The 57,671-nt window shown below is 69.2% G+C and carries 22 protein-coding genes and 2 pseudogenes (2 of these 24 cut by a window edge); 16 read left to right on the top strand and 8 right to left on the bottom strand.

Annotated features, from left to right (window positions below):
• From H0B43_RS10695 to H0B43_RS41435, 3 genes and pseudogenes are all read left to right on the top strand, one after another.
• Positions 1-10,978, top strand: partial view of a non-ribosomal peptide synthase/polyketide synthase gene (locus tag H0B43_RS10695; protein WP_185727925.1) — the final stretch only. The gene continues 15,797 nt to the left of window position 1, outside the view; the window shows 10,978 of its 26,775 coding nt (coding positions 15,798-26,775); the start codon falls outside the window, past its left edge; its stop codon occupies positions 10,976-10,978.
• A gap of 193 nt (positions 10,979-11,171) precedes the next feature.
• A pseudogene (locus tag H0B43_RS41440) lies at positions 11,172-26,012 on the top strand (amino acid adenylation domain-containing protein); the annotation flags it as partial.
• A 24-nt stretch (positions 26,013-26,036) separates the two neighbouring features.
• Complete coding sequence (locus H0B43_RS41435; RefSeq protein ID WP_282560112.1) at positions 26,037-37,778, top strand: amino acid adenylation domain-containing protein; 11,742 nt, start codon at positions 26,037-26,039, stop codon at positions 37,776-37,778.
• Positions 37,779-37,784: 6 nt separating this feature from the next.
• On the opposite strand, the gene H0B43_RS10685 is transcribed toward H0B43_RS41435, so the two are convergent.
• Positions 37,785-38,480: a 3'-5' exonuclease gene (locus tag H0B43_RS10685; protein WP_185727927.1), complete on the bottom strand. Its 696-nt coding sequence runs from the start codon at positions 38,478-38,480 to the stop codon at positions 37,785-37,787.
• Positions 38,481-38,785: 305 nt separating this feature from the next.
• Between H0B43_RS10685 and H0B43_RS10680 the strand changes: the two genes are divergently transcribed.
• Entirely contained in the window at positions 38,786-39,916 is a 1,131-nt protein-coding gene (locus H0B43_RS10680) for a magnesium and cobalt transport protein CorA (protein WP_185727929.1), read from the top strand.
• Positions 39,917-39,959: 43 nt separating this feature from the next.
• On the opposite strand, the gene H0B43_RS10675 is transcribed toward H0B43_RS10680, so the two are convergent.
• A complete protein-coding gene (locus H0B43_RS10675; protein WP_185727931.1) occupies positions 39,960-40,652 on the bottom strand; it encodes a hypothetical protein in 693 nt (230 codons plus the stop codon).
• A 52-nt stretch (positions 40,653-40,704) separates the two neighbouring features.
• Here H0B43_RS10675 and H0B43_RS10670 point away from each other — a divergent pair, with 52 nt between their 5' ends.
• From H0B43_RS10670 to H0B43_RS10620, 11 genes are all read left to right on the top strand, one after another.
• Positions 40,705-41,748 carry an ATP-dependent DNA ligase gene (locus H0B43_RS10670; protein ID WP_185727932.1) on the top strand — a complete coding sequence of 348 codons (1,044 nt, stop codon included), beginning with the start codon at positions 40,705-40,707 and terminating at the stop codon, positions 41,746-41,748.
• Entirely contained in the window at positions 41,749-42,777 is a 1,029-nt protein-coding gene (locus H0B43_RS10665; RefSeq protein WP_185727934.1) for a DNA polymerase domain-containing protein, read from the top strand.
• A gap of 53 nt (positions 42,778-42,830) precedes the next feature.
• Positions 42,831-43,346: a DUF6764 family protein gene (locus H0B43_RS10660; protein ID WP_185727935.1), complete on the top strand. Its 516-nt coding sequence runs from the start codon at positions 42,831-42,833 to the stop codon at positions 43,344-43,346.
• A 93-nt stretch (positions 43,347-43,439) separates the two neighbouring features.
• A complete protein-coding gene (locus H0B43_RS10655) occupies positions 43,440-44,645 on the top strand; it encodes a serine hydrolase domain-containing protein (protein ID WP_185727937.1) in 1,206 nt (401 codons plus the stop codon).
• An 18-nt stretch (positions 44,646-44,663) separates the two neighbouring features.
• The gene (locus H0B43_RS10650; RefSeq protein WP_073362425.1) at positions 44,664-44,885 is read left to right on the top strand and encodes a dodecin; all 222 of its coding nucleotides are present in this window, start codon (positions 44,664-44,666) and stop codon (positions 44,883-44,885) included.
• A gap of 92 nt (positions 44,886-44,977) precedes the next feature.
• Positions 44,978-46,657, top strand: a complete 1,680-nt coding sequence (locus tag H0B43_RS10645; RefSeq protein WP_185727939.1) for an FAD-dependent oxidoreductase — start codon at positions 44,978-44,980, stop codon at positions 46,655-46,657.
• A gap of 169 nt (positions 46,658-46,826) precedes the next feature.
• On the top strand, positions 46,827-47,747 hold the full coding sequence (locus H0B43_RS10640; RefSeq protein WP_185727940.1) for an Ig-like domain-containing protein: 921 nt from the start codon (positions 46,827-46,829) through the stop codon (positions 47,745-47,747).
• Between the two features lie 75 nt (positions 47,748-47,822).
• A complete protein-coding gene (locus H0B43_RS10635) occupies positions 47,823-48,776 on the top strand; it encodes a carbohydrate ABC transporter permease (RefSeq protein ID WP_397517517.1) in 954 nt (317 codons plus the stop codon).
• Positions 48,777-48,817: 41 nt separating this feature from the next.
• Positions 48,818-49,672, top strand: coding sequence for a carbohydrate ABC transporter permease (locus H0B43_RS10630; RefSeq protein WP_397517518.1), 855 nt, complete (start codon positions 48,818-48,820; stop codon positions 49,670-49,672).
• A gap of 17 nt (positions 49,673-49,689) precedes the next feature.
• Positions 49,690-51,009, top strand: a complete 1,320-nt coding sequence (locus H0B43_RS10625) for an ABC transporter substrate-binding protein (RefSeq protein ID WP_185727941.1) — start codon at positions 49,690-49,692, stop codon at positions 51,007-51,009.
• Between the two features lie 17 nt (positions 51,010-51,026).
• Positions 51,027-52,091, top strand: a complete 1,065-nt coding sequence (locus tag H0B43_RS10620; protein WP_185727943.1) for an ABC transporter ATP-binding protein — start codon at positions 51,027-51,029, stop codon at positions 52,089-52,091.
• Between the two features lie 5 nt (positions 52,092-52,096).
• Here H0B43_RS10620 and H0B43_RS10615 read toward each other — a convergent pair whose 3' ends face one another.
• The 3 genes and pseudogenes from H0B43_RS10615 to H0B43_RS10610 all read right to left on the bottom strand — a co-directional run bounded on the left by H0B43_RS10615 (position 52,097) and on the right by H0B43_RS10610 (position 55,172).
• Positions 52,097-54,046, bottom strand: coding sequence for a M13 family metallopeptidase (locus H0B43_RS10615; RefSeq protein ID WP_185727944.1), 1,950 nt, complete (start codon positions 54,044-54,046; stop codon positions 52,097-52,099).
• A 182-nt stretch (positions 54,047-54,228) separates the two neighbouring features.
• A pseudogene (locus H0B43_RS41430) lies at positions 54,229-54,390 on the bottom strand (protocatechuate dioxygenase); the annotation flags it as partial.
• Positions 54,391-54,407: 17 nt separating this feature from the next.
• Positions 54,408-55,172: a pirin-like bicupin family protein gene (locus H0B43_RS10610; protein ID WP_185727945.1), complete on the bottom strand. Its 765-nt coding sequence runs from the start codon at positions 55,170-55,172 to the stop codon at positions 54,408-54,410.
• 342 nt (positions 55,173-55,514) lie between these two features.
• Here H0B43_RS10610 and H0B43_RS10605 point away from each other — a divergent pair, with 342 nt between their 5' ends.
• Positions 55,515-55,694: a hypothetical protein gene (locus tag H0B43_RS10605; protein ID WP_185727946.1), complete on the top strand. Its 180-nt coding sequence runs from the start codon at positions 55,515-55,517 to the stop codon at positions 55,692-55,694.
• A 65-nt stretch (positions 55,695-55,759) separates the two neighbouring features.
• Here H0B43_RS10605 and couM read toward each other — a convergent pair whose 3' ends face one another.
• The 3 genes in view from couM to couN are tightly spaced (at most 29 nt apart) and all read right to left on the bottom strand, a layout consistent with a single transcriptional unit that may run on beyond the window.
• Positions 55,760-56,233 carry a p-hydroxycinnamoyl-CoA hydratase gene (couM, locus tag H0B43_RS10600; RefSeq protein WP_185727947.1) on the bottom strand — a complete coding sequence of 158 codons (474 nt, stop codon included), beginning with the start codon at positions 56,231-56,233 and terminating at the stop codon, positions 55,760-55,762.
• A gap of 29 nt (positions 56,234-56,262) precedes the next feature.
• Complete coding sequence (gene couO / locus H0B43_RS10595) at positions 56,263-57,153, bottom strand: 4-hydroxyphenyl-beta-ketoacyl-CoA hydrolase (protein WP_185727948.1); 891 nt, start codon at positions 57,151-57,153, stop codon at positions 56,263-56,265.
• A protein-coding gene (gene couN / locus H0B43_RS10590; RefSeq protein WP_185727950.1) for a 4-hydroxyphenyl-beta-hydroxyacyl-CoA dehydrogenase crosses the window boundary here: on the bottom strand, positions 57,150-57,671 show its 3' portion. The gene runs 390 nt beyond the window's last position; 522 of the gene's 912 nt are visible here — the last part of the coding sequence; its start codon lies beyond the right edge, outside the window; its stop codon occupies positions 57,150-57,152. Before couN ends, couO begins: the two co-directional genes overlap by 4 nt.

Here is a 57,671-nt window from a genome sequence, read left to right as displayed (position 1 = left end):
CGGTCGTGGGCAGGCGGCGCTCGACGACGTGGTGGGCATGTTCGTCAACACGCTCGTGCTGCGAACGGACATCGACCCGCGGGCGTCGTTCGGTGAGGTGCTGGCCGCGGTCCGGGCGGCCGACCTCGGCGCGTTCGAGCACGCGGACATCCCGTTCGAGCGGTTGGTCGACGATCTCGCCCCCGAACGGTCCACGTCGCACGCGCCGCTGTTCCAGGTGCTCGTCGAGTTCCGGAACGCGGAGGGCACGCACCTCGAGCTGCCGGGACTCACCGTCGACTCGGTCGACGTGGATCTCGGCGTGGCGAAGTTCGATCTGGAGCTGAGTCTCGCCGAACAGGTCGACGAGAACGGTGCGCCTGCCGGACTCGCCGCCGGACTGCGGTTCGCGACGGACGTGTTCGACCGGGACACCGTGAACCGGTTCGCGGAGCGATTCCTGCGGGTGCTCGAATCGATCGCTGCGACACCGGCTCTGCCGGTGGGCGACATCGAACTGCTGGACTCGCGGGAGCGGGACCTCGTGCTGCCACCGCGTGTCGGGTCCGCCGTCGACGCGACCCTCCCGGAACTGTTCGAGCGGGCTGCCGGGCAGTCCCGCGGTGCGACGGCCGTCGTGTGCGAGGGCGTCTCTGTCACCTACGCCGAGCTGGACACCCGTTCGAATCGACTGGCACGGTTGCTGATCGACCGCGGCGCGGGCCCCGAGACGCTGGTGGCCGTCGTCGCCGCGCGGTCGGTGGACCTGGTCGTGGCCCTTCTCGCCGTCGTGAAGTCGGGGGCCGGATACGTGCCCGTCGACGTCACGTATCCCGCGGAGCGGCTCGCGTACGTATTCGCCGACGCCCGGCCCGTGTGCGTGCTGACCACGGAGGAGGAGTCCGGGACGGTCCGGGCGTGCGGGGTCCCGATCCTCGTCGTCGACAGCTCGGGCACGGCGACCGAACTGGACCGTACGTCGGCGCTGCCGGTGACCGACCGGGACCGGTCGGGGCCGCTGCACCCGGATGCGGTGGCGTACGTCATCTACACCTCCGGGTCTACGGGTCGCCCGAAAGGCGTTCAGGTGGCGCATCGCAACGTCGCCACCCTGTTCGTGAACACGTGGCCGCTGTTCCGATTCGACGCCTCCGACGTGTGGACCATGTTCCACTCGGCGGCGTTCGACTTCTCCGTCTGGGAATTGTGGGGTGCGCTGCTCCACGGCGGCAGGCTGGTGGTGGTCGACTACTTCACGACCCGCTCACCCGACATGTTCCTGCGGCTGCTGCGGGACGAGAACGTCACCGTCCTGAATCAGACCCCGACCGCGTTCTACCAACTGGCCGAGGCGGACCGGGCGGCCGGCGGTACCGACCTCGACCTGCGTGTCGTGGTGTTCGGCGGCGAGGCCCTCGATCTGGGACAGCTCACCCGCTGGTACACGCGCCGCGCCGACAGCGCGCCGGTGCTGGTCAACATGTACGGGATCACGGAAACCACCGTGCACGTCAGTCATCTGCCGTTGGACGCGGAACTCGCGGCCCACGCATCCGCGTCCGTGATCGGCCGGGAACTGCCCGGTCTGCGCGTGTACGTGCTCGACGCCCGCTTGCACCCGGTGCCGCCGGGCGTGGTCGGCGAACTCTACGTGTCGGGTGCACAGGTGTCCCGCGGCTATCTGGGCCGGTTCGCGCTCACCGCAACCCGATTCGTGGCCGACCCGCGCACCCCCGGTTCCCGGATGTACCGGTCCGGCGACCTGGGCCGGTGGAACGCGGACGGACAGCTGGAATATCTGGGCCGCAACGACTTCCAGGTACAGATCAAGGGCTTCCGCATCGAGCTCGGTGAGGTGGAGTCGGCGCTTCTCGCCTGCGACGGCGTGGCGCAGTCCGTCGTGTCGGCGCGGCGGGAACGTCTGGTGGGGTACGTGGTGCCCGAGTCGGGGAGGGTGCTCGACCCCGCCGGAATCGTCGATCAGGTGGCGGGGCGGCTGGCGGCACACATGGTGCCCGCTGCCGTGGTCGTCCTCGACGCTCTGCCGCTCACCGTGAACGGCAAACTGGACCGCCGCGCGCTGCCCGAACCGGACTTCGGGCAGCGGGTGTCGCTGGGCCGGGCGCCCGCGACCGAGACGGAGCGGATCCTCGCCGGCCTGTTCGCCGAGGTGCTCGGTCTGGACTCGGTGGGTGTCGACGATTCGTTCTTCGCGGTGGGCGGCGATTCCATCATGTCCATCCAACTGGTCACGCGGGCGAAGGCGTCCGGGGTGGTGATCACCCCGCGGGAGGTGTTCGAGCGCAAGACGGTCGCCGCGCTCGCGGAGGTCGCGACCACGGGGGAGGAGGCCGTCACACTCGCGGAACTCCCGGGCGGCGGCGTCGGCGAGTTCCCCCTGACCCCGATCGTGCACTGGATGCTGGGCCGGGACGGCGACTTCCGGCGGTACTCGCAGGCCGCGCTGTTCCGGACGCCCGCCGAACTCGACGAGGACACGCTGACGGCGGCGATGCAGGCCGTGCTGGACCGGCACGACGTCCTGCGCGCCCGGCTGTACCCCAGCGACCGGGCCGAGCACGGCTGGACCATGACGGCCGCCCCGCCCGGCTGGGTCCGGGCGACGTCGGTGGTGCGCACGGTGCCCCTCGGCACGGCGGACTCCTTCACCGACACCGCCGCCCGCGAACTGGACGCCGCCGCCGGCCGGCTCGATCCGGAGTCGGGGGTGATGGTGCAGGCGGTATGGTTCCCGGGCGGCGCGACCCCGGCCGCCCGCGGACGGCTGCTGATCGTCGCCCATCACCTGGTGGTCGACGGGGTGTCCTGGCGCATCCTGGTCCCCGATCTCGCCCTCGCCTGCGCCCGGGTGCTGTCGGGCGACGCGCCGGCCCTGCCTCCCACGGGAACGTCGATGCGACGGTGGGCGCACGCCCTCACCGATGTGGCGCAGGAATCCTCCCGCACAGCCGAACTCGACCTCTGGCGGCGGATGCTCGACACCCCCGACCCGCCCCTGGGATCGCGGCCGCTCACCGCAGCCGACACGGAGACCTCCGCCGTCGAGGTCCAGCTTCCCGTCGCCGTGACCGAGGCGCTACTGACGACACTCCCGCAGGCGTTCCACGGGGCCGTCGGCGACGGTTTGCTCACGGCGCTGGCGCTGGCCCTCGTGCGCTGGCGCCGGGACCGCGGGGTCTCCTCGTCCGGCGCTCTCGTGAACCTCGAGGGACACGGCCGCGAGGAACAGGTGGTGCCGGGCGCCGACCTGGCCCGCACGGTCGGCTGGTTCACCACGATCTTCCCGGTGGCACTCGACCTGGACGGCGTGGACATCGACGACGCGTTCGCGGCCGGCCCCGCCGCGGGCGCCGCGATGAAGACGGTGAAGGAGCGGTTGCGGTCGATCCCGGACCACGGCATCGGGTTCGGGCTCCTCCGGTATCTCGCTGAGGACACGGCCGCGGAACTGTCGGCCGCCGCGAACCCGCAGGTGAGCTTCAACTACCTCGGCAGGCTCGGTGCGGGTACCACCCCGGACGGTGACTGGACGCCGCTGTCCGACGAGGGGCTCGCCGCCGCCGCGCAGTCGGGGCTGCCCGCGGCGGCCGTCGTCGACGTGAACGCGAGAACCACCGACACCACCGCGGGGCCGGCACTCACCGCGACGTGGTCGTTCCCCGTCGGAGTGATCGCGGCGGAGGACGTCGACGACCTCGCGCGCCTGTGGGTGCGGGCACTGGAGGCCCTTACCGCGCATGCCCGCTCCGGTGGCGGCGGCTTCACCCCGTCCGACCTGAACCTGGTGCGACTCGGTCAGGACGCGGTCGACGACCTCGCGCGCCGCTACCCCGACATGACCGACGTCTGGCCACTGTCGCCGCTGCAGGCCGGCATGCTGTTCCACGCCGAACTGGCCGACGAATCGGTGGACGCCTACCTCGTCCAGCTGATTCTCGACCTCGGGGGCCACGTCGACGCGGCCCGGCTGCGGCGGGCCGCAGGCGCCCTCCTCGACCGTCATCCCAACCTGCGCAGCGCGTTCTGCCACGACTCCGACGGCGGGGCCGAGCAGGTGGTCGCTGGCCGAGTTACGTTGCCCTGGAAGGAAATCGACCTCAGCGGATCGGACGACGACGAGGCCGAAGCGGAGATCGAGCGACTGCTGGCCGCCGACCGGACGACCCCGTTCGACATGACCAGCGCGCCGCTGATCCGCTTCCTCCTGATCCGGACCGCCGGGGGCCGCTGCCGGCTGGTGTCGACGAACCACCACATCCTCCTCGACGGCTGGTCGATGCCGCTGCTGGTCCGTGAACTGCTCACGCTGTACGCCACGGACGGAGACCCGTCACCGCTGCCGCGCGTGCGGGACTACCGCGACTACCTGACGTGGCTGAGCGGACGCGACCCCGACGGGTCGGCGCGCGCATGGGCGGACGCCCTCGCCGGAGTCGAGGAACCGACACTACTGGTCCCCGGCGACCGGGCGCGGCAACTGTCCACCGTGTCACGGGAATGGGTGTTCGACCTCGACGAGGACCGGACCGGCCTGCTGCGCGAATTCGCCCGCACACGGGGGCTCACGCTCAACAGCATTCTGCAGACGGCGTGGGGCGTCGTGCTCGGAATGCTCACCGGGCGCGACGACGTCGTGTTCGGCGCCACCGTGTCCGGGCGCCCGCCGGAACTGTCCGGGATCGAGACGATGGTCGGACTGTTCATCAACACCGTGCCGGTGCGGATCACGCTGCGCCCCGGCGAGACGGTGGGGGCGCTGCTCGAGCGGGTGCAGGCGGAACAGGCCGCGATGCTCGACCACCACTACACCGGCCTCGCGCAGATCCGGGACGCCGCGGGGCCCGGTGTCGGGTTCGACACCCTCACGGTGTTCGAGTCGTATCCGGTGGACCGTGCCGGGATGTCGGAAGACACCGACATCGCGGGACTCCGCGTGACCGGGGTGGATGCCCGCGACGCCGCCCATTACCCGCTGAGCCTGGTGGCGTCGGCGGATGCGAGCCTGCACCTGAAATTCGAATACGTGCCCGACCTGTTCGGCCCCGCGGACATCGAGAGCATCGCCGCGCGGGTGGTGCGGGTGCTCGACGCCTGCACACGCCCCGACACTCCGCTGGCCCGGCTGTCGCTGCTCACCGAGCGGGAACGCGCGGAGTTGGTTCCGGTCCGCGGCGGCGCGGGCGGCTCCACCCGCACGCTCGCCCAGATCTTCGCCGACGCCGCCGCGGCCGATCCCGACGCGGTCGCCCTGTCGTCCGGCGACGTGGACATGTCGTACCGGGAGCTGGACGAGCGGTCGACCCGGCTCGCACGGGTCCTGATCGCACGGGGTGCTGCGCCGGAAACCGCGGTGGCCGTGGGTGTCCCACGCTCGATCGACTCGGTGCTGTGCACGTGGGCGGTGGCCAAGACCGGGGCCGCGTTCGTGCCCGTCGACCCGAACTATCCCGGTGAACGCATCGGCCACATGCTCACCGATTCGGGGTGCGCGCTCGGCCTCACGACCTCCGGCCACCGGGCCCGCCTGCCCGAGAGCACGGTGTGGCTGGTGCTCGACGACCCCGCGTTCGCCGACGAATGCGGCACCGCCTCCGCAGCACCGGTCGACGACGGAGACCTCGCGGGACCGGTCACTCTCGACACCGCCGCCTACCTCGTGTACACCTCCGGCTCCACCGGCACGCCGAAGGGCGTGACCGTCACGCACCGCGGCCTCGACAACTTCGCGCGCGACCAACTCGCCCGATTCGGGGCGGGCCCGGAATCGCGCACGCTGCACTTCTCGACGCCGAGCTTCGACGGATCGCTGTTCGAATACCTGCAGGCGTTCGGCGCCGCGGCGACGATGGTGATCGCGCCGCCCACCCTGTTCGGCGGCGACGAACTCGCCGAACTGATCCGCGACCGGCGGGTGACGCACGCATTCGTCACCACGGCCGCCCTGGCCTCCCTCGACCCCGCGGGACTGGAGCAATTCGCCGACGTCACCGTCGGCGGGGAGGCCTGCCCGCCCGGACTCGTGTCCCGGTGGGCGCCGGGGCGCCGGCTGTACAACGGATACGGGCCGACCGAGACCACGATCATGTCCAACATCAGCGACCCCATGACCCCAGCAGACCCGATCACGATCGGCGGACCGATCCGCGGTGTCACGGAACTGGTCCTCGACTCCCGGTTGCAACCGGTCCCGGTCGGAGTTCCCGGCGAGTTGTACCTCGCCGGTGCCGGACTGGCGCGCGGCTACCACCGCCGCCCCGGACTCACCGCCGGACGGTTCGTGGCGAACCCGGCCCGGCCGGGCGACCGGATGTACCGCACCGGCGACATCGTGCGCTGGACCCCCGGCCACACCATCGAATACCTGGGACGCAGCGACTTCCAGGTGAAGGTCCGCGGATTCCGCATCGAACTCGGCGAGATCGACGCGGCCCTCGCCGCGGACCCCGGCGTGCGATTCGCGGCCACGGTCGCCTACCGCGGCCCCGCCGGAGACACCCTCCTCGCCTCCTACGTCGTACCCGCGCCGGGGCGCACCCTCGACACCGGGGCGATCACCCGTCGTCTCGGCGGCACACTGCCGGCCCACATGGTGCCGTCGTCGATCACCGTGCTTCCGGAGATTCCGCTCACCGCGGTCGGAAAGTTCGACCGAAAGGCCCTACCCGCACCCGAATTCGACGTCGGTGCCGGGGAATTCCGCGCACCCGCCGACCCGGTGGAGGAGACGGTGGCCGAGGTCTTCGCGGAAGTCCTCGGCCTCGACCGGGTGAGTGCGGATGCGGGCTTCTTCGACCTCGGCGGCAATTCGCTGAGCGCCACCCGCGCGGTGGCCCGCCTGCGCGCCGCACTCGGCACCGACGTGGGGGTGCGGGCGCTGTTCGAGGCACCCACGGTCGCGGCGTTCGCGGCGCGCCTCGAACATGCGGGAGCGGGCACGTCCGGCCGTCCCGCCCTGACCGCCGGGGAACGCCCCGACCGCATCCCCCTGTCCTACGCCCAGCAACGAATGTGGTTCATCAACCAGTTCGACACGAGTTCACCCGCCTACAACATCCCCATGATCGTCCGGCTCACCGGCGACCTCGACGTGGACGCGCTGACGGCCGCCCTCGGGGACGTCGTGGGCCGGCACGAGACGCTGCGCACCCGGTTCCCCCTCCGCGACGGCGAACCCGTCCAAGAGGTCCTCCCGTCCGCGCCGGCGGCTCTCACGCTCGCCCCCGTCGTCGCCGACGAAAAACGGCTACACCCGATCCTGGTCGCCGACGAAAAACCGCTACACCCGATTCTGGTCGCCGACGAAAAACGCCTCCGCGACCAGCTGACGCGCCTCGCGTCGACCGGCTTCGACGTCACCGCCGCGCCCCCGCTGCGCGTCACCCTGTACTCCCTCGACCCGCGGACGTACGTGCTGGCCGTGGTGGTGCACCACATCTCGGCCGACGGGTTCTCCATGGCGCCGCTGGTGCGGGACGTGATGATCGCGTACGAATCCCGCGTCCACGGGCGCGCCCCCGCATGGGCACCCCTGGCGGTGCAATACGCCGACTACACGCTCTGGCAGCGCCGGCTGCTGGGGTCGGACGACGACCCCGGGTCGCTGCTCTCACGTCAACTGGCCTATTGGGAGTCGGCGCTGGCCGGGCTGCCGGAACTCCTCGCACTGCCCACCGACCATCGGCGTCCCGCGCAACAATCGTTCCACGGCGACCGGGTGCGTTTCGCGATCGACGCCGGCCTGCACGAGCAGATCCGGTCCGCGGCACGCGAGCACGGGTCCACCGACTTCATGGTCGTGCACGCGGCGCTCGCCGTCCTGCTCGGCCGGCTGGGGAGCACGGACGACGTCGCGATCGGCACCCCGATCGCCGGCCGCGGCGAAGCGGCGCTCGACGACCTGGTCGGCATGTTCGTCGGCACCCTCGCGCTGCGCACCCCGATCGACCCGGGCCAGTCGTTCCGTGACCTGCTCGCGCGGGTCCGCGACACCGATCTCGGCGCGTTCGCGCACGCCGACCTTCCGTTCGAGCGCGTGGTGGACGCCGTCGGACCGGTGCGGTCGACCGCGCACTCACCCCTCTTCCAGGTGTCCCTCGAGTTCCAGAACACCGACAACCCCGCCCTGCGACTGCCCGCGCTCGGCGTCGAGGGTCTCGATCCGGCCCTCGACGTCGTGAAGGTGGACCTCGAGGTGATCCTCGACGAACGGTTCGACGCGGATGGCGCACCCGCGGGCATGGCGGGCGCGATCGACTATGCGACCGACCTGTTCGAGGCCGGCACGGTCCAGGGCTTCGCGGACCGGTTCGTCCGGATCCTCGAGGCGGTAACCGGCGACCCGGACGTCGTGGTCGGTGACGTCGAGATCCTCGGCGCCGACGAGGTGGCGGCCCTGACTCCGGCCCGCGGAGCGCCCGATGCGCCTGCGGTGCTGCTGCCCGCACTGTTGTCGGCGGCGGCATCGCGCCCGGACGCCGAGGCGGTGTCGTACGCGGGCCGCTCGGTGACGTACCGGGAATTGGACGAGACCTCGAACCGGCTGGCGCGCAGGCTGATCGACGCGGGTGCGGGACCCGGGACGTTCGTGGCGCTCGCCCTGCCGCGGTCGATCGAATCGGTGCTGTCCGTCTGGGCCGTCGCGAAGACCGGTGCGGCGTTCCTGCCCGTCGACCCCGCCTACCCGTCGGCGCGGATCGAGCACATGCTCACCGATTCCGGTGCGGTGTCCGGCGTGACCGTGCGCGCGCACCGCGACCGGCTGCCCGCCGCCGCGGACTGGATCGTCCTCGACGACGACATCCGGTTCGACGGCGCCGACGACGAGGAGCGGATCCGGGCGCACCCGGCGGCCCCCGTCACCGACGCCGACCGGACCACGCCGCTGCACGAGTCGCATCCCGCGTATCTCGTCTACACGTCCGGATCCACGGGCACACCCAAGGGCGTGGCCGTCACCCACCGCGGCCTGGCGAACCTCGCTGCCGAGGAGCGCGACCGGCTCCACGTCGCACCCGACTCCCGGGTGCTGCACTTCGCGTCGCCGAGCTTCGATGCGTCCGTGTTCGAACTCGTCATGGCGTTCTGCGCGGGTGCGGCCCTGGTGATCGCGCCGCCCACGATCTACGGCGGCACCGAATTGGCGGCACTGCTGAGCGACGAGCGGGTGTCCCACGGGTTCGTCACCCCGACGGCGCTGGCGTCGATGGACCCCCTCGGGTTCGAATCGTTGCGAACGCTGGTCGTGGCCGGCGAACCGTGCCCGCCCGAACTCGTCGCCCGGTGGGCGCCCGGCCGCCGCATGTTCAATGCCTACGGGCCGACGGAGACCACGATCATGTCGAACATCAGCGAGTCGCTGGTGCCGGGCGAACCGGTCACGCTCGGCGCCCCCACCCGCGGTGTCTCCGAGGTCGTGCTGGATTCCCGACTGCGCCCGGTACCGGTCGGCGTGGTCGGCGAACTGTACGTGTCGGGACGCGCCCTGGCGTCCGGGTACCACCGTCGGTCCGGGTTGACGGCATCACGGTTCGTGGCCGCGCCGTGGGGCACCCCCGGCGAACGGATGTACCGCACGGGCGACGTGGTGCGATGGCGCCGCGACGGCACCCTCGAATACGTCGGACGCAGCGACTTCCAGGTGAAGATCCGCGGGTTCCGGATCGAACCCGGTGAGATCGACGCCGCACTCACCGATCACCCGGACGTCGGGTTCGCCGTCACGATCGCCCGAGCCGGGCCGGCGGGGGAACCGTTGCTCGTGTCCTATGTCCGCCCGGTCGGCGGCGCGAGCGTCGACGCCGCGGAACTCACCCGGCTCGCCGGTGAACGATTGCCCGGCCACATGGTGCCGGCCGCGATCGTCGTGCTCGAGCAGATTCCGCTGACCCCGGTCGGCAAACTCGATCGCGCCGCGCTGCCCGCACCCGCGTTCCTGTCCGGCGCGGGCTACCGGCCGCCCGCGAACGCCGTGGAGGAAGCGATCGTCGAGGTGTACGCCGACGTGCTCGCTCTCGATCGGGTGGGCGCCGACGACAACTTCTTCGAGAGGGGAGGCAATTCCCTGCTCGCCACCACGGTGGTGTCCGCCCTCCAGGAGCGACTCGACCGGAAGATTCCCCTGCAGTGGATGTTCCTCGATCCCACGCCGGCCGGGCTCGCAGGCAGGATCGCGCTGCCGTCCGCCGAGGGAGGCGTCCGGGAGGCGCTGGCGGTGGTGATCCCGCTGCGCACCGAGGGAACCGGGCGACCGCTGTTCTGTGTGCACCCCGGAATCGGGCTGTCCTGGGGGTATGCGGGCCTGGTCCGGTACCTGCCGCCCGACCGCCGCGCGTACGGTCTGCAACTGCCCACGATCAGCGGCGACGGCGAGTATCGGTCGATCGAGCAACTGGCCCACCGGTACGTCGAGGAGATGAAGGCCATCCAGCCCGAGGGACCGTACGACCTGCTCGGCTGGTCGCTCGGCGGGGTGATCGCCCACGCGATGGCCGTCGAACTGCAACGCGGCGGCGACACGGTGGCGACGCTCGCGCTCATGGACAGCTACCCCGACGACGGCGAGGACCAGCTGTTCGGGAAGCTCGACATGCACGACCTGCTGCGCGGCCTCGGCCTGGTCGTCGAGACGGACGGCGAGCTCACCTACGAGGAGGCGGCGCGGCTTCTCGACGAATCGTGGGGCAGCGACTCCGGTCTCCGCGGCGACGACCTCGAGCGCATCAACGCCGGATACGAGAACTCGCGGGACCTGGTCCACCGGTTCGTGCCCCAGGTCTTCGACGGCGACCTGCTCATCTTCCCCGCCGTCGGCGCGGACGACACCGGTACCCGGTCGCGGTCGGCGCAGGAGTGGCGGCCGCTCGTGGGTGGCCGCATCGACGAGCACGCGGTGGACTGCGGGCACAACGACATGATCGAGCCGGAGTCCCTCGCCGTCATCGGTCCGGTGCTGTCGCGGTACCTCGACAAGCCGATGTGAACCCGGCGTCGCGGCGGGCGAATATCGGAAACGGGGCCGCCCGCTGTGCGACGATGAATTCTGTGTGCGCTGGTGACGGCAAACGGATGAGCAGGGGGACGGGGAGAATCTTCCGCCTCTCGCCTTCGCGAGTGCCGGTTCGGACACGGCCACACTTCCGCCGGTCGGGGACACCCTATGGGGAGGACCCGCCGTGAAGCCCGTGGACACGCGGAAACCGGCTGCACACGAATCGGACGAGGGGCCCTTCCCGCTGTCCGCGGCGCAGCGTGCCACCTGGTTCGCGCAGCAACTCGACCCCGCGGTGCCGATCTCGGTAGCGCACTACGTCGAGTTGCGCGGCGACCTCGACGTGGACCTGCTGCGACGCGAGACCGTCGCGACCGGCCGTGAGTTCCAGTCGCCCTTCCTGCGGGTCGTCGAGGTCGACGGCCTGCCGATGCAGTACGTGGACGACGCGACCGACATTCCCGTCACCGTCGTCGACCTTCGCGATGCGGCCGACCCGGTTGCCGCTGCGCACGCCTGGATGGACCGGGACTACCAGGCGCCCCTCGATCTCGGTGCGGGTTCCCTGGTCGAGACGTCGATCCTGTGGGTGGGCGACGCACACTACCTGTGGTACAGCCGCATTCATCACGTCGCGCTCGACGGGTACGGCGCCATGACGCTCATCAATCGCATCGCGCACCGGTATTCGGCTTCCGTGGAAGGCCGCGAACCGGATCCGAACCGGGCCGCGAGCCTGCGTGCGCTGTACGACGTCGACACCCGCTACCGCTCGTCCGATCGGTTCGCGGCGGACCGGGAGTACTGGGCGGCGCGGATCGAGGCCGCCGAGGGAACGACCCTTGCCGCCGAGGCCGCGCCCGCAGTCGCCAGGAGCAGACTCGAGAGTGCGTCGCTGTCCGAGGCGGCGGTCGCCGGCCTGCAGAGTTCCGACAAGCAGGCCACCGCCACCGCCGCAGCCACGATCATCGCTGCCTTCGCCTGTTACCTGTCGCGGCAGACGGCGAAAGACGCTGTCCTCGTGCAGGTCCCGATGTCCGGTCGGACGACCTCGCTGCTCCGCAATTCCGGGGGCATGATGGTCAACGTCGCGCCGCTGTCGATCGCGGTCGACGAGGCCGGCACGGTCGCCGAACTCGTGTCCCGCGTTCAGCGTGAACTGATGGGGGCGTTGCGGCATCAGCGGTGCAGCCTCGATGACATCCGTCGCGACCTGCGCCCGGACCGCGGCGCGGGGCTCGACGGACCCATGGTCAACGTCATGCTGTTCCACCAAGAGGTCCGGCTGGGCTCTCTGACCGGCGATTACCACATCGTCACGTCCGGTCCGGTGGACGATCTCCTCGTCAACGTGTACCCGAGCGGCCCCGCCGGGCTGTTCGTCGATTTCCGGGCGAATCCGAACCGGTACCAGGACTCCGCCCTCCGCGCGCATCACCAGGAATTCGTCGCGCTCCTCGAGGAGTTCATCGCGGCAGACCCCCGGGCCGGACTCTCGACCGTGCATCGGCCGACCGCGCTCACGGGGGAGCGACGACGCCGGGAGGCGGGCCAACTCGCGTACTGGACGGAACGGCTCTCCGGTCTTCCCGCAGTGCTCGACCTGCCGTCCGACCGGGTTCGACCCGCCGCGCAGTCCGCGACGACGGATCGCGTCGAGGTCCGGGCCGGTGTCGATACCCGTCGCGGAGCGCTCGCGCTGGCACGGGACCACGGCACGACGCCCTTCGACGTTCTGCACGCGGCCCTGATCGTTCTGCTGAGCCGGATCGGCGGCGCGTCGGATGTGCCGATCGGAACCCCGGCCCCAGTGGACGAGGACCCGAACGACGAGGGCCCGAACATCGTGGTGCTGCGGAGCCGCGTCCAACCGGGCATGCCGTTCAGCGATCTGCTCGGCCACGTCCACGAGACCCGGATGGAGGCGTTCGGGCACTGCGACGTGCCGTTCGAGCGGGTCGTGCGGGCCCTGGAGATCGGCGAGTCCCCCGGATACGCGCCGATCGTCCAGGTGCTGTTCGAGCACGGCGACGAGGCGCAGACGCCGGGGATCGGCCGATTCGACCTCCGGGTGGCGACGCGGGAGATCGTCGACGACGCCGACGCCCCGTCCGGCATCGCGATCACGCTCGAGTTCGCCACCGATCTGTTCGACGCCCCCACAGTGGTCACGCTCGGCGAACGATTCCGTCGAATCCTGGACACGGCCACCACCGACCCGGACCTTGCGATCGGCGACATCGACATCCTCTCCGAGGCCGAGCGCGCCACATTCGTGCCGGCGCGGGGAGCGCCGGCACGATCGGAGCGCATTCTGCCCGAATTGTTCGCCGCGGCAGTCGCAGTCGATCCCGACGGTGTCGCACTGTCGTACCGCGGGATCGAGGTGACCTACCGCGAGTTGGACGAGCGCTCCAACCAGTTGGCCCGCGTCCTGGCCGCACGAGGCGTCGGGTCGGAAGACGCAGTGGCACTGGGCATGACTCGCTCGATCGAATCGGTGCTGTCGATGCTGGCAGTCACGAAATCGGGCGCGGCGTTCGTGCCGGTGGATCCCGGGTACCCGGCCGAGCGCATCGAGCACATGCTGGATGATTCGCGGTCCGTCGTCGGGATCACGGTGTCCGACACACATTCCCGGCTGCCGGATGCGGTTCCCTGGCTCGTGCTCGACGACGAAGAGTTCCGCACACTCTGCGCGGCTCAGCCGGTGTCCGTCGTGACCGATGCCGAGCGGGCACGGCCCCTCCGCCCGGAGAATCCGGCCTACCTGATCTACACGTCCGGGTCGACGGGGCGGCCCAAAGGTGTCGTGGTCACCCACCGCGGTCTGGACGACTTCGCGGCCGAACAGCGCACCCGATCCGGTGCCACCCGGACGTCACGGATCCTGCACTTCTCCACCCCGAGTTTCGACGCGTCCGTCTCCGAATATCTCCACGTGTTCGCCGCCGCGGCGACGATGGTGATCGCCGCGCCGACGGTCTACGGCGGCGCCGAGTTGTTCGACCTCCTGGAGGCGGAGCGGGTCACGCACGGTTTCGTCACCACCGCCGCGCTCGGCACGGTCGAGCCCACCGGACTGTCCGCCTTCCGGGACGTGGTGTGCGGCGGCGAGGCGTGCCCGCCGGAACTGGTGAAGCGGTGGGCGCCCGGCCGCAGACTACGCAACGCGTACGGCCCGACCGAGGCGACGGTCATGTCTAACATCAGTGAACCGATGTCGCCGGCGGGAGCCATCACGCTGGGAGGTCCGCTCCGGGGATTCCGCGAGGTCGTCCTCGATGCGCGTTTGATGCCGGTGCCCGTCGGGGTGGCCGGGGAACTATACATCTCGGGGAACGCCCTGGCACGTGGGTATCGCCGCAAGCCGGCGTTGACGGCGGAACGGTTCGTCGCCGACCCCTTCGGGAGGCCCGGCGACCGGATGTACCGCACCGGGGACGTGGTCCGGTGGCGCGCCGACCGCACAATCGAGTACCTGGGCCGCAGCGACTTCCAGGTGAAGGTCCGCGGATTCCGCATCGAGCCCGGCGAGATCGACACGGTCCTGCACGCCCATCCCGGGGTGCGAAGCGCGGTCACGATGCCGCGCACGGCGCCGTCGGGCGAGACGGTGCTCGTGTCTTACGTGCTGCCGGCCACCGGCCGGCGGCCCGCGACTGCCGAGTTGACGGCCCACGTCGGCGGACTGTTGCCACCGCACATGGTGCCCTCCGCGATCGTCGTCCTGGACGAGATGCCGATGACCCCGGCCGGGAAGCTCGACCGCCGGGCCCTGCCGGAGCCGGACTTCCTCTCGGCGTCCGACGAGTTCCGTTCCCCGGCCGATCCCGCGCAGCGAGCGATTGCGCGGGTATATGCGGACGTCCTGGGTGTGGAGCGAATCGGTCTCGGCGACAACTTCTTCGACCTCGGCGGCAACTCGCTCGCCGCGACCAGGGTGGTCGCACGGGTCAATGCCGCGCTCGACGTCGACCTCACCGTGCGGACCCTGTTCGAGGTGCCCACCGTCGAGGCGCTGGCAGCCTGGGCCGCGCACGCCGGCGCCGGGCGGGCCCACCGCCCGAACCTCGTGACGCAGATGCGCCCCGACCGAGTTCCCGTGTCGCTTGCGCAGCAGCGTCTGTGGCTCGTCAACCAGTTCGACACCTCATCTCCGGCATACAACATTCCGATGGCGGTGCGCCTGTCCGGGACGCTCGATGCCCCGGCGCTCCGCGCCGCCGTGGGCGACGTCCTCGAACGACACGAATCGCTGCACACCGTGTACCCGGCATCGGCCGACGGACCGCATCAGGTGATCGTGCCGCCGGAGCAGGTGGTTCTCGATCTCACGCTGAAGGTCGCGCGGGGCGGCGAGGCGCTGTCCGCGCAGATCACCGACCTGGCCGCGCGCGGATTCGACGTGAGCGCCGAGGTGCCCGTACGGGGTGCACTGCTGCAGGCCGGCCCCGACGAGCACGTCCTCGTCCTGGTGGTACACCACATTTCGGCGGACGGGGCGTCGCTCGCCCCGCTCGCCCACGATCTGACCGTTGCCTACGCGGCGCGCGTACGGCAGCAACCGCCGGACTGGCATCCACTCCCGGTGCACTACGCGGACTACAGCCTGTGGCAGCGAGCAGTCCTCGGTAGCGACCGGGATCCCGGCAGCATCATGTTCGCGCAGACGGAGTATTGGAAGACCGCGTTGGCCGGTCTCCCCGACGTGACGGACCTTCCCCTCGACCGACCGAGACCCACGGAGCGGTCGCTGCGGGGCGGGACGGTTCCCGTCCCGATACCGGCCGACGTCCATCGGGGCCTACTCCTGCTCGCGCGCCGGCACGACGCCACGATGTTCATGGTGATGCACGCGGCGCTGGCCGTGGTGGTGGCCAGGTCGGGCGCAACCACGGACATCGCGATCGGAACGCCGATCGCCGGGCGGGGTGAGGAGGCCCTCGACGACCTGGTCGGGATGCTCGTCAACACGCTGGTCTTGCGGACCACCGTCGAACCCGCCGCGACGTTCGCCGAAATACTTGCCCGGGCGCGGGAGGCGGATCTGGCGGCGTTCGGTCATGCGGACGTGCCCTTCGAGAGCGTCGTCGACGCGGTCGCGCCGAATCGTTCGACCGCGTATTCGCCGCTGTTCCAGGTCATGCTGGAGTTCCGGAACACGGCCCCGGTCGAGATGGACTTGCCGGGCCTCACCGTCGAGACCGTCGAGGTCGACACCGCCGTGTGCAAGTTCGATCTGCAGGTGACGCTGGCGGAGCACTACGACGAGTCGGGAACCGCCGCGGGCATCTCGGCGGGATTCACGTTCGCGTCCGACGTTTTCGATCCGGAGACGGTGGTCGAATTCGGGGAACGGTTCGTCCGGATCCTCACCGGAGTGCTGGCACATCCGGACGTGCCGGTCGGTGACGTCGAGGTGATGGGGGCCGACGAGCGGGAACTGGTTGTCGCGTCGTGGAATGCGACGGGGCATCCGGTTCCGGGTGTCACTCTCGTCGATCTGTTGGATGCGCAGGTGGTGCGGAGTCCGGGTGCGGTGGCGGTGGTGTTCGAGGGGGTGGTGTTGTCGTGTGCGGAGTTCGATGGGCGGGTGAATCGGCTGGCGCGGTTGTTGATCGGTGCGGGGGTGGGGCCGGAGTCGTTGGTGGGTGTGGCGGTGCGGCGTTCGGTGGAGATGGTGGTGGGGATATGTGCGGTGGTGAAGGCGGGTGGGGCGTACGTTCCGATCGATCCGGATCAGCCGGTGGAGCGGGTGGGGTATGTGGTGGGGGTTGCGGATCCGGTGCTGGTGCTGAGCACGTCGGGGGATCGGGGGGTGTTGCCGGGTTCGGTTCGGGTGGTGGAGTTGGACACGGTGGAGGTGTCGGGGTTCTCGGCTGAGCCGGTGCGGGATGTGGATCGGTTGGGTCCGGTGCGGCCGGAGAATCCGGTGTATGTGATGTTCACGTCGGGGTCGACGGGGCGGCCGAAGGGGGTGGCGGTGCCGCATGCGGGGGTTGTGAATCGGTTGTTGTGGATGCAGGATCGGTATCGGTTGTCGGCTGTGGATGTGGTGTTGCAGAAGACGCCGGTGACGTTCGATGTGTCGGTGTGGGAGTTGTTCTGGCCGTTGCTGGTGGGTGCGCGGTTGGTGATCGCGGTGCCGGACGGTCACCGTGATCCCCGGTATCTCGTCGACACCATCATCGAACATGGTGTGACGACACTGCATTTCGTGCCGTCGATGCTCGCGGTGTTCGCCGCTGAGCCGTCGGCGGCGCGATGCACGAGCCTGCGGTCGGTGTTCGCGTCGGGTGAGGCGTTGCCCGCACAGACGGCGTCGAGGATGCGTGCGCTGGTCCCCGGTGCCCGGGTGCACAATCTGTACGGTCCGACGGAGGCGTCGGTGGATGTGACGTTCCATGAGGTGTCGGCGGCGGATGTGGTGGGGGTGCCGATCGGGGTGCCGGTATGGAATACGCGGGTGCTGGTGCTCGATGGGCGGTTGCGGCCGGTGCCGGTGGGGGTGGCGGGGGAGTTGTATCTGGGTGGGGTGCAGTTGGCGCGGGGGTATCAGGGTCGGCCGGATTTGACGGCGGATCGGTTCGTGGCGGATCCGTTCGGGGGGTCGGGGTCGCGGTTGTATCGGACCGGGGATCGGGTGCGGTGGTTGTCCTCGGGTGAGTTGGAGTATGTGGGGCGTACGGATTTTCAGGTGAAGGTGCGGGGTCAGCGGGTGGAGTTGGGGGAGATCGAGGCGGTGTTGTCGCGCGTCGCGGGTGTGGCGCAGGCGGTGGTGGTGTTGCGGGGTGACGGGGCTGCGGGTGAGTATTTGGCCGGGTATGTGGTGCCGGCGGGTGGTGCGGTGGTGCAGGAGCGGGTGGTGCTGGCGGAGGCGGCGGTGGTGCTTCCGGGGTTCATGGTGCCGTCGACGGTGACGGTGTTGCGGGAGTTGCCGGTGACGGGAAACGGTAAACTCGACCGAAAGGCCCTCCCGAAACCCAACTTCGATTCAGCTACAGTCGAATTCGTCGCACCCCGCACCCCGATCGAACAGATCGTGGCCGCGGTGTGCGCCGACCTGCTCGGGCTCGCACGGGTGGGCGCGGACGACAATTTCTTCGCCCTCGGCGGGAACTCCCTGATCGCCACTCGGCTGGTGGCACGGATCAACGCGGTCGTCGGCGACCGGATCGGTCTGCGCGACGTGTTCGACGCCCCCACCGTCGCCGGTCTGGCCGCGCTCGCCGAGTCGCACGATGGGCTGGAGTCCCGTCCGCCGCTGAAGCCGAGGGAGGGCACCGCGGAAGTCCCCGTGTCGCCGGCCCAGCAGCGGATGTGGTTCGTCAACCAGTTCGACACGTCCTCGTCCGCGTACAACGTCGCATTCGCGCTCCGGCTCGAGGGCCGGCTGGACGTGCAGGCGCTGCAGGCGGCGGTGGCCGACGTCGTCGACCGGCACGAGGCCCTGCGGACCCTCTTCCCGCTCGCCGAAGACGGAGCCCGCCAAGTGATCCTGACTGCGTCGAGCGCGGTGCCCGACCTCGTTCCGATCGGCGTGCCAGGCGAAGCGGAACTCCGCGACCGGGTGGCGGGTGTGCTGTCCGAAGGGTTCGACGTGACGGTGCAGGTGCCGCTGCGTGTGGCCCTGTTCGCTCTCGACGAGGACGTGCACGTGCTCGCGGTGGTGGTGCATCACATCGCGGCCGACGGTTTCTCGATGGTGCCGCTGGCCCGGGACGTCATGAACGCGTACGGGTCCCGCGTGAACGGCGCGGCCCCCGAGTGGGCCCCGCTCGAGGTGCAGTACGCCGACTATGCACTGTGGCAACGGGAATGGCTCGGATCGGAATCCGACGAGACGTCGCCCCTGTCCCGACAGCTGACGTACTGGACCACCACGCTGTCGGATCTGCCCGAAGTACTGGAACTGCCCACCGACCGTCCCCGTCCGGCGGTCCGGTCGCTCCGCGGCGGCCACGTCGAATTCGTCATCGGGCCGGAGGTCCATGCTGGTGTCGTCAGGCTCGCGCGGCAGCACACCACGACGGTGTTCATGACTCTGCATGCCGCGTTGGCGATCATGCTGGCACGCGTGAGCGGTTCCGACGACATCGCCGTCGGAACGCCGATCGCCGGTCGCGGCGAGCGTGAACTCGACGACGTCGTGGGCATGTTCGTCAACACCCTCGTCCTGCGCACGCGCGTCGACGGCGGCGCCACGTTCTCCGAGCTCCTCGGCAGCGTGCGGGAAACCGATCTGGGGGCCTTCACCCACGCGGAGGTCCCGTTCGAACGGGTGGTGGAGGTCCTGAGTCCGTCCCGGGCGACGGCATACGCGCCGCTCTTCCAGGTGATGCTCGAATTCCAGGACATCGAGCGCCCCGCGCTGGAATTACCGGATCTGCAGGTCCGCGCCATCGAACTCGAGATCGACACGACCAACTTCGATCTGCAGTTGACCCTGGCCGAGAACGTCGACGCCGACGGTCACCCGACGGGTATCGCCGCGAATCTGGGTTACGCGACAGATCTCTTCGACGAAGACACGGTACTCGGTTTCGCCGAACGACTGCTCCGCATCCTCGAGGCGGTCACCGCCGACCCCGGCACACGGGTGGGAGACATCGACATCCTCGGATCTCTCGAGCGTGCCGTGCTGGCCCCCGTGACGGGTGGTGCGGCGGTGGCAGCACGGACGATGCCGGATCTGCTGGCCGAGGCGGCCGCGCGCGATCCGGACGCCTCGGCGCTCGTCTTCGACGGGCGTGACGTCCGCTACGGAGATCTCGACCGGCGGTCGAACCAGCTGGCCAGGATGTTGATCGAGTACGGTGCCGGACCGGAATCCGTCGTCGCACTGTGCGTCCCGCGGTCGGTCGAGTCCGTCCTCGCCGTGTGGGCGGTGGCCAAGTCGGGCGCCGCGTTCCTGCCGGTGGATCCGGATCATCCCGCCGCGCGGATCGAGTACATGCTGACCGACTCCGGTGCCGTGTGGGGTGTAACGGGTGGGGCGCAACGCGGCACACTTCCCGACACGGTGCCGTGGCTGGTGCTGGACGATCCGGACGTCCAGGACCGGCTGTCGACGTACCCGTCGTCGACAGTCACCGACGACGAGCGGACCTCGACGGTTCGGATCGATAATCCCGCCTACCTCATCTACACCTCGGGGTCGACAGGCAGACCCAAGGGGGTCGTCACCACCCACCGCGGACTGGCCGGCTTCGCGGCGCAGCAACGGGAGACGTTCGAGACCACATCAGACTCGAGAACTCTGCATTTCGCGTCGCCGAGTTTCGATGCGTCCGTTCTCGAACTGCTGCTGGCGATCGGCGCGGCAGCCACGATGGTGATCGCACCACCGTCCGTCTACGGCGGCGCCGAATTGGCGCGGTTGATCGAATCCGAGCGAGTCACACACTGTTTCGTGACTCCGGCGGCGCTCGCATCCGTCGATCCCGAGGGTCTCACCGCCGTCGAGTGTGTGGTGACGGGCGGCGAGGCGTGTCCGCCCGAGTTGGTCGCGCGCTGGGCACCCGGCCGGCGCATGTTCGACGCGTACGGGCCGACCGAGACGACGGTCGTGTCGAGTATCAGCGACCGGTTGGTGCCGGGGACCCCGGTCACCATCGGCACGCCCACCCGCGGTTTCGCGGAGGTCGTGCTGGACTCGCGGCTGCATCCGGTGCCGGTCGGGGTCGCGGGGGAGTTGTACCTTGCAGGTCCTGCCCTCGCACGGGGCTACCACCGGAGGTTCCCGCTGACGGCCGAACGGTTCCTCGCCGATCCGTTCGGCACGCCGGGAAGCCGGATGTACCGCACCGGCGACCGGGCGCGCCGGGCCGGTCCCCGGATGTACCGCACCGGCGACCGGGCGCGCTGGCTACCCGACGGGCAGTTGGAGTACCTCGGGCGCACCGACTCCCAGGTGAAGATCCGGGGCTTCCGGATCGAACTCGGTGAGGTCGAGTCGGCCCTGCTCGCCCACGACGACGTGGCGCAGGCAGTGGCGAGCGTGTGGAACGACGGCGGAAGCGACCGGCTGATCGGATACGTGGTGCCCGAACCCGGTACGACCCTCGAATCGCGAGCCGTCCTCGACGTCGCCGGCCGCCGGTTGGCGTCGTACATGGTGCCCGCGGCGGTGGTGGTACTCGACGCGCTGCCGCTGACAGTCCACGGAAAGCTGGACCGCGCAGCGCTTCCTGCGCCGGACTTCGCAGCCGCCGTGCCGGGTGGCCGGCCGCCGCGCACCGAGACCGAGGAGTTGCTCGCCCGACTGTTCGAGGAGGTGCTCGGACTGGATTCGGTGGGTGCGACCGCCGACTTCTTCGCCCTCGGCGGCGACAGCATCATGTCGATACAACTGGTGGCCCGGGCCAAGGCGGCCGGTGTGATTCTTTCGCCCCGAGACGTATTCGACCGCCGGTCGGTCGAGGGGCTCGCCGAGGCCGCGCGGTTCGACGACGGCGGCACGGTCGCGCTCGACGAGTTGCCCGGTGGTGGCATCGGGCCGCTGCCGCTCACACCCGTCGCCCGGTGGATGGTCGAGGGGAGCCGCGGCAGGCTCGGCAGGTTCTCGCAGGCGGTGGTCCTGGCAGCCCCCACCGGACTCACCCACGAGGTGCTCGTCGCGGGTGTCGCGGCGGTACTGGACCGGCACGACATGCTCCGCGCCCGTGTGGTGGCGGACGGCATGGAGGTGCAGCCGCAGGGCTCGGTGCCGGCGGACGTCCGCCGGGTTCCGGTCGGCGCGGTGGACGGCGAAGACTTCGCCGCGCTCGCGGAGGCCGAACTCGACGCGGCGGCAGACCGCCTCGATCCGGCCGCCGCGGCAATGGTGCGGGTGGTCTGGTTCGACGTCCCGGGCGGGCCCGGGCGACTGCTGATCGTCGTGCATCACCTCGTCGTCGACGGTGTGTCGTGGCGGATCCTCGTCGAAGACCTCGCGTCGGCGTGCAGCCGACTGCAGGCCGGCCGGACACCGGACCTGCCGCCGGTCGGCACGTCGATGCGGCGGTGGTCGCACGGCCTGTCCGACGCCGTGCGGAGCCGGACCGCAGAGCTCGAACTGTGGGAGCAGATCCTCGACGGTCCGGATCCGCTGATCGGTTCGCGCCCAATCGATCCCGAGGTCGACGTCGACGCGACCGTCGGGACCGTTACCGTCGACGTGTCGCCGAGCGTGACCGGCACCCTGCTGACCACCCTGCCGGACGCGTTCCGGGCGGGAGTGGGAGACGGGTTGCTCACCGCGCTGACCCTGGCACTGATCAGCTGGCGGCGCGACCGCGGGGTCTCCACGTCGGACGCCGTGATCACCCTCGAGGGGCACGGCCGCGAGGAGCAGGCCGTCGCCGGAGCGGATCTTTCCCGGACGGTCGGCTGGTTCACCACCGTGTACCCGGTGCGGTTGGATCTCACCGAGGTCGACGTCGACGACGCAATGGCCGGCGGGCCCGCGGCAGGCCGGGCGGTGAAGGCCGTCAAGGAGCAGTTGCTCGCGGTTCCGGATCACGGGATCGGCTTCGGAATGCTGCGCTACCTGGACGGCGACACGTCGGCCGCGCTGCGCCGATTCCGCTCTCCGCAGGTGGGTTTCAACTATCTCGGCCGAGTGAATACCACGGTCGGCGCGGAGGACTGGTTGCCGGTGGAGGGCGCGGTCGGTGGCACTCGGAACGCCGACATGCCCGTCGCGTCCGTCATCGACGTCAACGCCGTCGTCACCGACAGTCCGGAGGGTCCCCGGCTGAAGGCGTCCTTCGCCTTTCCCCAGGGCGTTCTGGACGAGGCCGACGTCGCATCGTTCGCGGACGGGTGGCGCCGCGCCCTCGGTGCGCTCGCCGCGCATGCGTCCCGTCCGGGCGCGGGCGGGCTGACACCGTCCGACGTTCCGCTGGTGCCGGCGAGCCAGCAGCAGATCGAGCGGTGGGAACAGCGGTTCCCGGCCCTGCAGGACGTGTGGTCGCTCTCTCCCCTGCAGGCGGGGTTGCTGTTCCACGCGTCGCTGGCCGCGGAGTCGATGGATGTCTACACGGCGCAACTGCGCATCGACCTCGAGGGTGTCGTCGACACGACGCGGCTGCGCGCCGCGGCCGCGGGGCTGCTCGCCCGGCACCCCAACCTGCGGACCGCATTCGTCTACGACGACGGAGTGCCCGCGCAGGTGGTGGTCGACACGGTCGAGGTGCCGTGGCGGGAAGTGGACCTCACCGTCGAGGGACCCGACGCCGACGCGGGTCTCGAACGACTCCTCGACGAGGACCGCGGCGCCCGGTTCGATCTCGCCCGGCCGCCCCTGCTGCGGCTGACGCTGTTCCGTACCGCACCGGACCATGCCGTCCTGGCGATCACGAACCATCACATCATCCTCGACGGGTGGTCGATGCCGTTGCTGGTGCGGGAGTTGCTGCTGCGCTGTGCCGCCGACGGCGACCCGGAAGGCCTGCCGGAGCCGCCCACCTACCGCGCCTACCTGGACTGGGTGGCGCGGCAGGATACGGCGGCGTCGGCCCGAGCGTGGGAACGTGCCCTGGACGGCGTCGAGGAGCCGACGCTGGTGGCGCCGCAGGCGTCCACGGCGGTCCACGGAGTGCCCCACGACATCGACATCGCGCTGCCCGGCCCCGTATGCGACGCGCTCGCCGCGGTCACGGTGCGCATCGGCGTCACCGTCAACACGGTGATACAGGCGGCGTGGGGTGTCCTGTTGTGCCGCTTGCTCTCCCGCGATGACGTGGTCTTCGGGGCCACCGTCTCCGGTCGGCCGCCGCAACTCGCCGGCGTCGAAAACATGCTGGGGCTGTTCATCAACACCCTGCCGGTCCGGGTGCGGGTGAACCCGGACGAATCGTTCGGGGGGCTGCTCGCCCGACTGCAACGAGAGCAGACCGCCCTGCTCGACCACCATCACGTCGGGCTCGGGGAGATCCAGTCGCGGGTCGGGCTGGGCAACCTGTTCGACACGCTGTCCGTGTTCGAGTCGTACCCCATCGACTCGTCCGGGTTGGACGAGAACACCGACATCCGGGGAATGCGGGCGACCGGACTCGACGCCCGCGATGCCACGCACTACCCGCTCACGCTGGTGTCGATCCTCGAACCACAACTGCGACTGAGTCTGCGCTACCAGCCGGGAGTATTCGACCGGGACACCGTCGGCGCCTTCGCCGATCGCCTCGTCCGGATCCTCGACACCCTGGCCCGCGATGCGGACATTCCGGTCGGTGAAGTCGAGGTCATGGGGGCCGACGAGCGGGAACTGGTTGTCGGGTCGTGGAATGCGACGGGGCATCCGGTTCCGGATGTCACCCTCGTCGATCTGTTGGATGCGCAGGTGCTGCGTAGTCCGGGTGCGGTGGCGGTGGTGTTCGAGGGGGTGGTGTTGTCGTGTGCGGAGTTCGATGGGCGGGTGAATCGGCTGGCGCGGTTGTTGATCGGTGCGGGGGTGGGGCCGGAGTCGTTGGTGGGTGTGGCGGTGCGGCGTTCGGTGGAGATGGTGGTGGGGATTTGTGCGGTGGTGAAGGCGGGTGGGGCGTACGTTCCGATCGATCCGCATCAGCCGGTGGAGCGGGTGGGGTATGTGGTGGGGGTTGCGGATCCGGTGCTGGTGCTGAGCACGTCGGGGGATCGGGGGGTGTTGCCGGGTTCGGTTCGGGTGGTGGAGTTGGACACGGTGGAGGTGTCGGGGTTCTCGGCTGAGCCGGTGCGGGATGTGGATCGGTTGGGTCCGGTGCGGCCGGAGAATCCGGTGTATGTGATGTTCACGTCGGGGTCGACGGGGCGGCCGAAGGGGGTGGCGGTGCCGCATGCGGGGGTTGTGAATCGGTTGTTGTGGATGCAGGATCGGTATCGGTTGTCGGCTGTGGATGTGGTGTTGCAGAAGACGCCGGTGACGTTCGATGTGTCGGTGTGGGAGTTGTTCTGGCCGTTGCTGGTGGGTGCGCGGTTGGTGATCGCGGTGCCGGACGGTCACCGTGATCCCCGGTATCTGTCGATATCGCGAGAGTCGGTCACCACTGTGACATTTCGTGCCGTCGATGCTCGAGGTGTTCTGACCGCTGAGCGAACGCGGCGGGATGCGGTCGCTGCGACGGGTATTCGCCAGTGGTGAGGCGTTGTCGCCGTCACAGACGGCACGTCGAGCAGGGTCTGCGCCGGGTGCCCGGAGTTGCACAATCTGTACGGTCCGACGGAGGCGTCGGTGGATGTGACGTTCCATGAGGTGTCGGCGGCGGATGTGGTGGGGGTGCCGATCGGGGTGCCGGTGTGGAATACGCGGGTGCTGGTGCTCGATGGGCGGTTGCGGCCGGTGCCGGTGGGGGTGGCGGGGGAGTTGTATCTGGGTGGGGTGCAGTTGGCGCGGGGGTATCAGGGTCGGCCGGATTTGACGGCGGATCGGTTCGTGGCGGATCCGTTCGGGGGGTCGGGGTCGCGGTTGTATCGGACCGGGGATCGGGTGCGGTGGTTGTCCTCGGGTGAGTTGGAGTATGTGGGGCGTACGGATTTTCAGGTGAAGGTGCGGGGTCAGCGGGTGGAGTTGGGGGAGATCGAGGCGGTGTTGTCGCGCGTCGCGGGTGTGGCGCAGGCGGTGGTGGTGTTGCGGGGTGACGGGGCTGCGGGTGAGTATTTGGCCGGGTATGTGGTGCCGGCGGGTGGTGCGGTGGTGCAGGAGCGGGTGGTGCTGGCGGAGGCGGCGGTGGTGCTTCCGGGGTTCATGGTGCCGTCGACGGTGACGGTGTTGCGGGAGTTGCCGGTGACGGGAAACGGTAAACTCGACCGAAAGGCGCTCCCGAAACCCGACTTCGGCACGAGAACGGTGGGATATCGCGCCCCCACCACTCCCGCGGAGGAGGCGGTCGCCGCGGCCTTCGCCGCCGTCCTCGAAATCGACCGCGTCGGCGCGGACGACAGCTTCTTCGACCTCGGTGGTGACTCGCTCAGCGCCACCCGTGCGGTGGGGCGCATCAACAGCGCGTTGGACGCGAGTGTGGGTGTCGCAGCGCTGTTCGACGCACCCGTGGTGTCGGATCTGGCCGGGCGGATCGACTCGACCGTGATGACGAGCTCCGGCTCTCCGGTGCTCGGCGCGCGGTCGCGGCCCGATCGAGTGCCGCTGTCGCTGGCACAGCAACGCATGTGGTTCCTCAACCAGTTCGACCCGTCCTCACCGGCGTACAACATCCCGGTCGCCCTGAGTCTGGACGGTGTGCTCGACGTGGCCGCACTCCGAGCGGCACTCGGCGACGTCGTCGAGCGGCACGAGTCGCTCCGCACCGTGTTTCCCGGCTCCCCGGACGGTCCGACCCAGGTGATCGTCGATTCGGCGCTCGCCACCCCGGATCTGGCCCCGATCCCGGTCACCGACCACGATCTCCGAGACTCGCTCGCGGACTTCTTCGGTGCGGGATTCGATGTGGCCGAGGAACTGCCGCTGCGGGTGAGACTACTGAGGCTCGGTCCCGAGCGGCACGTACTCGCCCTCGTCGTGCACCACATCGCGGCCGACGGCTTCTCCATGACACCTCTTGCGCGGGACGTGATGCTCGCCTACACGGCACGCGCACACCAGCAGGCGCCCGGCTGGGTACCGCTACCCGTGCAGTACGCCGATTACAGCCTCTGGCAGCGTGAGGTTCTGGGCGCCGAGGAGCAACCTGGGGCGGTGATCTCCGGGCAACTCGACTACTGGACCCGGACGCTGTCGGGCATCCCGGAGGTGCTGCCCCTGCCCCTGGACCGGCCGCGGCCCGTGCAGCGGTCGTTCCACGGTGCCGTCGTCACCGTCGACATCGGGCCGGCCGTGCACCGCGCACTCGTCGACATTGCCCGCCAAAGCAATTCGACGCTGTTCATGGTGGTGCACGCGGCACTGGCAGTGCTGCTCGAACGGGTGTCGGGATCGGACGACGTGGTGGTGGGCACGCCGGTCGCAGGCCGGGGGCACGCGGCACTCGACGACGTCGTGGGAATGTTCGTCAACACGCTGGTGCTCCGCACCCGGGTGGAGGCCGGATCGTCGTTCGCCGACGTGCTCACCGACGTCCGAACGGCGGACCTCGGCGCGTTCGAGAACGCGGACATTCCGTTCGAACGCCTGGTGGACGAACTCGCGCCGGAACGGTCCACTGCGCACGCCTCCCTGTTCCAGGTGCTGCTCGAATTCCAGACCGCCACCCGGACACACCTGGAACTGCCCGGGCTCACCGCCCGGTCTCTCGACGTCGACCTGGATGTCGCGAAATTCGATCTGCAGCTGAGCCTCGCGGAGCGGATCGACGAGGACGGGATGCCTGCCGGGATCAGCGCCGGTTTCCGTTACGCGACGGACGTGCTCGAGCGGGAGTCGGTGGCGGGTCTGGCAGCGCGTTTCGTGCGCGTGATCGAGGCCGTCACCGCCGACCCGGCCGTCCCGGTCGGCGACATCGACATCCTGCATGCGGCGGAACGTGAATTGCTGCTCACGTCCGTGCACCGGCCGGGAACCTCCATCGCGCCACTGTCGCTGGCGGATGTCGTCGATCGGGCGGTGGCCACGCGGGGCGATGCCGTTGCGGTGCGCTGTGACGGCTCGTCGGTGACGTACCGGGCACTGGACGAGCAGGCGAACCGGCTCGCACGACTGCTGGTGGCGCAGGGCGCGGGCCCTGAAACGCTGGTGGCCGTGGGGATGACGCGGTCGATCGATCTGGTGGTGGCCCTGCTGGCGGTGGTGAAATCGGGCGCCGGGTACCTTCCCGTCGACGTGGCGTCCCCGGCCGAGCGGTTGACCTTCCTGCTCGGCGACGCCCGGCCGCAGTGCGTGCTCACCACGACCGCAGACGCCGAGACCTTCCGGCGTTCCGGGGTCTCGGTGGTGGCGCTGGACGACGCCGAGATAGTGAATGCGCTGCGGCACTTCGCGTCCCACCCGCTGACCGACGACGACCGCCGCCGTCCGCTGCACCCCGACTCGGTGGCGTACGTGATCTACACGTCGGGCTCCACCGGACGGCCGAAGGGCGTGCAGGTCTCGCACCGCAACGTGGTCGCACTGCTGGCGAACACCCAGGCGCTGTTCGAGTTCGGGCCGGACGACGTGTGGACCATGTTCCATTCCGCCGCTTTCGACTTCTCGGTGTGGGAGATGTGGGGTGCGCTCGCACACGGTGGCCGACTGGTGCTGGTGGACTACTTCACGGCCCGCTCGCCCGAGAAGTTCCTCGAACTGCTGCGGGACGAACACGTCACGGTCGTCAACCAGACCCCCACGGCCTTCGCCCAGTTGGCCGAGGCGGATCGGCTCGCCGGCGGTCCCGGACTGTCGCTGCGATACGTGATCTTCGGCGGGGAGGCCCTCGAATTCGGGCAGTTGGCGCGCTGGTACGCACGCCGGGGCGACACGCAGGCGTTGGTCAACATGTACGGCATCACCGAGACCACGGTGCATGTCAGCCACCTGCCGATCGAACGGGACCTCGTGGAGGGCCGGTCGGCATCGGCGATCGGCCGGGGCCTGCCCGGGCTGCGCGTGCACGTGCTCGACGCACGGCTACATCCGGTGCCGCCGGGCGTGGTCGGGGAGATCTACGTCTCCGGCGCGCAGGTCTCGCGCGGCTACCTCGACCGGCCCGGGCTCACGTCCGGCCGGTTCGTCGCCGACCCCGCCGAGCCCGGTACACGGATGTACCGGTCCGGCGACCTGGGCAGGTGGAGCGCGAACGGACAGCTGGAGTACCTGGGCCGCAACGACTTCCAGGTGCAGGTGAAGGGCTACCGGATCGAACTCGGCGAGGTCGAGTCGGCCCTGCTCGCCTGCGACGGGGTGGCGCAGTCGGTGGTCACCGCACACGGCGACCGGTTGGTGGGGTACGTGGTACCGGAGACCGATGCCGCGATCGACGCGGCGACGATCACCGAAACGGCCGCGGCGCGATTGGCGTCGCACATGGTGCCGGCCGCGGTGGTGGTGCTGAATGAACTGCCGCTCACGGTGAACGGCAAACTCGATCGGACAGCGCTGCCCGCGCCGGACTTCGGGCAACGGGTCACGGTGGGGCGCAGTCCGGCCGGCGCGGCGGAGCGTGTTCTGGCCGGTCTGTTCGCCGACGTGCTGGGCCTCGAATCGGTGGGCGTCGACGACTCGTTCTTCACCCTCGGCGGGGATTCGATCATGTCCATCCAGTTGGTCACCCGCGCCAAGGCCGCCGGGGTCCTGCTGTCGCCGCGCGATGTGTTCGAGCACAGAACCGTCGCCGGGCTGGCCGAGATCGCCGGATCCGGGGACGGCGCCGTGGTTCTCCCGGAACTGCCCGGGGCCGGGGTCGGCGAGATTCCGTTGACACCGATCGTGCGGTGGATGCTGGGCCGCGGCGGCGACTTCCGCCGCTACTCGCAGTCCGCGCTGGTCACGGTTCCCGCGACGCTGGACGAGGACAGCCTGACGCGGGCGCTGCAGTCGGTGCTGGACCGGCACGACGTCCTGCGGGCCCGGCTGTACCCCACCTCCGGTACGGAGGAGGGATGGTCGTGGGAAGCGGCGGCCGCGGGGTCGGTGCGGGCCGACGCGGTGCTCCGCCGGGGCCGGGTTCGCGACGTCGCCGCCGAACTCGATGCGGCCCTCGATCGGCTCGACCCGGAGTCGGGTGTGTTGCTGCAGGCGGTGTGGCTGGACGCGGGCGAACGGACGGGTCGACTGCTGATCGTCGTCCATCACCTGGCGGTCGACGGGGTGTCCTGGCGGATTCTGATCCCCGACCTCGCGATGGCCTGCGCGTCCGGCGCGGCACCGGCGCCGGTGGGCACGTCGATGCGCCGGTGGGCGCATGCACTCGTCGACGCCGCGCACCAACCCCACCGCACCGCCGAACTCGCATTGTGGCGCGAGATGCTGACCGCACCCGACCCGTTGCTGGGGTCCCGCCCGGTGGCCGTCTCGGACACCGCCGACACCACCGCGCACGTCGAGGTCCGGGTTCCGGCGTCGTTGACCGGGACGCTGCTCACCACCCTGCCGCAGGCATTCCACGGACGTGTGGGCGATGCTCTGTCGACGGCACTGGCCATGGCGCTGATCCGGTGGCGGCGACGGCGGGATATCGACATCCCGGAGGCACTGGTGAGCCTCGAAGGTCACGGTCGCGAGGAGCAGGTGGTTCCGGGGGCCGATCTCGCCCGCACGGTCGGCTGGTTCACCACCCTCTTCCCGGCGCGACTCGATCTGCGCGGGGTGGACCTCGACGACGCGTTCGCCGGTGGCCCCTCGGCCGGGACCGCGATCAAGGCCGTGAAGGAGCAACTCCTCGCCGTTCCCGACCACGGGATCGGTTTCGGCTTGCTGCGATACGTGAACGGCGAGACGGCGCAGGCGCTTTCGACGCTACCGATGCCGCAAGTCAGCTTCAACTATCTCGGCAGAATGGGCGGGACCACCACGGCGACCGCGGAGGGTTGGGTGCCGGTCGACGAACCCGGACTGCGCGAGAAATCGGCGATCCCCGTCGCGTCGGTCGTCGACGTCAACGCGATGACCGTCGATGCGGCCGACGGGCCCCGGCTGACGTCCACCTGGACGTATCCGCCGGGCGTCCTCACCCACGAGGACGTCGACGAATTCGCGCAGCTGTGGGTGCAGGCACTCGCTGCCCTCGGCGCGCACGCGGCGGCGGGCGGCGGCGGGTTCACACCGTCGGATTTCGATCTCGTCGACCTTCGGCAGGATGCGATCGAGTCGTTCGAACACGCGTGCCCGGACCTGACCGAGGTGTGGCCGCTGTCGCCGCTTCAGTCCGGCATGCTGTTTCACGCCGAGCTCGCCGCCGAGTCCCTCGACGCCTATCTGGTGCAGGTGAGCCTCGACCTCGTCGGCGTGGTGGATTCGCAACGGCTGCGCCGCGCGGCCGACGCGCTGCTGGACCGGCACGCGAACCTGCGCGCCGCCTTCCTGCACGACGCCGACGGTCAGGCTGTCCAGGTCGTCCGGCGCGGAGTGGACGCGCCCTGGTGCGAGGTCGATCTGACCGCCCTCGACACGGAAGCGACGGTGGCAGAGGTCGAGCGACTGCTGGCCGACGACCGCGTCCGACCGTTCGACATGACCCGCGCCCCGCTGATCCGGTTCATGCTGATCGCGACCGCGCCCGACCGGTACCGGCTGGTGTCGACGAACCACCACATCCTCCTCGACGGCTGGTCGATGCCGCTGCTGGTCACGGAGTTGCTGACGTTCTACGCCACCGACGCCGACCCGTCGGCGCTGCCGCGGGTGCGCGGGTACCGCGACTATCTGGCGTGGATGCACGACCGCGATCGGAGCGCCTCGCGGGAGGTGTGGGCGCGAGCCCTCGAAGGGGTGGAGGGCCCGACCGTGCTTGCGCCGGTGGATCGGGGCCGCGGGTTGTCCGTGATATCCCGGGAGTGGGTGTTCGACCTGGACGAGGAGCGCACCACGCGCCTGCGCGGCATCGCCCGGGCGCGGGGACTGACCGTCAACACTCTCGTCCAGGTTGCGTGGGGACTCGTGCTGGGCACGGTGACCGGGCGCGACGACGTGGTGTTCGGCGCCACCGTCTCGGGGCGGCCCCCGGACCTGGCGGGCATCGAGACGATGATCGGACTGTTCATCAACACGCTGCCCGTCCGGATCAGGCTGTGGCCCGCCGAGACGGTAGGCGCTCTGCTGGAACGAGTCCAGGCCGAACAGGCCGCACTGTCGGATCATCACCATCTCGGACTCGCCGAGATCGACGGTGCAGCAGGCTCGTTCGACACCTTGACCGTGTTCGAATCGTATCCGGTCGATCGTGCCGGGCTGTCGATGGCCACCGACGTCGCCGGACTGCGGGTCGACGGGGTGGACGCGCGAGATGCCGCCCACTATCCGCTGAGCCTGGTGGCGTCCGTCGACTCGGTCCTGCACCTGAAGTTCGAGTACCTCCCCGACGTCTTCGAGACGGGCACGATCGCCGACATTGCCGGACGCGTCGTGCGGATGCTCGATGAGTTCACTCGTCCCGATCGGCCGGTGGCCACGCTGTCGCTGCTGACCGACCGGGAGCGGGCCGAGTTGGTGCCGGTCCGCGGCCGTCCGGGTGGGTCGGTTCGCACCCTGCCGCAGATTCTCGCCGAGGCGGCCGCACTCGACCCGGAGGCGATCGCACTGTCGTCCGAGGACGGCGACGTGAGCTACCGTGCTCTGGACGAACGGTCGAATCGCCTCGCCCGCGCTCTCGTCGCGCGCGGTGCGGGTCCGGAGACGTTCGTGGCCATCGGGATACAGCGGTCGCTCGACTCGATGCTCTCGGTGTGGGCGGTGGCGAAGACCGGGGCGGCGTTCGTGCCGATCGACCCGCACTATCCCGCCGAGCGGATCACCCACATGCTCCGCGATTCCGGAGTCACCCTTGGTGTGACCACCACCGGGCACCGGGGCAGCCTCCCCGGCGCGGCGCAGTGGCTGGCCCTGGACGATCCGGACTTCGCGACCGAGTGCGCCCGCCAGTCGGCGGCACCGCTGACCGACGCCGATCGAACCGGCCGGGTCTCGCTGGACACCGCCGTGTACGTCGTCTACACGTCGGGATCCACGGGCGTGCCGAAGGGCGTGGTGGTTCCGCATCGCGGACTCGACAACTTCGCTCTCGACCAACTCGAAAGATTCGGCGCGACACGGCAGTCCCGCACCCTGCACTTCTCCACACCGAGTTTCGACGGGTCGGTGTTCGAGTACCTGCAGGCCTTCGGGGCCGGTGCGACCATGGTGATCGCGCCGCCGACCGTGTTCGGCGGCGAGGAACTCGCGCGATTCCTGTCGGACCGCCAGGTCACCCACGCGTTCATCACCACCGCCGCGCTGGCGTCACTCGACCCGGCCGGACTGGCTCATCTCACCGACCTGGTGTTCGGCGGCGAGGCCTGCCCGCCCGACCTCGTCGCCCGCTGGGCGCCGGGCCGCCGGTTGTACAACGCGTACGGACCGACCGAGACCACGATCATGTCCAACATCAGCGAACCGATGGTCCCCGGAGCGCCGATCACCGTCGGCGGACCCATCCGCGGCGTCACGGAACTGGTGCTCGATTCTCGGTTGCAGCCGGTGCCGGTGGGGGTTCCGGGCGAGTTGTATCTCGCGGGGGCCGGCCTGGCCCGCGGCTATCACCGTCGACCGGGCCTCACCGCCGAGCGGTTCGTCGCCGACCCCTCCCGCCCCGGCGAGCGGATGTACCGTACCGGCGACATCGTGCGCTGGACGGCGGGCCACAGCATCGAATACGTGGGCCGCAGCGACTTCCAGGTGAAGATACGGGGATTCCGCGTCGAACTCGGCGAGATCGACGCCGCACTCGTGGCGGAGCCGAACGTCGGGTTCGCGGCCACGATCGCGCACCGCGCGCCCCACGGCGACGTGCTGCTGGCGTCGTATGTCGTCGCGGCGGCGGGTCGCTCCCTCGACACCACCGACCTCACCCGGCACCTGGCAGACCGCCTGCCGCCCCACATGGTGCCCTCGTCGATCACGCTGCTGGACCGCATTCCCCTCACGGCAGTCGGCAAGCTCGACCGGGCAGCCCTGCCCGAGCCCGACCTGCGGTCCGGGACAGGAGAATACCGGGCGCCTGCGGGCCGGATCGAGCAAACGGTGGCCGACGTGTTCGCGGAAGTGCTGGGCCAGGAGCGGATCGGTGCCGGCGCCGGTTTCTTCGACCTCGGCGGCAACTCCCTGAGCGCCACCAGGGTGACGGCGCGGTTGCGAGTGCTGCTCGGCGCCGACATCGGCGTGCGCGACCTGTTCGAGGCGCCGACGGTTGCCGGGCTGGCGGCCCGGATCGAGCACACCGAGGCCGAGCCGACCGGACGCCCGGTTCTCGCGGCCCGTACCCGGCCCGGTGACATACCCCTGTCGTTCGCCCAGCAGCGGATGTGGTTCCTCAACCAGCTGGACACGTCGTCGCCCGCCTACAACATCCCGATCGTGCTGCGGCTCACCGGTGAACTCGACGTGCGAGCGCTGAACTCGGCCCTCGTCGACGTCGTCGCCCGGCACGAGTCGCTGCGCACGGTGTTCCCGGTCCGGGGCGCCGGGCCGGTTCAGCAGATCCTGCCCGCCGAGGGAGCTTTGCCCGCGCTGGTCCCCGTCCCCGTCGGGGACGAGCACCTGTTGCGTGAGGAACTCGCCCGCCTGGTCTCGGCGGGTTTCGATGTGACGGTGGGGCGTCCCGTACGGGTCGGGCTGTTCACCCTGTCCGCCACCGACCACGTCCTCGCGGTCGTGGTGCATCACATCTCGGCCGACGGGTTCTCGATGGCCCCACTCGTGCGCGACGTGATGACGGCCTACGGTGCCCGCCTCGGTGGCGGCGCACCCGAGTGGGCACCGTTGCCGGTGCAGTACGCCGATTACGCTCTGTGGCAACGGGAATTGCTGGGTTCGGACGACGACCCCGGCTCGCCGACCGCGACGCAACTCGGCTACTGGAGGGCGGCCCTCGCGGGCGTGCCCGACCTGCTGGAACTGCCCACCGATCGGGACCGGCCCGCCCAGCAATCGTTCCGCGGTGCGCGCGTCCACTTCTCCGTCGACAGCGACCTGCACCGGCGGATCCGGGACCTGTCCCGACGCCTGCGTTCCACCGAGTTCATGACCGTGCACGCCGCGCTCGCCGTCGTGCTGGCACGGCTCGGCAGCACCGGCGACGTCGTGATCGGAACACCGATCGCCGGCCGGGGCGAGCCCGCGCTCGACGATCTGGTCGGCATGTTCGTCGGCTCGCTCGCCCTGCGCACCCACGTGGACGCGGCCGCGTCGTTCGCCGCCCTGTCGGCGCACTGCCGCGACGTGGACCTCGCGGCCTTCGCGCACGCCGACGTTCCCTTCGAGCGTGTGGTGGAGGCGGTCGGCCCCACCCGGTCGACGGCGTATTCGCCGATCGTCCAGGTCTCCCTCGAATTCCAGAACAACGAGCGACCGGTGCTGACCCTGCCCGAACTGGAAGTCCGAGGTATCGACCCCGAACTGGCCGTCGTCAAGATGGATCTCGAATTCCTCGTGGCCGAGGAGTTCGACGCGAACGGCGACCCGGCGGGGATGACCGGCGCCGTGGACTTTGCCACCGATCTCTTCGAGGCCGCCACCGTCCGCGGTTTCGCCGACCGGTTGGTGCGAATCCTGGACGCCGCCACCGGCAACCCCGAGCTGCCGATCGGTGATCTGCCGTTCCTCGACGAGGTGGAGATCCGCGACCTGGTCCCGGCCCGCGGCGGACCGGGTGTGCGCCCGCAGCGCTGGCCCGACCTGCTGACGGCCGCGGCCGCGCTCGATCCCGACTCGGTGGCCCTGTCGTACGAGGACCGGCGGATCAGTTACCGCGAACTCGACGAGTGGTCGAACCGGCTCGCCCGGGTCCTTCGGGACCGCGGCGTGGGACCGGAGATGTTCGTGGCGCTCGGGATGCCCCGGTCGATCGAGGCCGTCCTCTCGGTCTGGGCGGTGACCAAGGCGGGCGCGGCCTTCGTCCCGGTCGATCCCACCTATCCCCGCGAGCGGATCGACTACATGCTCACCGATTGCCGGGCCGCGCTCGGCCTCACGGTGCGAGACCGCCGCGACCATCTGCCCGACACGGTGCCGTGGCTCGTGCTCGACGACCAGGACTTCGCCGAACAGGTGGCCGGGGTGTCCCCGGCGCCGGTCACCGACGCGGAGCGGACGATCCCGTTGCACCTCGACCACCCGGCGTACCTCATCTATACGTCGGGCTCGACCGGACAACCGAAGGGGGTCACGGTCACCCACCTCGGCCTGGCGAATTTCACGGCGGAGACGCACGAGCGGTTCGAGGTCACCCACGATTCCCGGGTGTCACATCTCGCGTCCCCGAGTTTCGATGCCTCGGTGTTCGAACTGATGATGGCGTTCAGCGCCTCGGCGCGGGTCGTGATCGTGCCGCCCACCATCGTCGGCGGCAGCGAACTGGTGGAACTGTTCCGCCGCGAGCAGGTGACCCATGCCACCATCACGCCGACCGCACTGGCGGCGCTCGACAACGACCGTCTCCATTCGCTTCGGGTCCTCGATCTGGTGGGGGAGGCGTGCCCACCGGACGTGGTTGCGCAGTGGGCTCCGGGTCGCAGCCTGCACAGCGGGTACGGGCCCACCGAGACCACCGTGCAGGCGAGTGTCAGCGCAGCCATGCGTCCCGGGGAGGGCGTGAACATCGGGTCGCCTGCCCTGGGATTCGAGTTCCTGGTTCTCGACGAGCGACTGCAGCCCGTCCCCGTCGGGGTGCCCGGCGAACTGTACATCGCCGGACCGAGTGTGGCACGCGGGTACCACGACCGGATGCCGCTCACCGCGCAGCGATTCGTGGCCTGCCCCTTCGGCGCGCCGGGGCGCCGGATGTACCGAACCGGCGACGTGGTGCGCTGGCGGCGGACTATCACACGCCGCACCCTGGAATATTTGGGCCGCAGCGACTTCCAGGTAAAGGTGCGCGGTTTCCGGATCGAACTCGGGGAGATCGACACCGTGCTCGCCCGCCACCCCGCGGTCGCCTTCGCCGCCACCCTCGGACACACCGGTCCGTCGGGGGACACCGTACTCGCCTCGTATGTGCGGGCGCAGGACGGTCGGGACGTGGATTCGGCGGAACTGCGGGCCTACGTGTCCGAGCGTCTGCCCGCGCACATGGTGCCGTCCGCGGTCGTCGTGCTCGACGAGATTCCGACGACCCCGGCGGGCAAGCTCGACCGGAAGGCGTTGCCCGCCCCCGAGTTCGGATCGGCCGCTGCCACATTCCGGCCACCCGCCACGGACACCGAGCACATCGCGGTCGACGCGTTCGCGGAGGTGCTCGGCGTGGATCGGGTGGGCACCGCGGACAGCTTCTTCGACCTCGGCGGAAACTCCCTCCTCGCCATCAGGATCGTCGGCGCCCTGCAGACCGCACTGGGCCGGACGGTTCCGCTGCAGTGGATGTTCCTCGACCCCACCCCGGCGGGCCTCGCGCGTCGCCTCGACGTTCCCACCGTCGGTCCCGACGCGGAAGAGGCGCTCGCCGTGGTGATCCCGCTGCGCGCGCAGGGCGGTGGCAGGCCGCTGTTCTGCGTGCACCCGGGAATCGGGCTGTCCTGGGGCTACGCCGGGCTCGTCCGGCATCTGCCTCCCGACCGGCCCGTGTTCGGACTGCAACTGCCCACGATCAGCGGCGACGGCGAGTACCGGTCGATCGAGCAACTGGCGCACCGCTATGTGGAGGAGATGAAGGCCATCCAGCCCGAGGGACCGTACGACCTGCTCGGCTGGTCGCTCGGCGGCGTGATCGCCCATGCCATGGCCGTCGAACTGCAGCGCGGCGGCGACACGGTGGCGACGCTCGCGCTCATGGACAGCTACCCCGACGACGGCGACGGCGCACCGCCCGGCGAACTCGATCTGCGGGACCTGCTGCGCGGGCTGGGGCTCGAGATCGACGACGGCGGTGAACTCACCTACGAACGGGCGGCGCGGCTGATCGACGCATCGCTGGGAGCCGAGACCGGAGTGCGCGGGCGCGATCTCGAACGGATCGCACGAGGATACGAGAACTCCCGGCTCATCGGGCGGCGGTTCGTGCCCCAGGTCTACGACGGCGACCTGCTGATCTTCCCAGCTGCCCGCAACGGGGGCGGCGCCACCCGTGCGCGGTCGGCGCAGGAGTGGCGGCCGCTGGTCACCGGCCGCATCGACGAGCACGCCGTCGACTGCGGGCACAACGACATGATCGAGTCGGAGTCCCTCGCCGTCATCGGTCCGGTGCTGGCTCGTGCGCTCTCCGCGGGGCCGTGAACCCGGTCAGGCGATCCGGAACTGTGTGAGACCGCGGATGGGCCACTCACCGTTGACATCCGACGCGTCCCGGCCCTGCCGGAGGAGGTAGTCGGCGAAGTCGCGCTGGCGTTCGGCATGCCAGTCGGTCTGGTGGGTCATGATGTCGAGGGCCCGCAGATTCGGGTACTCCTGCGCGAGGGTCCGGGCGAGGTGCGCGGCGGCGACCGCGTCGGCCTCCGCCTCGTGGGCGTCCTCCAGCGCGATGCCGTAGTGCTTGCACACCGCGCCCAGGGTGCGCCTGCCCTTGCGGTACCGGTCCATCTCGCGGTCGATGACGTACGGGTCGACGACGACGCCGGTCAGGAGTTCGGGACGTCCGAGGCGCAGGCCCTCGGTGTGCATGACGGTCAGGTCGTACGACGCGTTGAACGCGACGACGGCGAAGTCCCGGGTCCAGGCGTCGTACAGGGCGTCGCGGATCTCCCCGTACCCGGTGGCGTAGTCCTGGCCGTGGGTCCGGGCGTACTCCGTGGAGATGCCGTGCACGGCCGACGCGCCGTCCGGGATCGCGACCTCCGGATCGAGCAGCCAGGTTCGCGACTCGAAGTGGTGGGCGTCGACGAGGGCGATGCACGCGGAGACGATGCGGGCATCGGTGGGGTCGGGCCCCGTCGTCTCGAGATCGAACGCGCAGATCGGTTTGTCCGACCAGCTTGTCATCAGGGGCCTCTCGGTGGTGATTCGGTGCCGGCCCAGTATCTGCCGCCGGACGCGCCGGATCCGGGACCGACACGGCAGATATTCCAGGTTGTCGCGGCCGGTCGCCGGGGGTATCGTGTCCTGCGGTCTGCAGTTCGCCCACGTCGTGAGCTGCCTTTTCGAGAGAGCAAGGAGGTGTGGCATCCGATGAGAAGCCGACCCCCGAGTACCAACTGAAACCGTTCCACCGGTAGGGGCACGGTTTCACGGTCCGTGTTCCTCAGCGCAGTTCCGCGCTGCCCACTTTTCCTCGAAAGCTCCGTGCCATGCCTCAGCTGCGCCCGATCCGTTCCCTCCTGCCCAGCCGTTCCGCCGGTCTGTCCGACGCCGCCGCCGGTCATGCGGCCCCGCGCCGTCCCCTCGAGCCGACACCGGCCGAGGAGACCGTCGTCAACAGCGCCGTATACCGCGACGGCAGGAAGACCGCCACACCCGCCACGCTGTCGGAGGCCCTCGGGAATCTGCCGGACTCGTCGTCGATGGCATGGATCGGGATGTACCGGCCGAACGACGCCCAGTTGTACGCGGCAGCAAGGCAATTCGATCTGCACGAGCTGGCCGTCGAGGACGCGATCGTCGCCCATCAGCGGCCCAAACTCGAGCGGTACGGCAAGACGCTGTTCGTGGTCCTGCGCGCCGCGCGGTACTGCGACGAGACCGAGCGCGTCGAATTCGGTGAGCTGCACGTCTTCTGCGGTCCGACGTTCGTGCTCACCGTCCGGCACAGTGAATCTCCCGACCTGTCGGCGGTCCGCAGGCGGATGGAGAGCAATCCGGATCTGCTCCGGCTCGGACCCGAGGCCGTCCTCTACGCCATCCTCGACGCTGTGGTCGACGGGTACGCGCCGGTGATCGCCGGTCTGCAGAACGACATCGACGAGATCGAGACCGAGGTGTTCAGCGGAGCGCCGGGCGTGTCGCGGCGCATCTACGAACTCACCCGCGAGGTCATCGAATTCCAGAGGGCCACAAGGCCGCTGCTCGGGATGCTGCGGGGGTTGTCGGACGGATTCGAGAAGTACAACACCGACGAGGAACTGCAGCGTTACCTGCGTGACGTCACCGACCACGCGACCGTGGTGGTGGAGCGGGCCGATGGTTTCCGGCAGCTGCTCGGGAACATCCTCACCGTCAACGCCACCCTGGTGTCGCAGGAGCAGAACGAGGAGATGCGCAACCTGACGCAGGCCAGCTACGCCCAGAACGAGGAGATCAAGAAGGTGTCGGCGTGGGCGGCGATCCTCTTCGCGCCCACCCTGATCGGGACCGTCTACGGCATGAACTTCGACCACATGCCCGAACTGCACTGGGCGGGTGGGTATCCGTTCGCCCTGTCGCTGATGATGCTCACCTGCGCCGGGCTGTACACGATCTTCAAACGCCGGGGCTGGCTGTGAGCCCGGCCGGCTGCGGACCAGTCGGCAGCCGGCCGGCGCCCGGTCAGAGTTCGTCGACGCAGACGACGAACTTGCGCTCGGGGTACTCGTATCCGTTGGACGACGTGCCGCACGAGTCCACGGACGTGGCGCCCTGCACGATCTCCGTCACCTTCACGCCGTCGACCGCCTTGGTGTCGGTGCACTCGATGCGCGCGGGATCCTCGCCGCCGACATCCATGCATCCGCCGATGATCCAGTCCACGTCGAGGCAGATCGCGCCCTGCTCGACACCGCCGAGGGTCTCGTAGTAGTACGAGTCGGCGTCGCTGATGCACTGGCTGTTCTTCGGGGCCTTGGCGATCACCTTGTAGTTCGAGTCGGCGCTGCCGCACACCGCCTTGTCGATCTCGGCGTCGGTGACGGTGCCGCCGAGCTTCACGCACTCACCGATCTCGACCTCGAAGTCGACGTCGCCGCCGGCGTCCTCGCCCTCCTGGCCGTCGATCACGGTGGTCGAATGGCTGGACGAGGTGGCCGCGGAGGCACCCGACTCCGGCACCGCGGTGGGCGTGGTGTCCGAACCGCACCCCGCGATCAGAACTACCGTCGCCGACACCGCGACGACTGCGGTACACACCCGCCGAACTAACCCTGTCATGTCTGACCCCTCCGTCGGGTGACGTCCCGCCACCCGTTCCTCTGAGATGACCGTTGCCACCTCGACCGTGTCCACCGCAATTGCCGTGTCGCGCATAATTTGATTACATCGCTGTCCGATTTGCCAATCGTGGTGACAGTATGGACGGGTGGATCTCCCCGTGATGCCTCCGTTGCAGCCGATGCTCGCGAAGGCTGCGTCGTCCCTTCCGGTGCAACCGGACTCCGGGCTCGCTTGGTCGTACGAACCGAAATGGGACGGTTTCCGCACCCTCGTGTTCCGTGACGGCGACGAGGTGGTGCTCGGCTCGCGGGGCGGAAAAGATCTGGCCAGGTACTTTCCCGAACTCGTGCGGGCGGTGCGAGAGGAGCTGCCGGAACGGTGCGTGGTCGACGGCGAACTCGTCGTCCCCCGCGACATCGACGGCCGCACCCGACTCGACTGGGAGTCGTTGTCGGAGCGCATCCATCCGGCGGAGAGCCGCGTCACCATGCTCTCGGAGAAGACGCCGGCCCAGTTCGTCGCGTTCGACCTGCTCGCCCTCGGCGACCGCGACTTCAGCCGGGAGGACTTCTCCGTCCGGCGCGCGCAACTCGTCGAGACCGTCGGTGGCGGACCGAGCTGCCACGTCACCGCGGCCACCGAGTCCAGCGAGGTCGCCACGCAATGGTTCGAGGCGTTCGAGGGAGCCGGCCTCGACGGGGTGGTGGCCAAGAAGCTGGTGGGTCCGTACCTGCCGAACAAGCGGGAGATGGTGAAGGTGAAGCACGCCCGCACCGCCGACTGCGTCGTCATCGGATACCGACCGCACAAGAGCCAGCCGGGGATCGGGTCGATGCTGCTCGGACTGTACGACGGCGACCAGATGGCGATGGTCGGTGGCGCGTCGGCGTTCACGGCGGCGCGGCGGATCGAACTGCTCGCCGAACTCGACGAACTGCGCGTCGGCGAGGACGTCGTCGCCGACGGCGCGCCGACGCGGTGGCAGTCGGGCAACGACCGCACCTGGGTGCCGCTGCGCCCCGAACGGGTGGTCGAGGTGGCGTACGACCAGATGGAGGGCGCGCGATTCCGGCACGCCGCGCGGTTTCTGCGCTGGCGTCCGGACCGGACGCCCGAAGAATGCACGTATCAGCAATTGGAGGTCCCGGTGCGATACGACCTTGCCGACGTTCTGGCCGGAGGTTCCTAGATGGCGAGTCCCGCCGAAGAACTCGACGTCGACGGCGTCGCCGTGCGGCTGTCGAGTCCCGACAAGATCTACTACCCGAAACTCGGCGCCGAGGGCGGCACGAAACGGCACCTGGTGGAGTACTACCGCACGGTGGCACTGAACGGTGCGCTGCTCGGCGCCCTGGTCGACCGGCCGACGCACCTGCAACGGTTCCCGGACGGCGTCGAGGGGGAGGAGATCTACCAGAAACGGGTGCCCGCGAAGCGTCCCGACCACGTCGAGTCGTGTGAGGTCACGTTCCCGTCCGGCCGCACGGCCGACGTGCTCCGCGTGCGCAGCGCCGCGAACATCGTGTGGGCGGCGAACCTCGGCAGCATCACGTTCCACCCGTGGGCCGTCCGGTGTCCCGACGTCGATCACCCGGACGAACTGCGCATCGACCTGGACCCGCAGCCCGGCACCGGATTCGACGACGCCCGCGCGGTCGCGTTGGACGTGCTCCGGCCGCTGCTGGACGAACTGGGCCTCGTCGGCTACCCCAAGACGTCGGGCGGCCGCGGTCTGCACGTGTACCTCCACATCGAGCCGCGCTGGGACTTCATCGAGGTGCGGCGCGCCGGCATCGCGCTGGCCCGGGAGATCGAGCGGCGCAGCGGCGACCGGGCCACCACGTCGTGGTGGAAGGAGGAACGCGGCGAACGCATCTTCCTCGATTTCAACCAGAACGCGCGCGACAAGACCATCGCGTCCGCCTATTCGGCCCGCAAGACCCCGATCGCGACCGTGTCGACGCCCGTCACCTGGGACGAACTCGTCGACGTCGAGCCCGACGACTTCACCATCGCGACCGTGCCCGCCCTGCTCGAGAAGCGCGGCGACCCCATGGCGACCATGGGTGACGTGGCGCAATCTCTGGACGTGCTGCTGGAGATGGCCGAACGCGACACCGCGAACGGCCTGGGCGATCTCCCGTACCCGCCCAATTACCCGAAAATGCCGGGGGAACCCAAGCGGGTACAACCGAGTCGGGACCGAGACCGCAAATAGCCGGCGCTCACGTAGGCTCGGGACGGTCGGGTCGGGAACAATGTGAGGTCGCCATGGAACACACGACGGTCGGTACTACCGGACTCGTCCTCGGGGTCGTCGCGACGGCTCTCGGGACCCTGATGCTCGCGCCGGCCACCGCGTCGGCCGCCTCCCTCTCCTGCGTGTCCCCGCCGGGCCGGGGCCACACCACGGTCGTCGATCGCACCGCGTGCGGGGCCAACGCCGACCCGAGCAGCAATTCGGCGGCGTTCGGCACCGACGGTGTCGGTTTCGCCGACGCGGCGTATGCGGGAACGGCGCTCGGCGCCGGACTGGGCGGTGGTGTCGGAGCGGCCGAGTCGCGCCGAGGTGTCGTGGCCGCGATCGCGGTCGGGCCCGACAGCGTGGCGATCGGGACGGTCGACACTGCCGGTCCCGCCCTGGTCCTGAGCGGTCCGGGAGGGCAGGCGCTCGTCGCCGATCCGGCCAAGGGCGTCGTGTGCGCCGCGGGGCCGTCTCTGGCCATCAATTTCCTTGCAGGTCAAGCATGTATCAGCGACGGCACAACTGTGTGGCGGCTTCCCTGAACACCACCCCGGTCCGCGTCGTATGGTGACGGTAGTCACAATGGGTTGACGCAACTGCCGTAGGACATACGGCAGCGAGATCGGAGGTGGTCGATGTCGACCAGCGTTCGAGTTCCCCGGCCTCCGTCCGTGCCACGGACGGAGCTGCACGTCGATCCCCGGTTCCTGCCGCTCGCCGACCAGTTCTTCGCGATGTACCGGCAGCCTCAGCACGGCGGCGGGGCCCTCACCGTCTACCTCCGGGGCGAGAAGGTCCTCGACATCTGGGCGGGCTGGGCCGACCGCGACCGCCGGTGGGACCGCGACACGATGGCCCTGTCGTTCTCGACGGGAAAAGGCGTGGCCAGTACTGTCGTACACCGGCTCGCGGAGCGCCGCCTGATCGACTACGACGCACCGATTGCGCGCTATTGGCCCGAGTTCGGCGCGGCGGGCAAGGACGACATCACCGTCCGCGAACTCCTCACGCACCGCGCCGGGCTGCACAAGGTGCGGGGGCTGATGCGGAGCCCGCTCGACCTCCTCGACTACGACGCCGTCGTGCAGGCGCTCGCGGCCACCCCGGCGGATCCGCGCCGCCTGCGCGGTCCCGGCTATCACGCCGTCACCTATGGGTGGCTGGTGGCCGAACTGATCGCCCGCGTCACCGGGAAGCCGTTCGTCCAGGTGGTACAGGACGAAATCGCCGGACCGCTCGGCGTCGACGACTTCTGGTACCAGGTACCCGGCCGGCACCGTCCGCGGATCGCGAAACTGTTCCCGCACATCAACCCGGCCGGACTCAACTGGGAACTCACGTCGAACGTGCTGTCGCTCGTCGGGCCCACCCGCGGACTCGCCGAGGCGGCGATGCCGCAGGGTTTCGACGTACTGGTCCGCAACCCCGCGGTGCACGACGCGGTGATGCCCGGCTGGAACGGCGTGTTCAGCGCACGGGCCCTCGCCCGCATGTACGGGGCCATCGCCAACGGTGGCAGACTCGACGGCCGCCGGTTCCTGCGCACGTCCACCATCGCGCAGATGTCGCAGGTGCAGACCCACGACCGCGATTACGTTCTCGGTATCCGGCCGCGGTGGTCGCTCGGCTACCACCGGCCGATCTTCATGACGCGGGAACAACCTGCGAACGCGATCGGGCACTACGGCGTCGGCGGGTCCGGCGCCTATGCCGACCTCGAGAGCGGACTGGCGCTGGGTTTCGTCACCAACCGGCTCGGCAGTTCGTTCACGGCGCTCGGTGATCTTCGTCTGGCCCGGCTCGGTGTCGAGGCGCAGTCGATCGTCCGGAACGACAAGTAACCACGAAAGGAATCCCTGATGAGTGATCACGTGTACCGGGTCGTCGAGGTCGTCGGTTCGTCGAGCGACAGCACCGACGCGGCCATCAAGAACGCCATCGCGCGGACCAACGAGACCGTGCGCAACGTCGAATGGTTCGAGGTGGTCGAGACGCGGGGCCACGTCGAGAACGGCGCCGTCGCGCACTACCAGGTCACGCTGAAGGTCGGATTCCGGGTGGAGCCGGGCGACGCCGTCTGACCGTCCGCGGGTTCTCGCGCAAGAGTGGAACACGTTATAGTCTGGTGTCACATTTCGACGTTTGACTGCGCGTACTCGGGTAGGGGAGAACTGTGGCTTATGTGATCACGCAGCCGTGCTGCAACGACGCGTCGTGCGTCGATGTGTGTCCGGTCAACTGCATCCATCCCACACCGGACGAGAAACCGTTCGCGACCACGGAAATGCTGTACATCGACCCGGACACCTGCATCGACTGCGGTGCCTGTGTCGAGGAATGCCCGGTGGAGGCGATCTACGCGGAGAACGACCTCGACGAGGTCGACGAGCCGTATCTCGACATCAACGCGCAGTACTACACCAAACACCCCATCGGCCCCGACTGGCCGGAGCCGCTCAAGCTCCCGCAGATCGATGCGGCGCTCGGCACCCTGCACGTCGCGGTGGTGGGGTCCGGTCCGGCCGCCTGTTACGCCGCGATGGAACTGACCGCGAAACCGCGGGTGGAGGTCGACATCTTCGACCGCCTGCCCACCCCGTACGGGCTGGTGCGTGCCGGTGTCGCGCCGGACCACCCGGGGACCAAGGGGGTCACCGACCAATTCCGCTCGGTCGTCGGTAAACGCACGGTGCACTGCCACTTCAACGTGGAAGTGGGCCGGGACGTGAGCCACGAGGACCTGCTCGCGCACCACCACGCCGTGATCTACGCGGTCGGTGCGGCCGGCGACCGTGCGCTGGGCATACCCGGCGAGGATCTCGTCGGCAGCCACGCTGCCACCGAGTTCGTCGCCTGGTACAACGGCCATCCCGACTACGCAGACCGCACGTTCGACCTGTCGGGGGAGCGGGCCGTCATCGTCGGCAACGGCAACGTGGCCCTCGACGTGGCCCGCATCCTCGTCACCGACCCGGACGTCCTGGCCACGACGGATCTCGCGGACCACGCCCTCGAGGCCCTGCGGGCCAGCAACATCCGCGAAGTCGTGATCCTGGGCCGTCGGGGACCGGCCCAGGCCGCCTACACCAACCCCGAACTCCTGGCGCTCGGGCGCATGCCGAACGTGGACATCGTCGTCGACCCGGACGAAGCGGTCCTCGACCCCGCGAGTCGCGCGTTCATCGACGGCGACGAGTCGGAGCCGTGGCAGCGCCACAAGGTACGCCAGGTCGAGGACTTCGCCCGGCGCACCGCCGATCCGACGAAGAAGCGGATCGTGCTGCGCTTCCTGACGTCGCCGGTCGAGATCCTCGGCACCGACACCGTCGAATCGGTGCGCATCGCACGGAACGAGATGGTCGCGGACGCGTCCGGCACACTCAGCGCCAAACCCTCCGACGACACCACGACTCTCGACACCGGCCTGGTGCTGCGGTCGATCGGCTATCGCGGTCAGCCGGTGGCTGGTCTCCCGTTCGACGACCGGCGGGGCGTGATCCCCAACGAGAACGGGCGGGTCACCGACCCGGAGACCGGCACGCCGGTGCCCGGCGTGTACGTGGCCGGCTGGATCAAGCGCGGGCCCACGGGCGTGATCGGCACCAACAAGTACTGCTCCGCGGAAACGGTCAGGATGCTGATCGACGACTTCTCCGCCGGTCGGCTCGACGCGCCCGCCGACCGTGAGGGGCTGGACCGGCTGATCGCCGAGCGCGCCCCGGACGCCGTCGACTACCAGGGCTGGCAGCGGATCGACAAGACCGAGCGGGCCGGGGGCAGGGCCGCCGGCCGCACCCGCGCCAAATTGATCACCATCGAGAGCATGCTGGCGGCCGCCCGGGCCGAGACCTGATCGTGAGCACTTCTTGACCACGCGGTGACACCCAGGTCGCGCAGGCCGCGGAGCGGCAACGATTGCGGGCAAATTGCTCGTGGCCGGATGATGTGTGTTAATGGCAGTGCGCGAGTGATAGGTCCGTCGGGGACGCGCGTTGTACACGTCGTCGAACGAGAGTGGTCATATGGGCAAGTCAGGAATCGGTTTTTCCAGGAACAAGCACTGGTCTTCGCGCGTCGCTGTCGCACTGACCGGCGCTGTCGTGTCGGGAACGGCGCTGGTAGGGGCCGCACAGGCCGCACCGCTGTTTCCCGGTGGACCCGAGATCCCGGCCATTCCCGCGCTGCCCGGTCTCCCCGGCGCGCCGCAACTGCCGCTTCCGGAACCGGCTCCCGCGCCGGCCAACTTCTCGGCTCCGTCCCTCAACCCGGGTGCGGGCGAGGTCGTGGGTGTCGCGCAGCCGGTGATCATCCGGTTCAACGAGGCGATCGGCGACCGCGCCGCCGCCGAGCGCGCCATCAAGGTCACCACCAGCCAGCCGGTCGAGGGTGGCTTCTACTGGATCAACGACAGCCAGGTGCGGTGGAAGCCCACCGAGTTCTGGCCCGCGAACACCGAGGTCACGGTGGATGCCGGCGATTCGCACTCCACGTTCACCATCGGTGACGCCTTCGTGGCGACCGCGGACGACAACACCAAGCAGATCACTGTCACCCGCAACGGCGAGGTGGTCAAGACGATGCCGACGTCGATGGGCAAGACCGATCACGAGACCCCCAACGGCACGTACATCATCGGCGACAAGTTCCGGGACATGTACATGGATTCCTCCACGTACGGGGTGCCGGTCGACTCCGCGGAGGGCTACCGCACGTACGTCGAGTACGCCACCCGCATGTCGTACAGCGGCATCTTCGTCCACGCGGCACCCTGGTCGGTGAACGCGCAGGGCAACACGGACACCAGTCACGGCTGCCTCAACGTGAGCACCGAGGACGCCAAGTGGTTCTACGAGAACTCGAAGAAGGGCGACGCCGTGGTCGTGCAGAACACCGCGGGCGGCACGCTGAGCGGCTCCGACGGTCTCGGCGACTGGAACCGCTGACCCCGATCCGACCGCGTTTTCCCGTAGCCCGCACAGTTCAATGTGCGGGCTACGGCAATTTACCGGCTATTCGTTATCACTCGTCAGACTGCCGCAGTGAGATCGAGTCCGGAACGAACCCTGCCGTCGCCGGGTAAGCAGGGATTCCTCGGGCGTCCGTGGCGGGACCACGCGCTGTTCGTGGCGCTGGTGGGCCCCAATCTGGTTCTGCTCGTTCTGTTCACCTACCGCCCGCTGGTCGACAACATCCGGCTGTCGTTCTTCGACTGGAACATCGCCGACCCCGTCGCCACGTTCATCGGCTGGGGCAACTACCGCGAGTGGTGGAGTCGTCCCGACACCTGGCAGATCGTCGGGAACACCGTCGTGTTCACCGTCGCCACGGTGGCGGGGTCGATGGTCGCAGGTCTCGCGCTCGCCCTGCTTCTGGATCGTAAGCTGCACGGCCGCAACCTTGTTCGCTCGGCGATCTTCGCGCCGTTCGTCATCTCGGGCGCCGCGATCGGGGTGGCTTTCCAATTCGTGTTCGATCCCCGGTTCGGGCTGATCCAGGACCTGCTGCGCCGTGTGGGGATCGACTCCGTTCCCGACTTCTATCAGGATCCGCGCTGGGCGCTGTTCATGGTGACGGTCACCTACATGTGGAAGAATCTCGGCTACACGTTCGTGATCTACCTTGCGGCACTGCAGGGTACGCGACGTGAGCTGACGGAGGCCGCGGAGATCGACGGAGCGAGCACGTGGACGATGTTCCGCCGGGTCGTGCTCCCGCAGTTGCGTCCCACCACCTACTTCCTCTCGATCACGGTGATGCTGGGCTCCCTCCAGGTGTTCGACATCATCAACGTGATGACCCGCGGTGGTCCGCTGGGCACCGGCACCACCACCATGGTCTACCAGGTCTACAACGAGTCGTTCCGCAACTTCCGCGCCGGTTACGGCGCCACGGTCGCCACGATCATGTTTCTCGTCCTGTTCGGAATCACCGTCTATCAGGTGCGGATCATGGATCGGGGTGACGGCCGGTGACTGTGGACACCGTGCGCGATCAGCGCGACGAGGTTGCGCCGGTGACGGCAGACCCCGCTCGCGACCACCGGCGGCGGGAAGTGCTCGTCACGACCCTCGGGTACGCCGCGATGGTGGCGGTGCTGGTGATGGTGGCCCTGCCGCTGTACTGGATCGTGATGACGTCGTTCAAGGATCGCCCCGACGTGTACACGCTCCCGGTCACGTGGTGGCCCGCGACCTTTCATCCCGAGAACTACTCGGAGGCCACCACGTCGGTGCCGTTCTGGACGTTCCTGCGCAACTCGGTGATCATCACCGGGGTGCTCGCCGTCGTGAAGTTCGCGCTCGGCGTCCTCAGCGCGTACGGACTGGTGTTCCTGCGGTTCCCGGGTAAGAACCTCGTGTTCCTCGGCATCATCGCGGCGTTGATGGTGCCGAACCAGATCACGGTCATCTCCAACTACGCCCTCGTCGCCGAATGGGGTTGGCGGAACACATTTCACGGCATCATCGTTCCACTGGCGGGGGTCGCGTTCGGAACGTTCCTGATGCGCAACCACTTCCTGTCGATACCCACCGAGATCATCGAGGCCGCCCGGATGGACGGCGCCGGCCACGTCCGGTTGCTGTGGCGGGTGGTCCTGCCGGTGTCCGGACCCACGATGGTGGCGTTCGCGATCATCACCGTCGTCACCGAGTGGAACGAATACCTGTGGCCGTTCCTGATGGCCGACGACGCGTCCGTGGCGCCGTTGCCGATCGGGCTGACCCAGCTCCAGAACAACGACGGGCTCACCAACTGGGGTCCGGTGATGGCGGGGACGGTGCTCACGATGCTGCCGATCCTCGTGGTTTTCCTTGTGCTGCAACGGCACATGATCAAAGGCCTCACATCGGGTGCGGTCAAGGGATAGCGGACACGAGGAGAGACATGAATCGGATGAATCGTCGGGGATTCCTCGGGCTGGCCGGCGTGGTCGCGGCCGGCGCCGCGCTGACGGCATGTGCGGGATCCGGGTCGGGTTCGTCGGCGGCCTCCGGTGCGGCCGGCGACGCGAACACCATCACGTTCTGGTCCAACCACCCCGGTAAGTCCCAGGACGTCGAGCGCGAGCTGATCGACCGGTTCCAGGCAAAGTACCCCGACCTCACGGTGAATCTCGTCGACGGCGGCAAGAACTACGAGGAGGTGTCGCAGAAGTTCAACGCGGCACTGTCGGGCGGCGAACTCCCCGACGTCGTCGTCCTGTCGGACGTCTGGTGGTTCAACTACGCCCTGACCGGTGCCATCGAGCCGCTCGACGGACTGTTCGGGGAGGTCGGTGTCGACTCCGCCGACTACGTCGACTCGCTGCTCGCCGACTACCTGTTCGAGGGCAAGCACTACGCGCTCCCGTACGCCCGGTCGACGCCGCTGTTCTACTACAACAAGCAGGTGTGGTCGCAGGCGGGCCTGCCCGACCGCGGTCCCGCCACCTGGCAGGAATTCGACGAGTGGGGTCCCGAACTGCAGCGGGTGATGGGCAATGGCAAGCTGGCCCACGGCTGGGGCGACGCCAAGAACTATCTTGGCTGGACGTTCGAGGGACCGGTGTGGACGTTCGGCGGTGCCTACTCCGACCAGTGGGATCTGAAGTTCGGCGACGAGAAGACGCTCGCCGCGGGGACGTTCCTGAAGGACATGATCCATACGAAGAAGTACGCGGCCGTGTCCAGCGACATCGCCAACGAGTTCGGTGCCGGCATCCTCGCGTCGACCATCGCTTCCACCGGGGACCTGTCCGGGATCACCAAGTCCGCCACCTTCGACTTCGGCACCGCCTTCCTGCCGGCTTCGGGCGCGCCGGGCTGTCCGACCGGCGGCGCCGGCCTCGCGATTCCGTCGCGGATCTCCGACGAACGGAAGACGAACGCCCTGAAGTTCATCGACTTCGTGACGAACGGCGAGAACACCGCGTATTTCTCGCAGAACGTCGGGTACATGCCGGTCCGCAAATCCGCCGTCGAGGATCCCGGTATGAAGGCGTACCTCGACGCGAATCCCAACGCGCGCACCGCCGTCGACCAGCTCGTGAAGACCCGGTCGCAGGACTACGCCCGGGTGTTCGTGCCCGGCGGCGACCAGATCATCGGCACCGGACTCGAACAGATCGCCCTTCGGAACGCAGACGTGGCGGCGACGTTCGCCGGCGTCGGGACGCAACTGCAGCAGATCATCGACCGCCAGATCACACCCAAGCTGCCCCAGTAGGAGGAGAAGGAACTTTCATGGCCAACGTGCAGTTCGCGGGTGTCACCCACCGCTATCCGGGAGCCGATCGACCAGCGGTCGATCGGCTGGACCTCGACATCGCGGACGGCGAGTTCCTCGTCCTCGTCGGTCCGTCGGGGTGCGGCAAGTCGACCAGCCTGCGGATGCTGGCCGGCCTCGAGGCCGTCGAGGCAGGGCGGATCGAGATCGGCGGCAGCGACGTCACCGCGTTGCCGCCCCGGGCCCGCGACGTGGCCATGGTGTTCCAGAGTTACGCGCTGTATCCGAACATGACCGTGGCCGACAACATGGGGTTCGCGCTCCGCAACGCCGGCGTCGGAAAGGTCGAACGCACCGAGCGGGTGCTGGCGGCGGCGCGGATGCTCGAGCTCGAACCCCTGCTCGATCGTAAACCGGCCAAACTGTCCGGCGGGCAGCGCCAGCGGGTGGCGATGGGCCGGGCAATCGTGCGCCATCCCAAGGTGTTCTGCATGGACGAACCGCTGAGCAACCTCGACGCCAGGCTGCGGGTGAGCACCCGTTCGCAGATCGCGGGGCTGCAGCGCAGGCTCGGTACGACCACCGTGTACGTCACGCACGACCAGGTGGAGGCCATGACGATGGGCGACCGGGTGGCGGTCATGCAGGGTGGGCGACTCCAGCAGGTCGCCCGCCCGCGTGAGCTGTACGACAACCCCGTCAACACGTTCGTCGCCGGGTTCATCGGCTCACCCGGCATGAACCTCATGGACACCCCGATCCGGGACGGCGCCGCGGAATTGGGTGATCTGCGTATTCCCGTGCCGCGCTCCGCGATCGGGGACGAGTCGGTGATCGTCGGCGTGCGTCCGGAGTCGTGGACGCTGGTGGGGTCGTGGCGGAAGGACTCCTACACGGTGGAGACCGACCTGCTCGAGGAACTCGGCGCGGAGTCGTTCGTGTACGCGTCCGGGACGTCGGGGAAGGTGGTGGTGCGGGTGGACCGCGCCCGCACCGTCGCCGCGGGGGAGAGGGTGCACCTGCAGCCGAAGCCGGGTGAGGTGTACTTCTTCTCCGCGGCGGCGGGAAACCGCCTGCGGTAGCAGGACTACCAGATCTTCACGCGCTCCTCCGGGTCGAGGTACAGCGCGTCACCGGGCCGGACGTCGAACGCCTCGTGGAACGTGTCGAGGTTGCGGACCACGCCGTTGCACCGGAACTCGGGCGGCGAGTGCGGGTCTACGGCGAGGCGGCGGAGCGCCTCCGCGTCCCGGGCCTTGGTGCGCCACACCTGAGCCCAACCGAAGAACACCCGCTGGAGACCGGTGAGACCGTCGAGGATTTCCGGTTCGGACCCGTCCGTGGCGATCCGGTACGCCGCGATGGCGATGGACAGGCCGCCGAGGTCGCCGATGTTCTCGCCGATGGTGAATTCGCCGTTCACGGTGTGACCGGGCAGTGCTTTCGGCTCGAACGCGTTGTACTGCTCGATCAGTGCCTTCGTGCGCTTGCCGAACTCGGTGCGGTCGTCGTCGGTCCACCAGTCGATCATGTTGCCGTCGCCGTCGTACTTCGCGCCCTGATCGTCGAATCCGTGCCCGATCTCGTGGCCGATGACGGCACCGATGCCCCCGTAGTTGGCGGCGTCGTCGGCCGCGGCGTCGAAGAACGGCGGCTGCAGAATGGCTGCGGGAAAGACGATTTCGTTCATGCCCGGGTTGTAGTAGGCGTTGACCGTCTGCGGTGTCATGAACCACTCGTCGCGGTCCACGGGCCCACCGAGCTTCGCGAGGTCGCGGTCGTACTCGGCGGCGTACCCGCTGCGGTAGTTGCCGACCAGGTCGTCGCGGGAGATGGTGACGGCCGAGTAGTCGCGCCACTTGTCGGGGTACCCGATCTTCGGCGTGAACTTCTCGAGCTTGCGCAGCGCGGCCTGCCGGGTCTCGGGGCTCATCCAGTCGAGGTCGGAGATGTTGCGCCGGTATGCCTCCTGCAGGTTCGCGACGAGTTCCTGCATGCGGGCCTTCGCGTCCGCCGGGAAGTGCCGCTCGACGTACAGCTTGCCGACAGCCTCGCCCAGCAGGTCCTGCACCAGGGACACGCCGCGCTTCCAGCGATCACGGATCTCTTCGGCGCCGGTCAGCGTCTTCCCGTAGAAGGCGAAGTTCTCGTCGACCAGGGCCTGCGTGAGGTACGGGGCCCGGGACCGGATGATGTTCCAGGTGGCCCACGCCTTCCAGTCGTCGAACGCTTCGGACGTCCACAGCCCGGCGAGGGTGGTGAGGAAGTCGGGCTGACGGACCACGAGTTCGGCGAACTGCTCCGGCGTGCCGCCGAGCGCGGCGATCCACGCGGACCAGTCGAATCCGGCGGGCAACTGGTCGAGGGTGAGCAGGTTGTAGCTCAGCTCCGCGTCGCGACGCTTGACGACGTCCCAGTGACCCGCTGCGATCTTCGTTTCCAGGTCGAACACCCGCTGCGCGTCGTAGTCGACGCCGGCAAGGGCGAACATCTTCGCGATGTGCGCCACGTACGCCGTGCGGATCTCCGCATGATCGTCCTGGCGGTAGTACGACTCGTCGGGCAGGCCGATCCCCGACTGACTGAAGTGGACGAGGTACCGCTCCGAGTTCTTCGCATCGGTGTCGACGTAGCCGCCGACGGCCCCGCCGACCCCGGTGCGCTGCAGCCGGCCGAGTACGGCGGCGAGCGCGGAGAGGTCGGTGGCCGACGCCACGTCGGAGAGTTCGCCGGCGATCGGGGCGAGCCCCGCGGCTTCGACGACGTCCGCGTCCATGAAGCTGCCGTACAGGTCGCCGATGCGCTGCGCGTCGGTGCCCGGCGCCGCGCCGGAGCCCGCCGCCTCCTCGATGATGGTCCGGACGTCGACCTCGGCCTTGTCGTACAGCGTGCGGAACGCGCCGTCGATCGCCCGGTCCGCGGGAATCTCGTAGTCGTCGATCCACTTGCCGTTCACGTGAACGAACAGGTCGTCCTGGGCGCGGGTGTCGCTGTCGAGGTGGGTGAGGTCGATGCCGGAGCGCTGAGCCGTGGTCATGCGTTCCATCCTTACACCGTTCCTCGGGGAGCGGTCCACCACTGCGCTCAGGGCGAAACCGCGTTCGGGCCGAAAAGGGGATCGGGGATCGATCAGACGTCGATGCCGAGATTGATCGCCGCGAGGTAGCGGTCCGACTGCTTGACGACGGTCAGCAGGCCTGCGTCGTCGTAGATGCTGTCGGTGGCATTGGTCACGTGCTGGGTGGTGAGCACCGTTTTCTTCCCCGGCCGGTCCTCGCGGATGTGGCTGCGGATGGAGTCGACGTCGAACCAATACGGCCCCTGCGTCTCCTCGACGGCCGTGACGCACCGCGGGGCCTGGTCGCACAGTGCCGTCAGGCTGTGAAGTCGCTGGGAACTTACCCGCCGATGCGGGCGTGCATCTCCCAGACGAGGACCTCCGCGCCGGAGTGGGACGAGATCTGCTGGCCACCGGAGGCGCTCAGCCGCACAGCGTCGCCCTCGTACACGGTGCCGACACCTTCCATCTCCGCGGTGCCCTGGGCGACGAAGACGTGGAGGTAAGGAGCCTCGGGAAGCGTGACCGGCGAGCCGGGGAAGACGCGCGCGACGTGCAGGGCCGCGTGCTTGTTGTTGATCCGAATCGCCGAATTGTCCTTGTATTCGGGCATTCCGGACGCGACGGGAACCAGGCCGCCCTTGAGGATCTCGTCCTCGATCTCGAGTTGTTCGTAACTCGGTGTGAGACCGGCTTCGTCGGGTACCACCCACATCTGGACGAAGTGCACCGGCTCGTGGTGCTGCTCACCGCTCAGGCGCCAACTGTCGTTCTTCTCGGAATGCATGATGCCCTTGCCTGCGCTCATGCGTTGCGCAAGGCCGGGATAGATGATGCCGGAGTGGCCGATCGAGTCCTGGTGGACGAGCGAGCCCCGCAGCACCCAGGTGACGATCTCCATGTCCTTGTGCGGGTGCGTCTCGAACCCCTGACCCGGGAGCACGGTGTCGTCGTTGTTCACGAGGAGCAGTCCGTGGTGCGTGTTGTCGGGGTCGTAGTGCTGGCCGAAGGAGAACGAGTGCTTCGAATCCAACCAGGAAATCTTCGTTTTCAGCCGATCGCCGGCGCGGTGAACATAAACGTGAGGTGTGGTGACTGCTGGCATATCGGTCCTCCTTCGGGTGGTACCGGTCCAGAGTACGAGGTGACGGCTGCATGTACTCGCAAGACGGTGTCGATTGTGCATCGAAATCATCGCCTGCCCGATGCGGTGGAGGATCCGCCTCGACGGTGAAAAGAGGTTGCGCAGTGTGGCATTGGCGCGCCGAATGGCTGTAAGACTCTGTTCGGCACGGGGTTTCGGCGGCGCCGAAAATTGCCTGGAGACGAGCGTCCAGTTCGGCCCGCCCCGAATGCCCGCTTCGACCGAACCCGCGGCGTACAGTTCGAATTGTGCGTTACGGAAGTCGCAGGATTCCGGCACGTCACACAGAGCGGAAGGAGCGTGATGAAGGCGAATTCGGATCGACACGATCAGCACCTCCCCGAGCACCAGCGGATCGCAGATCTCGTCGACGACATGGAAGACCGTCTGGCGGCCGAACGCGAGGCGAAGGGGATCGCGGGCAACGCGTCCGAGCGTGAGCAGGTGGAACAGGTCGAGCCCGAGGATCAGGCTCCCGAGTAGTGCGCCTCCGGCACCTGTGAGTACTTGTCAACCGCGGGGGCGATCGACAAGTACTCACAGGTGGGTTACTCGAAGAAGCGGTAGACGGCCTCGACGACTACCGCGGGTCGTTCGCTGCCCTCGAGTTCGATCTGCCCGGCGACGGTCACCTGGACGCCGCCCTTGGGCAGCTGTTCGACGGACTGCAGCGTCGCGTTGAGCCGGACGCGTCCCTCGGCGGGCACCGGGTTGGTGAACCGGACCTTGTTCAGCCCGTAGTTGACGGCCATGGTCACACTGTCGACGGTCAGGATCTCGTCCCACATGGGGATGATCAGCGACAACGTGAGGTAGCCGTGCGCGATGGGCCCGCCGAACGGGCTCTCCGCCTTCGCTCGTTCGGGGTCGACGTGAATCCACTGGTGGTCGTCGGTGGCGTCGGCGAACGTGTCGATCCGCTGCTGGGGGATGTCGATCCACGAACTGGTGCCGAGCGGTTGCCCTTCGAGGGCGGTGAGGTCGGCGAGGGTGGCGACCCGGGTGGTGGTTGCGGTGGTCACGATGTCTCCTGGTGGTTCGGTGAGCCCGGTCAGTGCTTGATGCCGAGAACGCGCAACGCGTTCCGCTTGAAGATCAGGGGCGCGACCTCCGGTTTGATGTCGAGGTTCGCGAAGTCGGTCATCCAGCGGTCGACCTGGATGACGGGGAAGTCGGAGCCGAAGAGCACCTTGCCGCGGAGCATGCTGTTGGCGGCCTTGACCAGTTGCGGCGGGAAGTACTTGGGCGACCACCCGGACAGGTCGATGAAGACGTTGGCCTTGTGGGTGGCGATGGAGATCTGCGCGTCGACCCACGGCACCGCGGGGTGGGCCATGATCACGGTGAGGTCGGGGAAGTCGGCGGCGACGTCGTCGAGAAGCATCGGGTCGGAGTAGCGCAGTTTGATGCCGTGCCCGCCGGGCAGTCCGGCGCCGATCCCGGTCTGTCCGGTGTGGAACAGGGCGGGGACACCGGCCTCGGTGATGGCTTCGTAGAGCGGGTAGAAGCGGCGGTCGTTCGGTTCGAAGCCCTGCATGCTGGGGTGGAACTTGAACCCCTTGACGCCGTACTCGTCGACGAGGCGGTGCACGCGCCGCACGGCGGCCTTGCCCTGCCAGGGGTCGACGGACCCGAACGGGATGAGGACGTCGTTGTGGCGGGCGGCACCCTCGGCGATCTCCTCGACGGAGTTCGCGGCGTGGCCGGTGGCGGCGCCTGCGTCGACGGTGAACACGACAGCGGCCATGTTCCGGGCCCGGTAGTGGTCGGCGATGGTGTCGATGGTCGGCGTGCGTTCTTCGCCGGATTTGAAGTATTTCTCCGACGCGGCCATCAGTTCGTCGTCGAGGGACCGGTGCCCGCAGCCGTCGATCTCGACGTGGGTGTGGATGTCGATGGCGGCGATCTTGTCGAAGTCGATGCCGTACTCGTATCGGCTCATTTCGCCATCAGCTCCTCGGGGAACTCCTCGCCGACGGACTGCACGGAGTCGCCGAACGTGCGAGCCCACCGGTCGGCGATGTCGTCGGCCGACCAGCCGCCGTCGTGGTACTCGACCGCGGTCAGTTCGGGGTGCGTCCACAGCGCGAGGCGGTCGCCGCCGACGGCGAAGGCCTGCCCGGTGATGTCGGCCGCGTCATCGGACGCGAGGAACGAGATGATTCCGGCGGCGTCGTCGGGGGTGCCCATGCCCACCTCGCGGCGGATGATGCCGGGTAGCGGTTCGCCGCTCTTCATGCCCTCGATGTAGGGGGCCAGGAACGGGACGGTCTCGGTCATCGCGGTGGCGGCGACAGGGCAGACGGCGTTGGCGGTGATCCCGGCGCGCTGCAGTTCGAGCGCCCAGGTGCGGACCATGCCGACGATGCCCGATTTGGCACCGGAGTAGTTGGTCTGGCCGAAGTTGCCGCGCTGCCCGGCGGGGGAGCCGATGCAGATGATTCGACCGCCGCCGCCCTG

This window comes from Rhodococcus sp. 4CII (genome assembly GCF_014256275.1).
In the GTDB taxonomy this organism is placed as follows: Bacteria; Actinomycetota; Actinomycetes; order Mycobacteriales; family Mycobacteriaceae; genus Rhodococcus_F; species Rhodococcus_F wratislaviensis_A.
The sequence above is the reverse complement of the archived record's forward strand: the minus strand, read 5'-3'. Positions and strand labels throughout refer to the sequence as shown.

What these genes read in the sequence shown, in the direction of transcription:
- H0B43_RS10650 (WP_073362425.1), top strand. Translation starts at nt 44,664, where the DNA reads ATGAGTGATCACGTGTACCGGGTCGTCGAGGTCGTCGGTTCGTCGAGC.
- H0B43_RS10660 (WP_185727935.1), top strand. Translation starts at nt 42,831, where the DNA reads ATGGAACACACGACGGTCGGTACTACCGGACTCGTCCTCGGGGTCGTC.
- H0B43_RS10615 (WP_185727944.1), bottom strand. Translation starts at nt 54,046, where the DNA reads ATGACCACGGCTCAGCGCTCCGGCATCGACCTCACCCACCTCGACAGC.
- H0B43_RS10655 (WP_185727937.1), top strand. Translation starts at nt 43,440, where the DNA reads ATGTCGACCAGCGTTCGAGTTCCCCGGCCTCCGTCCGTGCCACGGACG.
- H0B43_RS10620 (WP_185727943.1), top strand. Translation starts at nt 51,027, where the DNA reads ATGGCCAACGTGCAGTTCGCGGGTGTCACCCACCGCTATCCGGGAGCC.
- H0B43_RS10685 (WP_185727927.1), bottom strand. Translation starts at nt 38,480, where the DNA reads ATGACAAGCTGGTCGGACAAACCGATCTGCGCGTTCGATCTCGAGACG.
- H0B43_RS10640 (WP_185727940.1), top strand. Translation starts at nt 46,827, where the DNA reads ATGGGCAAGTCAGGAATCGGTTTTTCCAGGAACAAGCACTGGTCTTCG.
- H0B43_RS10625 (WP_185727941.1), top strand. Translation starts at nt 49,690, where the DNA reads ATGAATCGGATGAATCGTCGGGGATTCCTCGGGCTGGCCGGCGTGGTC.
- H0B43_RS10605 (WP_185727946.1), top strand. Translation starts at nt 55,515, where the DNA reads ATGAAGGCGAATTCGGATCGACACGATCAGCACCTCCCCGAGCACCAG.
- H0B43_RS41435 (WP_282560112.1), top strand. Translation starts at nt 26,037, where the DNA reads ATGACGAGCTCCGGCTCTCCGGTGCTCGGCGCGCGGTCGCGGCCCGAT.
- H0B43_RS10675 (WP_185727931.1), bottom strand. Translation starts at nt 40,652, where the DNA reads ATGCGCGACACGGCAATTGCGGTGGACACGGTCGAGGTGGCAACGGTC.
- H0B43_RS10680 (WP_185727929.1), top strand. Translation starts at nt 38,786, where the DNA reads ATGCCTCAGCTGCGCCCGATCCGTTCCCTCCTGCCCAGCCGTTCCGCC.
- H0B43_RS10665 (WP_185727934.1), top strand. Translation starts at nt 41,749, where the DNA reads ATGGCGAGTCCCGCCGAAGAACTCGACGTCGACGGCGTCGCCGTGCGG.
- couO (WP_185727948.1), bottom strand. Translation starts at nt 57,153, where the DNA reads ATGAGCCGATACGAGTACGGCATCGACTTCGACAAGATCGCCGCCATC.
- H0B43_RS10610 (WP_185727945.1), bottom strand. Translation starts at nt 55,172, where the DNA reads ATGCCAGCAGTCACCACACCTCACGTTTATGTTCACCGCGCCGGCGAT.